This window comes from Nocardia sp. CA-120079 (assembly GCF_050955745.1).
In the GTDB taxonomy this organism is placed as follows: Bacteria; Actinomycetota; Actinomycetes; order Mycobacteriales; family Mycobacteriaceae; genus Nocardia.
Genome location: NZ_CP192088.1, coordinates 2,921,109 through 2,977,336 on the forward strand (window position 1 = coordinate 2,921,109; position 56,228 = coordinate 2,977,336).

The window sequence follows — 56,228 nt, forward strand, 5'->3', positions numbered from 1 at the left end:
CGCCCGCGATCACCAGGACATCCGGGAAATTGACCGCGGCCGCGCCGACGCGCACTCGAACCTGTCCCGATTCGAGTGTGGGCGCCGCACGGTCTTCGATTCGCACGACCTCAGGCGGCCCGTAGGCCGGGCAGATCACCGCGCGCATCTCACCGGCCTCGCCAGTTCGGCGTGCGCTTCTCGGCGAAGGCGCGGGCGCCCTCCCTGGCGTCTTCGCTGCCGAATACCAACGCCTGCCACTTGCCGAGTCGATCGGTGGCCGCGGCCGCGTCTGAAACCGCAAGGCGGGCCAGCTCTTTCGAAGCGGCCAGCCCGAGTGGCGCGTTGGCGGCAATCCGCTCGGCCAGGGCCAGTGCGGTCGAGAACACGGCATTCGGTTCGGCCACCGCGTTCACCAGACCGATCCGCTCGGCGCGCTCGGCGTCGACGAGATCACCGGTCAGCAGTAGCTCGAGTGCGATGCCGAGCGGGATCCGGGTGCCGATGAAGGTACCGCCACCACCGGCGAAGAGTCCCCGCTTGACCTCGGGGAAGCCGAATTTCGCCGCCGCGGACGCCACGATCAGATCGCAGCCCAGCAGTAGTTCCAGGCCGCCGCCGACGGCGCTGCCATTGGCCGCGCCGATCACCGGGACACTCACCTGCCCCTTGGCCAGCCGCCCGTAGGCCTCGGCTTCCGCGCCCTTGCCGAAGTCTTCGCCACTGGCGAAGGCGCGCAGATCCATTCCCGAGCAGAAGGCGCGATCACCGGTGCCGGTGAGCACGACGGCCCGCACCAGCGGATCGGCCTCGGCCGCGATGATCGCCGCGCCGATTCCGCGCATCATGGTGCCGGTCAACGCATTTCGCGCATCCGGACGGTTGAGCCGGACAACCATGACCGGGCCGTGCCGGTCGAGTACGAACTCCGCGTCGCTCATGCCTCCACCTCGCTGGCGCTCGGCTCCGGCACGAGCGACTGCTCGGCTGTGCTGATTGTTCGCTCGCTGCGCTCGCTCATGACTTGTACTCCGTACTCTCGGCCAATTCGGCGGCGGCGCGCATGGTGTCGACCACGATCGGTCCGAACGCCGCCAGCTTGACGTCGCCCTTGGCGCGTTGGAAACCGCGCTCGAGCACGATGGCGAGCTTCCACTTGGCCAGGATCAGGTAGTAGTCGATATCGTCGACCTGGCGCCCGGACACCTGCGCGTAGTGCGCGAGCATCTGGTCACGCGAAGGCATGTACTGCATATTGGCGTAGCCCTTGGTGGCAACGGCCGGGTCGCTGGTGTCTTCGGGCCACCCCTGCAGCATCCAGCCCAGATCGAGCTTCGGGTCGCCGACCGTTCCCATCTCCCAGTCCACCAGCGCCGCGAGCCGCGCCGGTCCGCCGTGTTGGAACATCACATTGGCGAACTGGTAGTCGCCGTGCATCAGGCCGGGGATGTAGTCCAGCGGGCGGTGGGTGCGCAACCAATCGGTGGCCACGTCCATGCCGTCGAGCGTGCGCGCGCCATCGATCTTGTCGTAGAAGCTCAGCCACCGCGACACCTGTCGCTCGTGGTAGCCGTCCGGGCGGCCCAGATCCTGCAGGCCCTTCGCCTGCCAATCCACCTTGGACAGCAACGCGATTCCCTCGGCCAGCTGGTAGCCGAGTCCGGCCCGCCCTTGCAGGTCGGAGTCGAACGGCTCCGGCCAGACGCCGCGATGGTCCATCGGCGACCAGCCGTCGACGAAGCCCATGAGGTAGAAGGTGCGGCCGAGCACGTCGGAGTCGGTGCAGACTCCGACGGCGGCGGTATGGGGGACATCGGTGTCTTCGAGCGCCTCGATGATCCGCCACTCGCGCAGAATGCCCGCGTCCCGTTCGGCGGGCGCCTCGGCAGGTGGGATGCGCAGCACGCTGACGTGTTCGCCACGGCGGATCTGATAGATCTCGTTCTGGGTGCCGCCGGACAGGAAGCGGGATTCGAGGGGTTCGCCCTTACCGGGCAGGCCCTGGCCGTCCATCCAATCGGCGAGCCGGGTGGTATCGATGCTCACTGGTTCCCTACTTTGTGCTCGAGATATTCGGCGAACTTCGCCCGGGCGGCTTCCTGCTTTCCGGGAATCCATTCGGTGGGCCACATGCCGTCGGTGGGCGCGTAGTCGCGCAGCACCTGCTTGGCCACGGTGGTCTTGTGCACCTCGGTCGGCCCGTCGGCCAGCCCCATGACACCGGCTCCGTGGATCATCCGGAAGAACGGCATCTCGTTGGTGGTGCCCAGGGCTCCGTGCACTTGCATTGCGCGCCAGGCGATATCGTGCAGCACCGTCGGCATGACGATCTTGGCCGTAGCGATGTCCTTGCGGACCTTCTTGTAGTCGTTGTACTTGTCGATCTTCCAGGCGGTGTGCAGTACGAACAGCCGGAACTGGGCCAGCTGGGCGTAGGAATCGGCGATATAGCCCTGGACGAACTGCTTATCGGCCAACCTGCTGCCCGCGGTGGTACGCGACAGCGCCCGCTCGCACATCATGTCGATGGCCTTCTGTGCGAGCCCAATGGTGCGCATCGCATGGTGGATGCGGCCGCCGCCGAGGCGGGTCTGCGCTATGACGAAGGCCTGGCCCTCGCCGCCGAGCAGGGATTCGGCAGGTACGCGTACGTTTTCGTAATGGATCAGTGCGTGGCTGCCGTCGTTCATCGGCTCTCCGTAGAGGCCGACGTTGCGCACGATATCGATGCCAGGGGTGTCGGTTGGCACGAGGAACATGGACATGCCCTGGTAAGGGCTGACATCCGTATTCGTCACCGCCATGACGATCAGGAATGAGGCGGTTCGGGCGTTGGAGGAGAAGTACTTCCAGCCGTTGATGATCCAGTCGTCGCCGTCGCGCACCGCCCTGGTCTGGAATTGGGTCGGATCGGCGCCGGCCTGCGGTTCGGTCATCGAATAGCTGGAGAACAGCTCACCGTCCAGCAGCGGCTGCAGGTAGCGCTGCTTCTGGTCGGCCGTCCCGTAGTGGGCGATGATCTCGGCGTTGCCGGTATCGGGCGCCTGACAGCCGAAGACGATCGGCGCCCAGGACGAGCGACCCAGAATCTCGTTCAGCAGGGCCAGTTTCAGCTGTCCATAACCTTGGCCGCCGAGGTCCGGACCCAGATGCGTGGCCCACAGACCCTGACGCCGCACCTCCTCCTTCAGTGGCTGGATCGCCTTGCGCCGCGTCCCGTCGAGTGGCACGAACTGCTCGTGCTCCCAGACCAGGTCGAGCGGTTCCACTTCCGCGCGCACGAACTCGTCGGCCCAGTCCAGCTTCTTCTGATACTCCGGATCAGTCTCGAAATCCCATGCCATTGCATCTCCTCTCGCATGATGAGAATATGCTTCTCGTGATGCGGAATGCAATTCTTGTAGGAATTTCGAGCCGGATGGAGGTCCTGTCGTGAGGGCCGAGGATCAGTTCCATATCGGGATCGTCGCGGCGGACTTCGAGGCCACCGTGGCGACGCTGTCGTCCGTACTCGGATACGAGTGGGGGCCGGAGATCGGCGGGCCGGTGTCGGTGGACCTGCCCGACACCGGGACCGCTGTCCTGGAAATGAGATGCCGATACTCCACGACCGTGCCGCGCCTCGAGATCGTGCGCAGCATCGCGGACACGCTGTGGGAACCGGCCGGGGCAGCCGGACTCCACCACGTCGGGTACTGGTCCGGCGATGTGGCCGCCGATGTCGCCGACTTGGTGCGGCACGGTTACGTCACCGAGGCCACCCGGCCCGGCGCCGACGGGCAGCTGTTCTTCGCATTCCTGCGCGGGGCCAACGGTTTTCGGGTGGAACTGGTCGATCGAGCCGCGGAATCGAGCCTGGCCCAGTGTTGGGCCGCGCCCACGACCGATCGGAGCGACAGGTGACAACAGTGGGTATCGCGACGGGCGCGGGTCGCGGTATGGGCTATGCCTGCGCACAACGACTGGCCGAGATGGTCGACATACTGCTCCTGGTGGATCGGGACGCGGCCGCCGCGGCTGCCGCGCGGGACCAGTTGGCCGAAAATGGCGGTGCCGCAGTCGAAGCGGTGGAACTCGACGTCACCGACCCCGAGGGGCTGGCGCGGCTCGCCGAGCGAGTGGATCGGCACGGCACACTGCGAGCTGTCGCCCATGCCGCCGGTATCTCTCCGACGATGGGTGACTGGCGCCGGATCTTCACCGTCGATCTGATCGGGACGGCGCTGCTCGCGCAGGCCCTGCGCCCGCTGGCCGTAACCGGCACGGCCATGGTGTGTTTCGCTTCGATGGCTCCGCTGCTCGATCCTGTCGCGCCGGACCCGGCCGGCCTCGCGGTGGTGGACGATCCGCTCGATGAGAAGTTTCTCGAGCACATCCACGATGCGCTCGGCCCCGCCGTCGAGGATCCCGGTCTCGCCTACAGCTGGGCGAAACGCGGCGTGCACCGCTTCGTGGCACACGAGGCGGTGCGTCTCGGCCCGGTCGGCGCGCGCATCTGCTCGGTCTCGCCCGGCATCATCGACACTCCGCAGGGCCGCCAGGAAGCCGACAACCATCCGAGCATGGCGGCGCTGGTACAGCGAACACCGTTGCGGCGCAGGGGTTCCGCGGACGAAGTCGCCGCCGCCGTCGCATTCGCGCTGTCGGAGGAGGCGAGCTTTCTCAACGGTATCGACCTGCTCGTGGACGGCGGCGCAATGGCAGCGGTGCGGACAGCCGGTTAGTCCCTGGTGCCCGCGCCGCAAACAGCAACGCGGGCACCCTCGGCCGTCGTCGGCGATGTGCGCCGCCCACCGCTGCCGGGCAGCGGTCGTCGGCCATCGCATCGGCGAGGACTGCGTCTCCCGCAGTGGGATGAAGGCGAAGATTTGCCTGCGCGTAGCCCTGCTGGTGCCGCGTCCGGATCGCTTGTTGCGCTATCCGCCTCCGGCAGCTCGTCGAGCGTAGTGATGCGGCGGTCGAATTCGGCGTGGGCGACCATGATTCACTATGTTCGACGGAATCCAGCGCCCGAGCAGTGCTGCGGCAGAAATGCGGAACCGGCGGAAGGTCGCGGGACATTGATCAGCCATTTGTGGAGAACCTGATCGACGATCAGAAGAAGTTTGGTCGAAAAGCCCGTCATGAAATCGGATCAATTCTTCGGGGTGATATTCACAGCCGCTCGATTCCGGTATGAAACCGGTGCCGAAGCGGATGATCGGGGGAGGTAATCCCTACTTCTGATATAAGGCTTCGGCATCACTGCCAGCGCTCGGTGCCACCCTACCAGCTGAGAATATGAGTTTCGTATGAAGAGAACAGTACTCTCATAAGGTCGGCTCGGGCAAGGCCTGGATCAGGCCCGGTACGGATTCCATTGATCCGGTGCCAGGAACCGGGCCGTCCACGTGCCCGACCTGGTCAGGCGCGCGGCTTCCTCGCGGAGCACGTCGCCGATCTTGAACGCGAACTCCCGGGGTAAGTCCATGCGCGCCGAGGCGGCCACCACAAGATGCTGGGTCAGCGCGGGCTCGACCAGCGGTGCGTAGCGGAGCCGTTCGGTGGCGATCTCCCGGCCGCAGGCGGATATCGGCAGCACGGCGTAGGCGTCTCCGCGTTCGACGAGACCAATCATGACCTGCAGCGAGTCGGTGGCGATCCGGGATTGGATACGACGTTTGAGCCGCAGCGCCGTGTTCTGGACGGCGACGGCGACTCCGATCGGCGATGCGGGCAGAACCAGCGGCAGGTCGAGCAGTTGGGTGAAGGTGACCGGCCGGTCGGACCGCAGGTCCGATTGCGGCCCGCCGACCACGATCAGATCTTCGACCAGCAGATCGCGCACGAACAGGCGTTCATCGGAGACCTGGTTGATCACGGCCGTGTCGATAGTGCCGCGCAGCATGGCCTCGATGAGCGCATCGGTGCCGGCGACCGTGACGTCGAAGCTCACCTTCGGAAAGGCGGCGGCGAGGCTGGTCAGCAGGGGTGCGGCCAGAACGGCGGCGACCGTCGGGGGCATGCCGAGGCGCAGTCCCCGTTCGATGCGGGCCAGGGGGGAGCCGGCGTACTGGAGGGCGAGTTCGAGCTGGCGCAGCGGTGCGGTGGTGGAGGCGCGCAACCGTTCGCCGTCCTCGGTGAGTTGCACACCGCGCCTGGTCCGGTGGAACAGTGAAATGCCCAGGTCTTCCTCGAGCAGGCGGATCTGGCGGCTCAGCGCGGGCTGGGCGACGCCGAGCACGGCCGCCGCCCGGGTCATCGAACCCTCTTCGGCGATCCGCAGGAAGTACTTGAGCCGGTGCGTGTCCATCGTCGCACCAGGATACGTGGCATAACCAAGTTGTATGACTGAATGACGAAATCAGTATTGGTCTGCGAAAAGTCGGGAGTTCTATTCTTCTCAGGCATAGGCGAATCCATAAATGCGGTAAGCCGATCTGGCGCGCTCCGATGGTGGAGCGGAGAGGAGGTCCCGGGTGGACACACAGGACCAGGACTGGGCTCGAGTATTGGGTTTCGACCGGCTGCCTTATGACACCGTCGACAAACGCGTGACCGACCTGTTGGATTTACGTGGGAAGAATGCGATTGTCACCGGTGCCGGTGGTGACGGCCTCGGGCAGGCGATCGCGAATCGGCTCGGCGGCTGCGGCGCCGATATCGCGCTCGTCGGCCGGACATTCGAGAAGGTGCAGCGCCGCGCCGCGGAGGTCGAACAGCGCTGGGGCGTCCGCGCGGTCCCGATCAAGGCCGACATGTCGGACTGGGATCAGGTGCATCGCGCGGTCGCGGAGAGCCGGGAAGCGTTGGGCGGCCTTGACATCATGGTCAACAATCCGGTCATGGTCTCGGCCGGGGCGTTCGAGCGGCACACCAAGCAGGAGATCGACCTGACGGTGCTCGGCAGCCTGACGATGATGATGTACGGCGCGCACGCCGCGCTGGAATTCCTGCTCGAGCAGGGCTCGGGGAAGATCATAAACATCGGGGCCGTGGCGGGCCGGGTGCAGCAGAACGGCCTGACCGTCTATGCGGCATGCAAGGCGGGCGTCATCGGATTCACCCGTAATCTCGCCTACGAATTCGCCTCGCGCGGCGTGAATGTGCTGGCGGTGGCTCCCGGCATCATGATCAAAGACGATATGAAGCGGTACCTGATGGCGCCGCGTAACGACGCGGAGCGTGCGGGGCGCGATTCGGTCGCCGAGTCGATCACGCAGCGAGTGCAACTCGGTCGCGCCGCGCTGCCGGAGGAAGTGGCCAACGTGGTGGCCTTCCTGGCCTCCCCGGCCGCGGACTACATGTGCGGGCAGACCATCGACGTCGCCGGCGGACAGTGGATGGGCTGAGCCGATGCCGACCACCGATGAGATGCTGAAAGCCGCTGTCGCGCAGACCGATCTGGACGATTTCGGGGACGACTCGTTCCGCGAGGGTCTCGGCGTCCTGCTGGATTCGCTCGAGCGCGAGGCTCGGTTGAACTCCGCCGGAGAGGCGTTCTTCTACGACCGCATCGTCAAGTACCTGAGCCAGCGCCTGCAGGTGGAGGACTGGTATCGGCGGCATCCGGAGATCGACGAGGTGCCGATCGTCGCGCCGCTGATCGGATTGGGTTTGCCGCGCACCGGATCCACGGCGCTGTCGCTGCTGTTGGCGCAGGATCCCGGGGTGCGATATCTGCGCCGCTGGGAGTCCTCGCAACCGTGTCCGCCGCCTTCGACGGTGGTCGGCGTCGATCCGCGGATTCCCTCGGACAAGGGCGAGATGGTCGGCACCCGCCATCACGTGCCCGTCGACAAGCACGGGCCGATGGAATGTCACGAGCTGATGGCGCTGGACTTCAAATCGCACATCTTCCATTCGTTCGCGCAGATCCCGGCCTATTCGACCTGGCTGGTCACCGAAGCCGACCTCACTTCCACATTCGCGTATCAGCGGCGGGTGATGAAGTTGCTCCAGTGGGGTGAGCCGACTCGGCCGTGGCGGCTCAAATGTCCCTCGCACGTGCTGTTTCTCGAGCACCTGGACCGGGTGTTTCCCGATGCGCGGTTCGTGATGACCCATCGCGATCCGACCGACGTGATCCTGTCGGTGGCCGAACTGTACGCCGATATCACCGGCCGGTTCACCGACCATATCGACCGGCCCTATATCGGCAGGCTCAATGTCGAGCATTGGACGTCGGGAATGGACCGCGCGGTGCAGTTCCGCGCGGACGGTGCCGAGGACCGGTTCTACGACATCGATTTCCGTGCCATGCAAGCGGATCCGATCGGTGCGGTGCGGGGTCTGTACGCGTGGTTGGGCGAACCGGTGACCGGCGAGTTCGAGCAGCGGATGCACAGCTGGTGGACCGCGGCCGCGGCCGAACGCGAGCCCAGCCATAAGGCCGATCCGGTGGAGTTCGGTATCGACCTGGATCGGGTGCGCCCGGCGTTCGCGCGCTACGTCGAATGCGCCGGCCGCTGGATCGCGCACTGAAATACGTTGCTATGAAAGGAATTTCCATGCCTGTAAATCTGACGGGTGGCATCGATTCCGCGCGCGAGTACGTGTTCGCGCAGCGTCCGGAGAATCCGGAGATGCGGGACTCGGTGAGTTTCTGGGTGTCCGACGACCGCGGCGAGCTCGGCTTGCCGCGCATCGGGATCGAGGCGGTGAGCGCCAACTGGGAGTCCCACGATATCCAGGTAAATGTCGCGTTCCCGGACGGGCGCGCATTCCGGTTGCGCGAAACAGCACCCGCCTTGCCCGCGGCGGGACCGGACGGGAAGCCCACGGTGCTCGGTGCGGGCGGGCTGCGGTACGAATGCGTCGAACCGTTCCGCATCTGGATCATGACCTACGCCGGAAAGGCCGTGCAGACCACGTCTTTCGACCTGGCCGCAGGGAAGACCGACGGCCCGCTGGTCGATGTCGAGTTCCGGGTGGAGGCCACCATGGCGGTACCCCCGTGGGTGCAGGGTGCTCTGCGCAACGATGCCGGTGACCGGCTGAAGAATTCGGTCGAGGGCGATCTCATGGGCGGACCCCGCTACGAGCAGTTGTTCCGCGCGACCGGTTCGGTGACCGTGGACGGCAGCGAGCAGCGGTTCACCGGGAGCGGGCTGCGGATCCGCCGACAGGGCGTGCGACGGTTGGCCGAGTTCTGGGGGCACTGCTGGCAGTCGGCGGTATTCCCGAGCGGAAAAGCCTTCGGCTATATGGCCTATCCGCCGAGGGCCGATGGAAAGCCCACCTTCAATGAGGGTTTCGTCTTTGTCGGCGACGGAGATCTCATCCCGGCGCGGGTGGTGCGGGCGCCATGGCTGACCCGGTTGCAGGCACTCGGTGAGGATGTGTCGCTCGTCCTCGAAACCGCCGAGGGCACAGTGTCCATCGAGGGCGAGACGGTGGTCTCCACCCACGATGTGCATCACAACGACAAGACGTACTCGGTCGAGTCGCTCAAACAGGAACAGTCCGACTTCCCGGCCGTTCAGCAGGCCGGCGTGCGCTACCGCTGGGACGGCGAGGAGACCTTCGGGATGCTCGAGCGGTCGAATCCGCTCGACAAGATCGCGCGGGAATAGCCCGGATACCTTCGCGGCGACCGCTGTGTACGCAGCCCTGCGACCGCGAATCTTGGTATCCGGCTGGAGAATTCGTGGAGAACACAATGCGTGGATTGCGTGAGAAGACCTTTATCGTCGCCGGTGGCGCGACCGGGATCGGCGCGGCGACGGCCGAGCGGCTGGCCGAGGAGGGGGCGTTCGTCACCGTCGGTGACATCAATATCGCCGGGGCGGAGGCGACCGCCGAACGGGTAGCGCGGGCGGGCGGGCTGGCCATCGCCGTCGAATTCGATCTGTCCGACGACAAATCGGTGCAGGAACTGGTGGATCGGACGATCACCGAATTCGGTGCCGTGCACGGGCTGCACAATGTGGGCGCGGATCTGTCGCCCGGCAATCTGGGGCGGGACAAGACCTTGTTGGAGACCGAGCTGGATGTCTGGCAGCGCACCCTCGACGTCAACTTGCTCGGCTATGTCCGGACCAGCCGTGCGGTGCTGCCGCATCTGCTGGAGCAGGGTGGCGGCAGCATCGTCAACACCTCGTCGGGGACCTCGGTGGGCGGCGACCCGTCCCGGGTCGCCTATGGCGTGTCGAAGGCCGCGGTCAATCAGCTCACGCGGCACATCGCCATCAACTGGGGCAAGCAGGGCATCCGAGCCAACGGCGTCATGCCGGGGCTGGTGATGGGGGAGACCGTGCGTAACCAGAACGATCTGGCGCTGCAGGAGTCGTTCATCGCCGCGGCCCGCACGACGCGCCTGGGCGAGCCGGGAGATCTGGCGGCCGTCGTGGCGTTCCTGCTGTCCGACGATGCCGAATGGATCAACGGCCAGGTGTGGTTCATCGGCGGCGGCGCCCAATTGCGCAACTGAGCCGACCATGCGGTCACAGGGAGTAGAGAGATGACCATTGCGACACAACATGATTGCGATCACGGCGTGGGCTTGACCCATCTGCAGCGGTTGGAAGCGGAAAGCATACAGATCATGCGGGAAGCCGTCGCCGAGAGCGAACGCCCGGTGATGCTGTACTCGGTGGGCAAAGACAGCTCGGTGCTCCTGCATTTGGCGCGCAAAGCTTTCTACCCGTCGCGGCTACCGTTTCCGTTGCTGCACGTGGATACGACCTGGAAATTCCGGGCCATGTACGCGTTCCGGGACGAGGTCGCAGCAGCCGATGATCTGGACCTGATCGTGTACCGGAATCCGGAATGCCTCGAGCGCGGCATCAATCCCTTCGATCACGGTTCCGCGCTGCATACCGAGATGTGGAAGACCGAGGGTCTGAAACAGGCCCTGGACAGCCATGAATTCGATCTGGGATTCGGTGGTGCGCGCCGCGACGAGGAGAAGTCGCGAGCGAAGGAGCGGGTGTTCTCCCTGCGTTCGGCGCAGCATCGGTGGGATCCGAAGCGGCAGCGCCCGGAGTTGTGGCGGCTGTACAACGCTCGCAAGCAGCCGGGGGAGAGCCTGCGGGTATTCCCGCTGTCGAACTGGACCGAGCTGGACGTATGGCAGTACATCCTGCTCGAGCAGATCCCCATCGTGGACCTGTATTTCGCCGCATCTCGCCCGGTCGTCGAGCGCGACGGCGCACTGATCATGGTCGACGACGAGCGAATGCGATTGCGGCCCGGTGAGATTCCCGAGCAGCGGATGGTGCGATTCCGCACGCTGGGTTGCTACCCGCTGTCCGGTGCGGTGGCGAGCACGGCGACCACGTTGCCGACCGTCGTGCAGGAGATGCTGCTGACCACCAGTTCCGAGCGGCAGGGCCGGGTCATAGACCGCGACTCGACCGGTTCGATGGAGAAGAAGAAGCAGGAAGGGTACTTCTGATGGCGCATACCGTGAACGATCTCGTCGCCACCGATATCGAGGAGTATCTGCGCAGGCACGAACGTAAATCGATGCTGCGGTTCATTACTTGCGGCAGTGTCGACGACGGTAAGTCCACGCTGATCGGGCGACTGCTCTACGACTCGAAACTGGTGTTCTCCGACCAGTTGGCCGAGTTGGAGCACGACTCGAAAACCGTTGGCACCCAAGGCGGTGAGCTGGATTTCGCGCTACTGGTCGACGGCCTGGCCGCCGAGCGTGAACAGGGCATCACCATCGACGTCGCCTACCGTTTCTTCGCCACCGAAAGACGCAAATTCATCGTCGCCGACACCCCGGGCCACGAGCAGTACACCCGCAATATGGTCACCGGGGCATCGACCGCCGATCTGGCCGTGATTCTCGTCGACGCCCGCAAGGGTGTGCTCACCCAGACCCGCCGCCACAGCTATCTGGTGTCACTGCTCGGTATTCGCCATATCGTGCTGGCGGTGAACAAGCTCGACCTGGTCGAGTATTCGCGGCAGCGGTTCGACGAGATCGAAGCGGAGTACCGTGCATTCGCCGACGGCATCGACCACGGCGATATCGTCTGCATTCCGATGTCGGCGCTGCGCGGCGACAATATTCTGCAGCCCAGCCCGAACACTCCCTGGTACACCGGCCCGAGCCTGCTCGATCACCTGGAGACGGCCGAGGTGACCGACGAGCGCGACAACGGCCCGTTCCGGATGCCCGTGCAATGGGTCAATCGGCCGGACCTCGATTTCCGGGGTTTCTCCGGTCAGATCGCCGGTGGCACAGTGCATCCCGGCGACAAGGTGCGGGTACTGCCGTCCGGTCAGGAGAGCACCGTGGCGCGGATCGTGACCGCCGACGGCGATCTGGCGACGGCGGTGGCCGATCAATCCGTCACCGTGGTGCTCGCCGACGAAATCGACGTCAGCCGAGGCGATGTCCTCGCCGCCGCCGAGAATGCACCCGGCCTGGCCGACCAGTTCGAATGTCAGCTGGTCTGGATGAGCGAGGAGCGGATGCTGCCGGGGCGCACCTATCTGCTGAAGCTCGCCACTTCCACCGCCGTGGCCCAAGTGGCGCAACCGAAATACGCCGTCAATGTCAATACGCTCGAACATGTCGCCGCCCGCACACTCGGATCGAACGAGATCGGTATCGCCAATCTGCATCTGGATCGGCAGATTCCGTTCGATCCGTATTCCGACAATCGGGATATGGGCGCGTTCATCCTCATCGACCGCTTCACCCAGGACACCGTCGCCGCAGGCATGCTGCGCTTCGCACTGCGCCGCGCGAACAATATCCACTGGCAGTCCGTGGAGGTCGACCGGCAAGCGCGATCGCGAAGCAAGGGACAGCGACCCGCGGTGGTGTGGTTCACCGGGCTGTCCGGCGCGGGCAAGTCCACCATCGCCGATCTGGTCGAAAAGCGTTTGCACGAGCAGGGATTCCACACCTACCTGCTCGACGGCGACAATGTCCGGCACGGCCTCAACGCCGATCTGGGCTTCACCGACGCCGACCGCGTGGAAAACATCCGTCGCGTTGTGGAGGTCGCACGGTTGCTCGCCGATGCCGGTCTCATCGTGCTGGCCTCGTTCATCGCGCCGTTCGCGGCTGAACGCCGGCGAGCGCGCGAGCGTATCGGAGCCGGCGAGTTCTTCGAGGTGCATGTCGACGCTCGACTGGAGGTGGTCGAAGCCCGCGACCGAAAAGGCTTGTATGCCAAGGCTCGTCGTGGTGAACTGGTGAACTTCACCGGAATCGACTCACCGTACGAGACGCCGGCCTCGCCCGAACTGCACCTGGATGCCGGCGGCACGCAGACCCCGGACGAACTGGCCGACCAGGTGATCGAACACCTGCGCCGGGCCGGAGTACTCACCCCCGCCGTCGAGGGATAGCCATGGACGACCACGATCTCGCCGCCACCCTTGCCGAGGCGGCCGGAAAGCTACTGCTCGCCATCCGATCACAAGGCGGCGCGGCCGGGGACCGGCAGGCCAATACCCTACTGCTGGATCGGCTGCGGCAGGCCAGGCCCGGCGACGCCGTACTGTCCGAGGAAAGTCCCGACGACCCTGCACGCGTGGAACATTCGCGCGTGTGGATCGTCGACCCGCTCGACGGCACCCGCGAATACGGTGAGCCGCCCCGGCAGGACTGGGCGGTGCACGTCGCCCTCGCGGTGGACGGCCACCCGGTCACCGGTGCGGTGGCGCTGCCTGCCGCGGGATTGGTCCTGCACACCGGGCAACCACCCGAGCTCGCACCCGCCGTGCCCGGACCCATTCGGGTGGCCGTATCCCGCAGCAGGCGCTCCGAACAGGTGAAACAGCTGACGGATGCGCTGTCGGCGACGCCGGTCCCGATGGGGTCGGCGGGGGCGAAGGCGATGGCCGTCGTCCGTGGTGCCGCCGACGTCTACGCCCATTCCGGCGGCCAATACGAATGGGATTCGTGTGCCCCGGTCGCCGTCGCCGCGTCCGCCGGGCTGCACGTATCCCGCCTCGACGGAACACCGTTGCGTTATAACCGCCCCGATCCCTACCTGCCCGACCTACTGATCTGCCGACCCGAATTGGCCGACGCGGTGCTGCGAGCACTCGCCGACGCCTGATCCGCTATTTCCCTTCCACCACCGGAGGCGTGTAGTCCGGCGGTGCGCTCAGCCGCTGATTCGCGCTCCCGAATCGAATCCCCAAAGTGCCAGCGTCATCAGCAGGTTGACGCAGATCATGACGGTGATGCTGGCGCGCATCGCACGACCGGCGGCAATGCCGACGCCCACCGGTCCGCCCGCGGAGTAATAGCCGAAGTAGCACTGGATGGTTGTCGTGATCACGACGAAGACGACGGCCTTGGCCAGCGAATACGCGACATCGGTCGCACTGAGCACCATGCGGAAGTAGTGGTCGTAGGTGCCGGGGGATTGGCTGCCTGCGATGCCGATGGCGAACTCGACCGCGACGAAATTCATTGCCAGACAGATGAGATAGAGCGGGACGATGGCGACCACCGAGGCCATGAGCCGTGTGGTGACCAGGTAGGGGATGGACCGGATGGCGAGTGTTTCCATCGCGTCGATCTCCTCGGCGATGCGCATGGCGCCGAGTTGAGCGGTGAATCTGCAGCCCGCCTGGGAGGCGAAGGCGATGGAAGCCATGATCGGGGCCAGTTCGCGGGTCGAGGCGGTGGCGGAGACCAGACCGGTCGCCGGGCCGATGCCCAGCAATTTCAGTGCGCTGTAGCCCTCGATCCCCACCAGCGCGCCCGCGCTCGCGCCGAGTACGACAATGATGCCTGCCGTGCCGCCGCCGACGATGAGTGAGCCGTTGCCCCAGGTGATGTCGGAGATCAGGCGTAGTAGTTCCCTGCGATAGTGGCGCAGGACAACAGGGATGGAGGCGATCGCGCGCAGGAAGAATATGGCCATATGCCCGAGGCGTTTGGCCCCGGTCAGCGGTGCCTCGGCGGCGCGGAGCACCTTGCCGAAGTGCAGTGGATAGTACGGTGCCGCCATCTCAGAGCGCCTGCCGCGGGAAGAGCATGGTGTACATCTGGGTGAAGCCCACGTTCACCACCATGAGCAGCACGATCGAGGCCACCACGGTGGCATTGACCGAATTCGCGACACCGCCGGGACCGCCCTTGGTGCTCAATCCCTTCTGACAGGCGACGACGGTCACGATGAGCCCGAACACCACGGCCTTGACCACCGCCAGATACATATCGCCGATGCGCGCGAACGAGGAGAAGGTGGCGATGAAGCTGCCGGGTGTACCGCCCTGGACGTAGACATTGAACAGATATCCGGCCAGGAATCCGACGAAGGCGCTGAGGCCGGTCAGTCCGACCGCGACCAGCACCCCGGCGGCCACCCGCGGCACTACCAGCTTGCGCAGCACCGAGACGCCCATGACCTCGAGTGCGTCGATCTCTTCCCTGATCGTGCGTGAGCCCAGATCAGCGCAGATAGCCGAGCCGACGGCCGCCGCAAGCAGCATCGCCGTGACCACGGGTGCGGCTTGGCGGATGACCGCGAGACCGCTGGCCGCACCGGCCAGCGAAGTCGCGCCGACCTGACCCGCGATCAACCCGAATTGAATCGAGAGGGTCGCGCTGATCGGCAAAGCGACCGCGACGGTCGGCAGGTAGGAGGTTTTGATCATGAAAGCGGCCTGCCGCACGAACTCCTTGAACGCGAAACGGCCTGTCGCGATGTCGATTACGAGATACTGCACGGCTCGGACACCCAGAATGAACTGGGCACCAACGGTATCCAGCGAGGCGACCGGATGACGGTGTACATAACCGCGGCCCCAGTTCCTTATCCGGGTGATCGACGGTGCGGACGATTGATCGATCACATCACACCAGATCCACTTTGCTGGCCAGCCAGCTGCCGCCGACCCGTTCCATGGTCATGACCATCCGGCTGCGATCGATCCGTGGATCGGGGCTCAGCGCGTTGGTGACCTCCTGATCGACGAAAAGCATTACCTGGACACGGTCCTTGGACGCCGACTTGATACTGGAGTCCACGATGCGTCCCTTGCTCACCGCCTTGTGCTCCACCAGCAGTGCCTTCAATTGGTTACTGGATTGGGTGTAGGTGGCCTTGAATTCACCGGTCGCGCCATTGATGACAGCAGCGAAATTCTGGTCGATATTCTGGGAATCGATGCTGGTCAACGTGACCGCGTAGGTCTGCGCGGTGGCTGCGGCCCGCTGGGCTGCGGCATCGACCTCGTTGCGGTCGTGCAGCTTCCAGCCGAGTACGCAGGCGAGCACCGAGACCGACACCGCGCCGATGGCGATCGCACCGACCGCGGCGCGAAGTGCCCAACGACGCCGCCAGAAGGGTGGTGCGGCGTCCGCGTGGGCCGATGAGTCCTCGGCCACCGGGTCCGAATCCGTTGTCTCAGTGGCTGTTTCCTTCTCGTGCACGGACGAGTCGTCGGTGTCCGGGGCCGAATCGGTTGTCTCGGTGGCGGTTTCCTTCTCCAGCACTGATTTCTTCATAGAACCCTCCTGGCCTCCGTTGTTGGTTTGCTACTTCGGCGGTACATATGCCGGAACGGGTGCACCGCCGATCGGTGTCGGGATCGATAGCGGACCCTGCGGTGTCGGGTCGGCGGTCGCCAGCGGATCGACTCCGGGCGGGGGGTTCGCCGTGTCGTCGCCTGGGGGACGGGGCGCGTTGCGGGCTCCGCGCGGCACGAGCGTCGGATCCGGGTCGGTGCAGTAGGCGTACAAGTAGGGTTCGGGATGGTTCGCGACAGTGATCGGCAGGCGCGGCAGGTTGTAATCGCACTGCTTGCGTGGATAGATGTTGGCGATCGCCCAGATCCCGCCGTCGTGGAATGCGGTGCCCAATGCGTCCGCGGTCGACCCGGCGCGGTTTGTCGGGAAGAACAGATTGTTTATGGCGGGTACGTGCACGTATGACATCTGGGCCACGGTCGCCAGATTGCCGAGCAGTTGGACCATGGTCGGGGAGTTGTCGGCGATGATCTGGTCCATGGTCCGCAGCGCCTCCGGCCCGGCGTCGAGCAGGGTTCGGAACCCGCCCGTCATCGAATTCACGCCCGCGGCAATGCGTTCGAGATCGGCCGCGGTAGTCGCGAGAGCTGGTCCGAGCTCGCGTGCGGTGCCGAGCACCACCTCGCTGGTACGCAGCAGACTGACAGTCTGCGGAAGTACCGCACCCAGTGTCGTGATCATGAAGGCGCCACCATCGATGATCGCCGCCAGCTTCTCCGGCGCCGCCGAACTCGCGCCCAACTCCTGCACGATCGCCCGCAGTTTGTCGGGATCGAGTTGTGCGATGGTGCCGTTGAGGTCGCCGAGCAACTGCGCCAGCTGTACCGGTACCGCGGTTCGGTCGTTCCCGATGACCGCGCCTCCGGCGAGATACGGTCCACCGGAGTTCGCCGGAACGAAATCCAGGTACTGCTCACCGGCCATCGACAATCCCGCCACCCGGACCGCACTGTCGGCCGGGATCCTGGCGCCTGCCTCGATCGATGCGACCGCGACCACTTCACTGCCCTCGATATCGACCGAAGACACCCGGCCGACGCGGACACCGCGCACGGTGACATCCCGGTCGGGCAGCAGACCACCGGACTGCGCCAGGTGGACCCGGATCTGATAGGTGGAGGCGAACGGATTCAGCGCGAGCGATCCGAATACGACATACGTCGCGCCCGCTATCAGCGTGGCCATCAGGGCAATCAACGAGACGATGAGTCGATGACGGATCAACCGGTCGGCGAGCGCGAGGACCGAGCTCGCCGTCGACTCCAGGCGGACGTCGAAGGGCCGATTCGGGTCCTGGCTTTTCATCGTCGCTGTCCGATCACTCGGCCGTACAACCGGCCCAACGTGTATGCCAACGAACCGGCGAAGTTGTCCCAGTCGGTCTGGCTGGGCACCCGAGCTTCCGGATTACCCGGGAAGTTCGGATCGGGTGCCGCTCCGAGCACGATCTGAGAGATATCGGCGTCGGCGGTAGCCGCGGTGGAGCTGGCTACCTTGCCACCGACGATGGCCATGGTGTGATTCAGCGGGTCGAGGTTGGCGTCGGGGTCCGTCGCTGCGGTGTTGAGTCCGGCGGCGAGATTGTTGATGTCGGTTACCAGACTGCGCTTTGCGGTGCCGTTGATGGACGGAAACTTCGCGAGTTGGTCGGCGATCCGATGCAACTGCGCTGCGAGGTCCACGATGTTCTGAGTGCTGGCGGCCACGACCTCCAGCGCCGGACTGGCTGCGGCCATTACATCGTTCACCACCGACTGTTGCGCGGCCACGGTGGCGGTCAAGGTTGCTGTGTCGTGCACGACCGCCCGGATCTGGTCCGACCGTGCCGCGAGGGTCCGGACCAATGTGGTCGTCTGGGCGATCAGCTCGCCCATGCGGTCGCCCCGGCCACCGAATTCGGCGCCGAGACCGTTGATCACCTTCGTCAGATCGCGGATCACGCCGCCGTTGACCAGCAATGCCGCCTGCGTGAGCACTTCCTCGATGGTGGCCGCCGCCGAGGTCGACGATTGTGCAATGCTGTCCCCATCGTGCAGTGCACCGGCGCCGGGAGCCGGATTCGGTGGTGGGTTGAGTGCGACGAATACATCGCCCAGCGGTGTGGCCGAACGCAATTCGGCCGTTGTGCCGACCGGGAGCTCGACCTCGGATCGGATCCGCAGCGTGACGACGGCGGCGTAGTCGCGGGCCGTCATGGACTCGACCTCCCCGACATCAGCGCCGTCGACCTTCACCTTGGCCTTGGTCGGGAGATTGAGGGCGTTGGCGAAGGTGGCCGTCAGCGCGAAGCTGTGCGATCCGACCGATGGGGCTGGCAGTGGCATCCGGTCCAGTCCGACCGAACACCCGCTTACCGGTGCCGTCGACAGGAGGGCGATGGCGGCAGCGGTGAATGTTGTTTTTCTGGTAGTCATTTCGGCAAACCCGCGATTCCGGCCAGCATGGCCACGATGCCGAAGTCCGGCCCCATATCCGACATCTTCCCGGTGTTGCAGCCGAGCTGTTTCAGGTCGAGCAGGTTGCACACCTGCTTCACCATCTGTCCGTCCAGGGCGACCTTGTCCACATTCACGTGCACCCGACCCGCGCCCACATTCTGATCGATCACGGCATAGGCGTTGTCGACGACCAGCGGGAACAGGTCCATGAATTCGGCGACATTGCGGTTGTAATCGGACAGACTCTGGAAGATGACGTTGGCTCCGCTGGCCGTACTCGACAGCACGCCGCGATTGCGCTGCATGAGATCGGTTGTTCGGATGAGGATTTCGTTCAGTTTCGCGCCGGTGTCGCCAGTGCCGAGATTCTGCTGGGCGAGCAGCTCGCTCAGCTGGCGGACCCCGGTGCCGAACTCGCGGATCGTCTGGTCGTTGCGCGCGGCCGCGCCCGACAGCGAGTCCAGATTGGCCACCAGAGTGGTGATCGCGTTCTTGGTGGCGGCGCCGTGATCGTCGCCCGGACGCAGCGCTCGGGACAGCTGGTCCAGCGCGGCCTTGATCTCCTCGCCGTTATCGGCCGCCACCGCCGCGCCGACACCGACCGCGTCGGCGATCGGGCCGTGGCCTTGCCCGTCGCCTTGTAGTGACGTGGACAGCTTCTCCGCCATCGCCAGCAGACTGTCGAACTCGACCGGGGTCTTGGTCCGGTCGGTACCCAGCGTCGCGCCGTCCGCCAGGGTCGGTCCGCCGCGGTAGACCGGAGTGAGTTCGATGTGCCGGTCGGTCAGCACCGAATCCGAGACGGTCACCGCCGTGACATCGGTGGGAATCCGCACCGAGGCGTCCACCCGCATCGTCACTTCGACATATGAGCCGCGTTGCTCGACGCTGTCCACCTTACCGATCCGCATGCCGAGCACATCCACCGGATTTCCGACGAAGACACCGGCGGCGCTCTCGAAATGCGCTGTCACGGTGATGGTTTCGTTCAGCCGGGCGAGCGGAGCACCAGCTGCCCCGGCGATCAGCGCGGTTGCGGCGAGTACGAGAACCAGCTTGACGGGACGTGATAACGATCTCATCGACAGTCCTCCGAATAGGGGGGCAGCTGGATCTTTGCGCGGCCGACCAATGCACACATGAAGGAGTCGACGAACGCTCCCGAGGACGCGTTGGCATCCAGCTCCGGCCCGGAGCCGGTCAGGTCCGCCCAGCTGCGCCAGGGCACCGGCAGGATCTGCAATATGTTGCGCAGCAGGTCGTCGTGCCGACTGAGCATCTGCACCAGCTGGCCGAGGTTGTCGAGAAGGGATTGTATTTCGGGCTGATCGTCCACGACGATCGGCTGCAGTGTCCGCACCACATTGCTGGTGGCCGCGATGAGGGCGGTAATGGCCTGCCGCTTGGCCGCCACCTCCCGCAGCAGGTCGCGGCCCTGGTCGAAAAGCACACCGAGACCGGCCCGTTGATTCTCGATGACCGTGGTCAGTTGGCTCGTGCTGGTCAGCAGCGTGCCGATCTGCCCGCGTCGTTCCGCGATCACACCCGACAGGGTGGTGACGTTCTGCATCACCGACGGAATCAGTTGCGGCAGCCCTTGTAGCTGGGTGGACAGTTCGGTGAGCGCTTGGCCGACCTTATCGGCATCGACCTGGGTGAAGTTGGTCGTGGCGTCGGCGAGGGCCGACTGCAGATCGTAGGGAACATTGGTCTGTGCCAAGGGGATTCGGCCATTCGGCAGCGCACCGGAACCGGCCGGTGCGAGTTCGAGATACCGATTGCCGAGCAAGGTGGTGAGCTTGATCGACGCGGTCGTGGCCGGCCCGAGCGTGACATTGTCGGCGATGCTCAATGTGACCGTCACGTGGTCGTCGGCCAACCGCAGGCCGACCACATGGCCGACCGGCACACCCGCCACGGTTACCTGATCGCCGGCACCGAGCTGCGCGGCCTGTGCGAAGTCCGCCTCCAGCCGTCGCTCACCGATATCGAGCGAATTGACGACCAGTGCGGCGACGACCGCCACGACCAGTAGGGCTATCGCCGCGAAGCCGAGCCAGGGCCTGCTGAGGTCTTCGAGTAGCCAACGCCCGATCCGCCTGCGGCCGTTGGGATTCCACGGAATACGCATGCGGCTCACCTGCACTTCGTGGTGTGTTGGGCATTGCCGCCGGGGGTTATCGCGTCGACTATCTCCGGAATCAGCGGTGTCAAGCCAGGGACGAGCGATATGGTCACATCGCATACGTAGGCATCGATGTAGCCGCCTGCCTGGGATATGCGGGCGAGCCCTTTGAGGACCATTGGCAGGTTGTAGCCGAGGTACTCGAACTTGGCCTTGTTGTCCAGGAAATGCTGGGTGAAGCCGGGTTCCCGATTCAGGAATTCGACGAGGGTGGGCTGGTCGGCGGCCACGATCTCCGATGCCCGGCCGACCACCGTCGCGATCTGGTCCACGGAATCGAACAATGCTCGCTGATGTCGTTGCAGGCCTTCGAAGACGGCTCGCGTCTGGTCGATCACCGTGGCCAGATTTCCGCTCTGCTGGGCCAGATTGCCCACGATGGTGGCGAGATTCGAGATGACCTGTCCGAGCACCTCGTCCGGCCCGGCGAACGAATTCGCCAGCCGGGTCGTCTCCGCGATCAACGTGGTGATCGAGCCGTTGTCGCCTTGCAACGCCTTGATCAGGGCTCCGGAGATGTTGTCGACCGCGGTCCGGTCCAATGTGCCGAACAGCGGCTCGAAGCCGTTGAGCAGCTTGGAGATATCGAAGGACGGCTCGGTATGGTCGACCGGAATTTGGGCACCGGGCTTCAGTACGTTCGGGTCGCCATGGTTGCCCATGGCCACACCGAGATAGCGCTGACCGATCAGGTTCTGATATGTCACCGATACGGTGGTGTTCCCGGTCAGTACCTGATCGCTGTGGATGCGGAAACCGACCCGCGCGAGCGAGCCCGCCAGCTCGACCGATTCGACCCGGCCTACCCGCACCCCGGCCATCCGGACATCGTCGCCGACGCGCAGACCGGAGACATTCGTGAATAGTGCTGAGTATCTAGTGGTCTCGCCGCTGATGCCGCGTTCGAGGGTGACGGCGACCGACCAGCTGAGCAGCGCCGAACTGACCAGGAAGGCGATCAGCACGAGCAGTGATCCGCGGTAGTTCATCGGTCACCTCCGTTCGGGTCCGGCGTGATCGAGACGGTGGCGCCGCGGGCCAGTGGACCGAACAGGATGTCCGCGGCGGCATTCGGTTCGCCGCCGAGGATGTTCGCGATCTGCTCCTGCTCGGCGGTGCTGCCGACCGGACCGATATCGCTATTCAGCAAGGAGTTCGGTGGTTGGAAGCGGCGCGGATCGAAGCCAGGCGGCAATCCCTCGGTCGGGGCGGGTGTCGCTGGACCGCTAGCGCAGTTGGGACCGGCCAGCTCGCCATAGCGAGGGCAGTCCGCGGACGTGTACTGCCGGTTCGGTGTCAGCTGCACTATGACGCGCGGGGTAAGCCGTTGAGTCTGCGGATTCCATAATCCGGTGAAGCGGGTGATCATTCGCGTGAGCGAAACACTGATCTGCGGAAAATTGCTCGCACCGTCACCGAATGCTCCGAGGGCCGGTGACATATGCGTGGTGATATCGAGGATCTTGTCGGTGTTGTTGTCGAGTGCCGTACCGACGGTCCCGAGCGTGTGCAGGCCGCCGGACAGCAGCGCGGTGAGTTTCGCGCGCTGCTCAGCGACCGTCTGCAGCGGCACTATCGCGTGGTGCATGGCGTCGAGCAGATCCGGTGCCGTCGACTGGATTTCACGCATCGCGGCCGAGAGCGAGTCGAGCGTGGACGGCGCAGCGTTCACGGAGACGACCTTGTCCAGTTCGACGACGATATCGCGCAGCCGTGCCGCCGCATTCTCGATGCCGGCGCCGCGCCCCTCGGTGGCTTCGGCGAGAGTCGCCAACATGCCGACCGCGTTGTCGGTGTCCTCCCGACCGACCGCGGCGATGATCCGCCGCAGCTGATCGAGCGAGGTCTGCAGGCGCACGGTCGCCAGGCTGTGATCCTGGCTGATCCGGGCACCTGAACCCAGCGGCGGCGCCGCACCGTTGTAGACGAGTTGCACCGAGGGCACCGCGAATACGTTGCTCGGCACCACCCGCGCGGTCACCGTGCCCGGAATCGCCTGGGCGAAGTGCGGAGTCAGCTCGATTCGGACATCGTTCATGCCGGTTTCGGCGGCCGGCGTCACCGCCGTCACGAACCCGACCCGAACCCCTTGGAATTTCACATCCGACTTGGTGGGCAGCCCATCGCCCACATTGGCCATGACGGCGGTCACCGTCACGGTCTTGCGAAGTGCCCCACGGGAATTCGCGACCATCACGGTGGCGGCGGCCGCGATGACGACGATGCAGCAGACACCGGTCACCAGCAGGCGAACCGAGGAGGGCCCTCGGCCGTCGGGTTCGAACATGATCGACACGAAATTCAACTCACTCTCGCGGCGCGGCGTCGTCTCGTGGCGTGAATCGGATGTGTAGATCGGTGAGCCCACGCAGGATGTAGGTGGGTTCGTAGCGGTAGCGGCGGTCGTCCGCGGGACCGTGCTCGTCGGCATCGATCGTGATGTCCAGCATCCGATCCAGGATGCGTTCGAGCGATACCCGACCCTCCACTCGCGCCAGCGGACCGCCGGGGCAGGAGTGCACACCACGGCCGAAGGCCATGTGCTCGCGGAAGTTCGCGCGATCCATCCGGAACTCGTGCGGGCTCTCGAACCGGCTCGGGTCGCGGTTGGCTGCGCCGGGGCAGACCATGAGCGTGGATCCGGCCGGTACGTCCACCCCGCCGACCTCGGTGTTGCGGCGCGCGAGCCGGAAGCCGCTCTTGACCGGGGCGTGCATGCGCAGCGTCTCCTCGATGAATACCGGGATGCGGCTGCGATCGGCACGCAGCGTCTGCTGCAGCTCCGGATCGTCACCGAGTACCCGCACGGCGGCCGCGAGCAGCTTGGCGGTCGTCTCCTGGCCCGCGCCGAATACGAAGGTCGCCGAACGGACCACATCGATGATCTCGGGGGTCGAGCCATCCGGATATTTCGCCAGCGCCAGTGCGGTCAGCACATCGTCGCGCGGCTCGCGTCGCCGATCGCTGATATAGGCGCTGAATTTTTCGTCGAGCCACTCCAAGGGATTCGTGCCGACCGACACCTTGTCCAGCGCACCGACCTGGCTGCCGGGCCGGTCGGCACCGAGCACGACCCGGAACTCCTGGTGGTCCTGCTCCGGCACGCCGAGCAGGTCGGCGATCACCAAGAGCGAGAACGGTTTCGCGTACTCGGCGACGAATTCGGAGCGGCCGTTGGCCAGGAATTCGTCGAGCTGGCGGTCGGCCAGCCGCCACATGAACTCCTCGTTCTCCTTCAGCCGCGCCGGTGTCAACAGCCGGTTCAGCACCGACCGGGCGTAGGTGTGCTCCGGCGGATCCATCGTGACCATGTGCTCGTACATGGGCAGCTGGGTGCGGTGCGCCTCGATCTGCGCGTTGATGTCGTCGCCCACGGGCTCGAACGGCAGCGGTGGGAACGGGCCGCCGACCGCGATGCACGAGGAGAAGGTCTCGGCGTCGCGCATGACCTGGGCAACCTCCTCGTATCCGGTCACCGCGAGCACGTTGTAGTGCGGCTCGCGCGTCACCGGGCACTTGGCGCGCAGGTGGTCGTAGTACGGATAGGGATCGGGCACGAGTGCCGGATCGGTGAAGTAGTCGATGGTGTCGAAATCGGTCATCGTCGGCTCCTGGGTCGGGAGATTATGGGTATTCCACGGTGATCGAGGTGGTCTGCGGAACGGCCTGGCAGGTGAGGATGTAGCCGGCCGCGACGTCGTCGTCGGTCAGCGCGTCGTTCACCTTCATCACGACCTGCCCGTCGACGAGGGTGGCCATACAAGTTCCGCAGTTGCCTGCCTCGCAGGAGAACGGTGGTGTCAGTCCGGCCCGGCGTGCGGTTTCGAGCACGGTATCGCCGGCTCGGCCGGGCTGTGCCGTCGTGGCACCGTCCAAGTGAATTGTCACAATTCCATTTGCCACCGCATGGTGAGGTAGCCCGGGTTCGGCGGGCGCGGGAGTGTGCGGGATCAACATCGATCGCGAAATCACTTTCGTGGGATTATGGCGGCAGCGTATGCGGAGAAAAGCTGCTCGAAATCGAATCCTAGTTTCCGATCCGATTTGCTACGCCGATGATTGTGCGCGCGGTCACAGGTCGGGTCAATAGGTGCGAGCAAATATTTTCCGCGGCTGCCGATTCCTTTTTTCGGCGCGCTGGAATGCACCTTCACCGCATGATAATCGGAGGGTGCGTCGAATCAGGGAACCGAAAATTTCGGTCACCCGTCCACCGTAATTCTATTTCTGTTGAACGATCGGATTTCCGATCAGAAATACCACCCCCCGTTGTCGCCCGGCCGCGGTGTCGTGGCGACCCTGCAGACGGTATGGCTGCGCTCGGGACCTGCTAGCCCGCGTTCGGTCGATGTGCGGCGGCGTCTCGTGCCGACGCGTCGGTGTCCCGGGGTCGTTCCCGGACGAAAGGTGCGGTGACCGATGGATCCAGTACCAATGGCTGCCGCTGGTCGGTGGCACTGCGCCGCTCGCGGACGGCCCGGTCCTGGTCCGTGTTGTCCGCGGTGAGGCGCCGCACGGCGCGCTCGAGTGTCGGCAGGATCTCGTCGATTTCGAGGGTCTTGTCGGCGACCCGCGCGATCAGGGCGTAGATCACGTTGGTCAGTATCAGTCCGATGTCCTCGAGGTACTCGGGATCGGCACCGTCGAGGATCTGTCCGGCTACCGGTAGGACGGCGGCGAACCCGTCGACGCTCAGGCGCGCACCGCCCGGGGCGGAGTGGGCCCGGTGGAACGCCTCGAGCATCGTCGGATTGCGCTCCCACGGTTCGAACACGTGTCGCAGCACGCGAATCACGCCGTCGGCGATCGATTCCTCGGGGGTGGGCGGTGCGATGTCGGGATAGGTGTTGGTCGCCATCCACTCGTGGACCGCGGCGATGATCAACGCGTCCCGGGTGGGAAACAGCTTGTAAACCGTCGCGAGCGATACATGGGCGCGCCGCGCTACCTCGCGCAGCTGAACGGCGTCGTAGCCATCGGTCTGTAGCAGTGCGAGCACGGTTTTGATGATCTTCTTCGACGGAATCCGTGCTGCTGTCCGACTCACGCGAGAACTGTAACACGGTTACCATGGTAACCGTGTTACTGACTCGGGGGAACGCTTTCGGCGGGATGGATCGGCCGATCGGTGGCATGCAGCGGTCGGGTCGACCCGCCGCGCCGGACCGCGACGACTTCGGCTCCGATGGCGACCGCTGTCTCGGCGGCGGTCCGTCCACCCAGGTCCAGGCCGATGGGAGAGTGCAGGCGGGCCAGCTCGGCGTCGGTGAGGCCGGCCGCGCGCAACCGGGTTCGGCGCTCGGCGTCGGCACGGCGCGAACCCATGGCGCCCACGTAGGCCAGCGGCAGGCGCAATGCGATCTCCAGTAGTGGGATATCGAATTTCGGGTCGTGGGTCAGCACGCACACCACGGTTCTGGCGTCGATCGGGGTGTCCGCGAGGTATCGGTGCGGCCAGCCGACGACGACCTCGTCGGCATCAGGAAAACGATCTCGCGTCGCGAATATCGCGCGGGCGTCACACAGTGTGACCCGATAGCCGAGCAAGCTGCCCACCCGGCACACCGCCGCGGCGAAATCGGTTGCCCCGCAGACGATCATCCGTGGTGGCGGCGCGAAGGACTCGACGAAAAGCGTCGATTCCCCTGCGTCGCAGCTGATCGTGCGCACACCGGTGGCGCCGATGTCCAACATGGCGCGGACCTCGGCGACGACAGCGTCGTCCAAACGTGCTCCGACGGTGCGGCTCGGATCGACCGTGGTCATGGCCCCGCTGTCCAGATCGCGGACCAGCGCCACGGGGCCGGGTGGGCGCAGCGCTGCTTCCACGATCGGATAGTCGGCCGCGCGCACCCGATGGACGAAGATATCCATGGTGCCGCCGCAGGTCAGGCCGATGGCGAAGGCGTCGGAGTCGTCGTAACCGTAGCTCGCCCGCATCGGCGTGCCCGATAGCAGGACTTGGCGGCACAGTTCGTATGCGGCGGCCTCGACGCAGCCGCCCGAGATGCTGCCGAGGACGGTCCCGGCGGCATCGACCGCGAGCGCGGCGCCGATCGGTCTGGGAGCGCTTCCGGTCACGCCGACGACGGTCGCGACCGCGTATTGCGTATCGGTCGCATGCCAGCGCAGTAATGACGCGGTCAGTTCCCGCATGATCGACCCTCTCGACGACATTGCGCGATGGCAGGTGCAGGTGGAAGAATCATAAGTGCCCGACAGGAGATCATAATTCTCATTCAAGTCATATTGCACTCTTGACACCGTTACAGATGCGGTGCTAGACAATTCCTCAGCAGCGATGAGTGGCTCCGAGTGGTGCCGGATCGCGTTGGTTCGAACGGATTGCGATGCCCTTTTTCCCTGCTCCCAGATTTTCATCGCTATAGTGCATATTTCTTCCGGCAGAGCGTTTCCGGACACCATTTACCCGGTGGTGGCGGAAACGCTGCGCACAGTGAATGGGAGGCCCGCCTGATGACAGATATCGGGATTCGTCAGGTGGCGGAAGCGCCGCCGGCCGGATTCGTCGGCACCCGAGTGCCCAGGGTCGAAGACCTCCGGTTGGTGACCGGCGCGGGCAGTTTCGTCGACGATGTGCATCGGCCGGGCATGCTGCACGCCTGCTTCGTGCGAAGTCCGATCCCGCGTGGTCGCATCGTCGGCATCGATACCGCGGAGGCCGCGGCGCTCGACGGAGTGTATGCCGTGTTCACGGCGGCCGACCTGAATCCGGACGTGCACCAGTTCTCGTACTCGCTGGACGCCCCCGGGCTGCCGCCGGTGCCGCGGCCGCCGCTGGCCGAGGGCGAGGTGCGGTTCGTCGGTGATCCGGTCGCCCTGGTGGTCGCCATCGATCGGTATGTGGCCGAGGACGCGGTCGAGTTGGTGGTCGTCGACTACGAACCGCTCGAGCCGGTCGTCGACTATCGCACGGCACACGAAGCCACCGAACTGGTCCATGCGCAGTGTCCGGGCAACCTGGCCGGCGCGCTGAGCGGGCGTCCTGCCGCAGAGCTCGACCCGATCTTCGATTCGGCCGCATATGTGGTGCGGCAGCAGGTCTTTCAGCAGGCGTACGCGCCGGTGCCGATGGAGACGCGGGGCTTGATCGCGCAATGGTGGGCGCCGAGCGGGGAGCTGACGGTCTGGGCATCCACCCAGGTGCCGCACGAGATCCGCGGCTTCTGCGCGCGACTGCTCGGCATCGCCGAACATTCGGTGCGGGTCATCATGCGCGATACCGGCGGCGGCTTCGGGCTGAAGGCCGCGCCGTTGCGCGAAGACGTCTGCATCGTGCTGGCCGCCCGCAAGCTGCCGGTGGCGCTGAAATGGATCGAGGACCGGCAGGAAAACCTGATGGCGGGCGGCATGGCACGGCACGAACACGGTGACGCCCGCATGGCCTTCGATGCGGACGGCACCATCCTCGCCGCCGCCATCGACTACGTGCAGAATGTCGGCGCGTATCCGACCCCGTCACCGCTGACAGCCGCCATCCCGGTCGGGATGCTGTTCCCGGGACCGTACCGGGTGCCTGCCGCGACATTCGATGTGCGGCTCATGTATTCGAACACCGTGGGGCGGGTCGCCTATCGCGGTCCCTGGCAGTTCGAGTCGGTGGCCCGCGAGGTGCTGCTGGATACCGCGGCGCGCCGGATGGGGATGGACCCGGTGACATTGAGACGACGAAATATGTTGCGACAGGACGAGTTTCCGACATTCAACCCCAATGGCATGCCGTATTCCGATGTGTCGCCGTCCGAGACGTTCGAGCAGGCACTGGCGATGCTCGACTACGACGCCTTCCGTGACGAGCAGCGCAGCGCCCGGGCCGAAGGACGCTATCTCGGAGTCGGTACCTGTACCTACCTCGAACCGACCACCGGCGGCACGCCGCTGCACAGCACCGAAGGCGCGACCATTCGGATCGAACCCTCCGGGAAGGTCAATGTGTATGTGTCGGGCGGATCGTCGGGAAACAGCCTGGAAACCACCGTGGTTCAGCTGACCGCCGATGCGCTCGGTGTGGACATCGCCGATGTCCACACGATTCAGGGTGATACCGCACTGACACCGTTCGGCGGCGGCACCGGCGGCAGCCGGTCGGGTTCCATGCTGGCCGGTGCGATCGCGGAGACGGCCGCCGTACTGCGTGAGCGGATGGTGGCGATCGCCGCGCACAAGCTGGGCGTGCCCGTCGAGGATGTGGAGTTGACGCGTGGACGGGCGCAGGTCCGTGGCGTGCCCGATGTGGCGATGACGCTGGCCGAGATAGCGGATATCGCCTACTTCAACGGATACGACCTGCCGCCGGGAGTGCCCGCGGGCTTGGAGGCCAGCGGCCGATATCGGACGCCGCACATGATGATCTGGGCCAACGCGACCCATGTATGCACGTGCGAGGTCGACATAGAAACGGGTGCGGTGACATTGCTGCGCTACATCGTCAGCGAGGACTGCGGGCCGATGATCAACCCGGATGTGGTGGAGGGCCAGATCTTCGGCGGCACCGTCCAGGGCATCGGCGGCGCGCTGTACGAGCACCTCGCCTATGACGACAGCGGGAATCCGATCAGCACGACCTTCATGGACTACCTGCTGCCCACGGCGACCGAGGTGCCCGTCATCGAGGTCGGACATGTCGACACACCGAGCCCCGGCCCCGGCGGTTTCAAGGGTGTCGGTGAGGGGGGTGCCATCGGGTCCGCGCCCGCGGTGATCAATGCCGTGGTCGATGCTCTCGCACCGTTCGGCGTCGAGGTCGCCCACCTGCCGCTCTCGCCCGCCGCGATCGTGGCACTGGTGGACCAGGCGCGCGCCGATCTAACCGGGACGGTGCCGGCATGAAACCCGCGCCGTTCGAATATCACGCGCCGATCTCCACCATGGCGGCCGTCGAGCTGCTCGCCGAACTCGGTGACGATGCGAAGCTCATCGCCGGTGGGCAGAGCCTGGTGCCGATGCTGGCACTGCGGTTGGCGGTCCCCGAGCATCTGGTCGACGTGCGCCGCATCGATCAACTGTGCGGTATCGAGTCGCGCGCCGACTCGGTGTGGATCGGGGCGGGGACCACCCACACCGCGGTCGGCCGGTCCGCGGAGATCAACCGGGCGGTGCCACTGCTGGCACGGGCCACCCCGCTGATCGGTCATCCCCAGATCCGCAACCGGGGCACGATAGGCGGCTCGATCGCCCACGCCGACGCCGCGGCCGAATATCCGGCGGTGGCCATGGTTCTCGACGCGCGAATCGAGGCCGAGTCGCCGCGCGGACGCCGCACCCTGTCCGCGTCGGATTTCTTCACCGGGATGTGGAGTACCGAACTGGCCGCCGACGAACTGTTGACCGGGATCGTCTTTCCGGCGCGGCGCGGCCGGTGCGGTTTCGCGATCGAGGAATTCGCCCGCCGCAGTGGCGATTTCGCGCTGGCGGGTGCTGTCGTGACCATCGGCCTCGACGCCGACTCCCGGATAGACCGTTGCGGTATCGGTCTGTTCGGACTCGGACCGACCCCGAGCAGGGCCACCGCCCTCGAGACGGAACTGATCGGCCGCGCGATCGCCGAAGTCGCTCCCGAAGAGGTCGGATATGCGGCGACGGAACCGTTGGACGCGGTGCCGTCCGATCTGCACGGCACCGCCGACTACCGCAAAAGGGTCGGGGCGGTGATGGTGGCGCGCGGTTGGCGCCGCGCCGTTGAGGAGGCTGGCAATGACTGATGTCGATATCGAGGTGCGGGTCAATGGGCGTGCCCGGCGCCATCGGGTGCCACCTCGGCTGACGCTGGCGGACTACCTGCGCGAAATATGCGGGCTGACCGGGACCCATCTGGGCTGCGAGCACGGGGTGTGTGGTGCGTGCACGGTATTGCTGGACGGGCAGGCGGTGCGTGGCTGCCTGGTCCTGGCCGTGCAGGCCGACGGTGCGGAGGTGACGACCGTGGAGGGGATCGCATCGCCGGACGGCCGATTGTCTCCGGTGCAGGCCGCCTTCCGAGACTGTCACGGGCTCCAATGTGGTTTCTGCACACCGGGTTTCATCACCAGCGTGACCGCATTCCTGCAGGAGAGTCCGGACCCGTCCGATGCGGAGATCCGAGAAGCGCTGTCCGGCAATGTGTGTCGCTGCACTGGTTATCAGGGGATTGTGAAGGCCGTTCGTGCGGCTGCGGAATCGATCGCGAAGGAGTCCGCATGAAGTTCGAGAACACTTTCAGTATTCCCGCCCCCGCCGCACAAGCCTGGCGGGTGCTGCTCGACCTCGAGCGGATCGCCCCCTGCGTCCCCGGAGCCGCCATCACCGGGCGCGACGGCGACGACTACCGCGGCAAGATCAAGGTCAAACTCGGTCCGGTCACCCTGTCCTATACCGGCGCCATCAAGATCGCTTCTCAGGACGAGGCGGCCGGGATCGCGGTGCTGGAGGGCGGCGGGCGAGAGGCGCGCGGCAACGGCACCGCGAAGGCGACGATCACCTGCCGGCTCGTCGAATCCGCGGGCGTGACAGATGTTTTCGTCGAAACCGACCTGGCTGTAACGGGTAAACCGGCCCAATTCGGCCGAGGCGCGCTCGCCGAGGTCGCGGGCACGCTCATCGGAACGTTCGCCACCAATCTCGCGGCCGAGATCACCGCCGGGGCGACCACCGAGCCCGAATCCGCTTCGGCCGATGGGCAAGTCGAGCGCAGCGCCGAGTCCGATGTGGTCGCCGAGCCTCGGGTGTCCGCCGCGCCGATCGACCTGCTCGCCGCCAGCGGTATGAGCGGTGCGGCGCGCTACGGCGCGATAGCCGTTGCCGCCGTGCTGGCGACCGTTCTGCTTTTGCTCCGCCGTCGGCACCGGGCCGACGGCCATGGACCCAGGGAGTGATACCGATGACCGGACGAGTAGAGGGCAAGGTCGCCTTCATCACGGGTGCAGCGCGCGGTCAGGGACGCAGCCACGCCGTGAAAATGGCCCAGGAGGGCGCCGACATCATCGCCGTCGATGTCTGTAAGCAGCTCGACGGTGTCACCATTCCGATGTCGACACCGGACGACCTGGCCGAAACGGTCGCGCTGGTCGAGGCGACCGGTCGTCGCATCATCGCCGTCGAGGCCGATGTGCGCGATCTGGAGACCATGCAGGCCGTGGTCGACGACGGTGTCGCACAACTCGGTCGCCTGGACATCGTGGTGGCCAATGCCGGGTTGGCCAGCGATGGCGCCTCGATGGACAAGATGAGCGAACAGACCTGGCGCGACATGATCGATGTCAATATGACCGGCGTCTGGATGACCACCCGGGTCTCGGTGCCGCACATCATCGCGGGCGGTCGCGGCGGGTCGATCGTGCTCACCAGCTCGATCGGCGGCCTGCGCGCCGTCCCGAATATCGGCCACTACGCCACCGCCAAGCACGGTGTCATCGGCATCATGCGCTCACTGGCAATGGAGGTGGGGGACAAGAACATTCGCGTCAACTCGATCTGCCCCACGAATGTGGCGACGCCGATGCTGCTCAACGAGCCCACCTACCGCATGTTCCGACCGGATCTGGAGAATCCGACCGTCGACGACTTCATCCCCGTCGCGCAGATGTTCCACGTGCTGCCGATCGCCTGGGTGGAGCCGGAAGATATCAGCAACGCCGTGCTGTTCCTGGCGTCCGACGAGGCCCGCTATATCACCGGGGTGGCATTACCGGTCGACGGCGGCATGATGCTCAAGTAAGGCAGGACATGGACTCCACCGCGACACGGTTGTCCGTCATGCAGCGGTGGGCGCTGATGCTGTCGTGTGCCGCGGTGGCGCTGGTCGTCGCTTCGATGGCCGCGCTCTACACCGCGTTGCCCGAGATCGCCGCGGCCACCGGCGCCACCCAGCAGCAGCTGACCTGGATCGTGGACGGCTACACCCTCGCACTGGCCTGTCTGGTGCTGCCCGGCGGCGCATTGGGGGACCGGTATGGACGCCGCAGGATGCTGCTTATCGGTCTCGGGGTGTTCGCGCTGTTTTCCGCTGTACCAATGCTGTTCGACGGTCCGATATGGCTGATCGCGGCTCGTTCGGCGGCCGGGGTCGGCGCCGCGCTGGTGATGCCGTCGACGCTGTCGCTGCTCACCGCCGGATTGCCGGAAGGCCGGCGCGGCGTCGCCGTCGGTATGTGGGCCGGTTCCGTGGGTATGGGTGCGGTGGGCGGGATTCTCGTCTCCGGCCTGCTGTTGCAGTTCTGGACCTGGGTTTCGATCATGGCGGCGATGAGCGCATGCAGCGCGCTGCTTGCCGCCACCGGCTGCGTCATCCCCGAATCGATCGCATCGGCGCGGCCCGGTTTCGACCCGTGGGGCACGGTGACCTCGGCAATCGGCGTCGGCATGATCGTGGCGGCGGCCACCGAGACGCCGCGGCTCGGCTGGTCGCATCCGTTGGTGATCGGTGCCGCCGTCGGTGGCATCGTGTCGCTCGCGGCATTCGCGCTGATCGAATTGCGGGTGGCGCATCCGCTGCTCGACGTCCGGTTGTTCGCCGATCGTCGATTCGGCACCGGGACCGCCTCCGTCGCGATCCAGTTCCTGGTCTCGTTCGGTATGTTCATGCTTGTCGTGCAGTTCCTGCAGCTGATTCTCGGCTACCGTCCGCTGATCTCGGCCTTGGCCATGGCGCCGATGATGATTCCCTTCGTGACCATCTCGCCCATCTCGCCGTGGCTCGCCGAGCGATTCGGATTGCGGCTGCAAACCCTGTGCGGCCTCTCGCTATTGGGCGTCGGGCTCCTGGCGGTCGCCCGATTGTCGGTCGATGGCAGCTATTTCGATGTCGTCTGGCCGCTGCTGATCGTCAGTCTCGGCATCAGCCTGTCGGCGGCGCCGGCAACGGCCGCGATCATGGCGGGTGTGTCTGCCGACCAGCACGGCATCGCGGCGGCCGTGAACGACGTATCGCGCGAGGTCGGCGCCGCGATCGGAATAGCCTTGGCCGGAAGCATTCTCGCCGCGGGCTACAGCCAGCGGATCGAGACGATCCTGCCGATGCTCCCGCAACAGCTACGCGGTCCGGTCTCCGGTTCACTGGTCGGCGCACTCGCCGTGGCCGAGCACTTGGGCCCGCAAGCCCAACCGCTCGCCGACGCGGCCAAGGCCGCATTCGTGCACGGTGTCCGCCGAGCAGCGGCCATCCTCGGCACCGTGACCCTGGCCGCCGCCCTCGCCATCGGCCTATGGGCCCCTGGTCGGCTTCGTCGCCGGACTCCTCCCGTTGCGGCACCGAGCGCTGCTCAGGGAACCGAGCCCGACCAGCCGGACGACCGGCCTACCGACTGACCGTGGGAATCGCCACGCCGACCTCGACGCGGACCCGATCCTGATAGAAACCGATATGGCCACTCAATATCGCGACCTCGCGATAGGGCTGGTCGTATTCCCAAGCGATCGGATCCGGACGATCAGCCGCACGCCAGTACCGCGCGGTACCCTTGAACGGACAGCGCGAGGTCAGCTCGTCGGGGACTAGCAGGTCGAACCGCACATCCGGCGCGGGCAGGTAGAACACGATGCCGTGATCCTGTTCCGCGACAAGCAGACTCGCGGTCGACTCGCCGAATATCCGGTCGCCGTCGGTGACACGGACCAGATTGCGGATGCGCCGGATATCGACACGATAATCCGGCCGGCCGAGATAGCCCGATGGTTCCAAGCGGTCTCCTGTAGGTCAGAGCAGAGTGTCGGAGTTCTTGGCGCGAGGTTCGAGGCCACGCACCATCGCGTGCACGCTGTAGGAGGCGACCATGGCCCCGTCGTCGGTATACACTCGGCCTTCGCTCTGCGCGTGACCGCGCCCAGCGTAGGTGACGCGGGTGGCGTACAGCAGCCACTGGGTCACGTCGACGTCGTCGTGGAAGGTGATGGTGGCCATCGTGATTCCGGTCGAGATCGACCGATGTGCCATCGCCTCACCGACACCCGCGTGCGGGCGCAGCGCTGCCGCCACTGTCCAGTGGGTGCAGGAGTGGGTCAGCAGCGCGGCGTGCAGGTAGTCCTGCTCCGGTGGTTCGCGAAACCGCGTCCAGACGAACAACTCCGGCGGACCGACCAAATTCGGATTCGGGTCGTAGGCGTCGTCGACCACCCGCATGTCGCGGCCGTCCACCTCCGTGCCCGGAATCGCGAGTGGGCGCAGCCGATCCGGCGGATCGACCCGCGGCATCGGGGCCGTCGAGCGAACCAGGTCGGGCGCACCTGAATCGAGCAGAACGATCCCGGCGCAGCGCGGTGAATCGTGCTGGCGAATGGTGACCTGAGCGGTGGTGAAGGTGCGCCCCGATCGCACCACATCGACCTCGATATCCAGCGGAGCCGTATGTGCGGCCGCGCGCGAGAAGATCATCGATGCCGAGGTAACGCGTTGGTGCGGTACATGTGTGGCCGCTGCCACCACCGCGTCGCCGAGCATTTGTCCGGCTTCGACCACATCCCGGGCCGTCGGACCGTGGGCGGGGGCCAGATATCGGCCGTCGCCGCACGGCTGGACATCCATCAGGCGCTGTAGTTCCGCCTGGGTCCATGCAGGTGCGGCGATGCCCGCCTGCGTATCGCTGCTCAGCATATGGCTCCCACTGGTGGCCGCTCGGAAGATATGGGAGAAGCTCTATGTGAGAGCTACTGAAGCTCCACTTCCTGACTGTGAGAATATCATTCTCTTAGGGCGACATTCGAGACACTCCTCTCGATGTCGCGGCGCGATGCGCTGATGGCGATGGCGGGGCAAATGAAGCGCTGACGCCGAACACGGACGGGTCCGCCGAGATGCCCGAACATGCTTGCCGCCGTGCAGGTTTGAAAGATCGCGTGACCAAGCGTGCGGGTTCGGCGAATACTCGCCTTCCCTGACTGGCTGCGTACCGTGCATTTAGCCCGCGGTGGTGTTGTTGTCACCTTCGTCGCTTCAGGCTAGCGGTTTCGTCACCGGCTAGTGCGGTTCTCCGATGGGGTGGTCGGGCACTACGAACGCGCTGGTGAAACAGAACCAATACCAGTCGCCGCTGAGGTGATGGGATGCGCCTGTCGCGGGCCGGTGGCCAGGAAGATTGGCGAAGCCACTTCCCATCGAGCAATGGGCCGCCATCGGGCCAGTCCTGAAGTAGATGCCGTCGTTGCGGCGTTCCACGCCGCGATCGCCGAGGGGTTCCCCACCGCGAATGCGATAAAGGCCGAGGCGGTCACCTTCGAACGTCCGTGGATCGATCCCGGCACTCACCTGCTGTGCCGCATCGTCGAAGGCGTGCGCCGAGAAGTGCCAGCGCACAGCCATTGGCAGGTCTGCGCTCCATAGAATGGCCGTGAGCGCGACTATCAGTGCGGGAGCAGCGAGGGGGCTGAGCTCAGGTACCCGAAGCCGCCGGGATCGGACTGCCAGGATCGGGTAGACGATGACCACGCACAACACCACAACCACCACGAATGTCCCCCCGAGGATCAGCAACGGCGACAACGACATCAGCTCGGCGCTCGCCGGCTTGCTCGCCGAAACGAGTATCCCGAGGCAGGCCACGACGGTGCAGACAAGCAGAAGATGCCTGCGAAGCCGTGACCCCAATCGTCGGTTCCCCGCGCGGCCGTTCTCTGTTTGCGCCGTGCTCATGCCGGGAGCCTAGACTCCAGCCGTAGATCGTGACCAGGCCGGTGACCTGATCACGATCGGGTTCGGGTGGCGGAGCCGGTGCCGGGCAGCATCGTGCGATTCTGTCGAATTTGTATGTAATACAACTGAATTCGTGGTGGCGGCCGCGCACAGCCAGCGGGTGATCGGTCGCAGGACAGTTTCGAGGACATGATGGGGGGCGTTTCAGATCCAGGCCGAGTCTGTGGATGCCGTCGGATGTTCTGCTTTCGTCGATCAGCTGGTGATGTCATGGGCAAGACAGCCGGAGCTGGCTCATTCGATCGGACCGCGAGAGCGAAATGAGCGGCGGTCGTCTCCGCTGTCGAGCGCCTATTTCCCTCCGCGCGGCGGCACGACCAGCGCTGAGCGGACTGCGGAAAGTCAAGCGTCAGTACACGATTCGTGCAGGACCGGGTTCAGTGGATGCGGCGGCCGGTAGGGTCGGTCTGATGGAGTGGAGTTTGCGGTCGGCCGAAGAACTCGCAGCTGCGTTGCGCGCCGGTGAGGTGACCTCGGTGGAACTGACCGACGAGGCGATCGCCCGGATCGAGCGCGACGACAAGGCGATCAACGCGATCTGCGTGCCGGACTTCGACCGTGCGCGGGCCGCCGCGCGCGGTGCCGACGAGGCGCGTGCCCGCGGCGAGGACCGGCCGCTGCTCGGTATTCCGGTGACGGTCAAAGAGTCCTACAACATGGCCGGGCTGCCCACGACCTGGGGCATACCGCAGCAGCGGAACTACGTGCCTGCCGAGGACGCGGTACAGGTGTCGCGACTGAAGGCCGCGGGCGCGGTGCTGCTCGGTAAGACCAATGTGCCGTTGATGCTGGGAGATCTGCAGAGCTTCAACGAGATCTACGGCACCACCAACAACCCGTGGGATCTCGGCCGCACGCCGGGCGGATCCTCCGGCGGATCAGCTGCGGCCCTCGCGTGTGGGTTCGGCGCGCTGTCGATCGGCTCCGATATCGGTGGTTCGCTGCGCACGCCGGCGCATTTTTGTGGCGTCTACGCGCATAAGACGTCATACGGGCTGGTGGCGAGCCGCGGTCATGTCCCACCGCCCGCGCCGGCACTGCCGTCCGAGCGCGACCTCGCCGTCGTCGGGCCGATGGCGCGCACCGCCCGCGACCTCACACTGCTGCTGGACGTGATGGCCGGCCCGGACCCGCTGACGCTCGGCGTCGCATACGACCTGGCTCTTCCGGCCGCGCGCCATGAGCGGCTCTCCGAATTCCGTGTCCTGGTCATCGACGATCATCCGCTCATTGCCACCAGCTCCGCTGTGCGGGCGGCGGTGCACCGAGTCGCCGACGCGCTCGTCGGCGGCGGTGCCCGAGTCGAACGGCAAACTACGTTGCTGCCCGATCTGACCGAGGCCGCGACGCTCTACACGCAGTTGCTGCTGGCGAACCTGGCCGCAATGTATCCCGTGGAGCGGTACGAGCAGATTCGGAACCACGCCGCCGGACTGAACGCGGACGACCAGAGTCTCCACGCGGCGCGGTTGCGCGGCGCGGTGTTCAGCCACCGCGACTGGATCGAGGCCAACATCAGTCGTGAGCGCCACCGCCAAGGCTGGCGGCAACTCTTCGCCGAGTTCGATGCCGTGGTCTGTCCGGTCACGCCGACTCCCGCGTTCCCGCACGATCACAACCCCAATCTGGGAGAGCGGCGGATCGACATCGACGGAGTGGCCTACCCGGGTGCCGACCAGCTCGTCTGGGCCGGTCTGGCCACCATGCCCGGTCTCCCGTCCACCGCGATACCGGCGGGCCGGTCCCCCGAGGGCCTGCCGGTGGGCGTTCAGCTCATCGGCCCGATGTTCGAGGACCGCACCCCGCTGCGGCTGGCCGAACTGCTCGAGCAGGAGATCGGCGGTTTCGAGGCGCCGACGTCGGTGGCGGAACAGGTTCGATAGCCGACGAGCGGAGTCCGCCGGTGGCCCGAAATATGGTGCTGCGTTATGTGACTCGCGGTCTGCGCAGTCCGAGTATGCGGCGGCCGATGTCGAGTAGCTGACGGTTCAGCGTCTCCTGATCGACATCGCTCGGCGCGCCGGACGCGGCACCGGCTAGACCCGTCAGCACCGCGGTGGCTGCGATGACACCATCGGGTCCCGGGGTGAGCTCGGCCAGTAGTGCCACAGGTCGATCGATCACCTTGCGCCAGTCCGGTTGCTGACGCACCACCCGAATGACGCTGGGATCGGTGGTCACGACGGCGGCGATCGATCGGCTCGCGGCGGCGAGTTCGGCGTAACCGATCAGCATCGACTCCGCGCGGGCGCGCGGGGTGCGCTGCTGTTCGGCGGTCTCGATCACCGACCGGAGTTGTTGCAGCAGTGGTTGCAGCACCGCGAGGAGTAGTTGTTCCCGGGTGCGGAAGTGGTAGTAGATCGCGGCCTTGGTGAAACCGAGCTCATCGGCGATCATCTGCAGCGAGGTCCCGGCGAAGCTGTGCCGGATGAAAAGTGTTACCGCGACGTCGATCAGGCGCTGCCGACTGTCGGCTTCACGCGCGAAAACATCTGCCCTAGTCATGGCGTCCCTTCCGCTGAACTCATCGTGATGGCTAAGACTGTACTTGACGATCGGCAAGGCGTTTACTTTACGAACGGCTAGCAATCTGCTTTACGAACGGCTAGCATTTCCTGGTGTCGGCGGCCCGTTGGCCGTGGTATTCGATTTGACGGGAGCTGCAGATGCCGCATTTCGCGAAGCCCGCGGAGGGGTCGTGGACGGAGCACTATCCAGAGCTGGGCACCGGCCTGGTGTCGTTCGAGGATTCGATCTCGCCCGAGCACTACGAGCTCGAGCGCAAAGCGATCTTCGCGCGTACCTGGCTGAATGTCGGTCGGGTGGAACAGCTTCCACGCAAGGGCAGCTACTTCACCAAAGAGCTCGCGGTGGTGAACACGTCGCTGATCATCGTCAAGGACAACGACCGGCAAATCCGCGCGTTCCACAATGTCTGCCGCCATCGCGGCAACAAGCTGGTCTGGGACGACTATCCGGGTCGGGAGACGGCCGGTACCTGCCGACAGTTCACCTGTAAGTACCACGCCTGGCGCTACAGCCTCGAAGGCGAGGCCACCTTCGTGCAGCAGGAGCAGGAGTTCTTCGACTTCGACAGGGACCGGTTCGGGCTGAAGCCGGTGCGCTGCGAAGTGTGGGAGGGCTTCGTCTTCGTCAATCTCGATGACGATGCCGCGCCGCTGACCGACTATCTCGGCAAGTTCGCCGAGGGTCTGGCGGGCTACCCGTTCGGGGAGATGACCGAGGTGTACAAGTACCGGGCCGAGGTCGGCAGCAATTGGAAGCTCTACATCGACGCCTTCGCCGAGTTCTACCACGCGCCCATCCTGCACGCGAAGCAGTACGTGTCCGGTGAGTCGTCGAAGCTGTCGAACTTCGGCTTCGAGGCGCTGCACTACGAGCTGGACGGGCCGCACGGCATGGTGTCCTCATGGGGCGGCATGGCCCCGCCGAAGGACCTGAATATGGTCAAGCCGATCGAAAGGGTATTGCGCAGCGGCAATTTCGGCGCCTGGGATCGCCCGGACATCCCCGCCCTGGACAATCTGCCACCCGGCCTCAACCCCGCCCGGCACCGGGCGTGGGGCCTGGACTCCTACGTCTTCTTCCCGAATTTCATGATCGTCGTGTGGGCGCCGGGCTGGTACCTGACGTATCACTACTGGCCGACCGCCTACAACAAGCACATCTTCGAGGGCACCTGCTATTTCGCCCCCGCGCGCAATGCCACCGACCGGTTGCGTCAGGAGCTGGCCGCGCTCACCTTCAAGGAATTCGGCCTGCAGGACTGCAACACCCTCGAGGCCACGCAGACCATGCTCGAATCACGGGCGATCACCGAGTTCCCGCTAAATGACCAGGAGATCCTGTTGCGGCATCTGCACAAGCAGGCCACCGACTTCGTTGCCGGGTACCAGGCGCAGTCACGAAACGGCTGACTGGACCAGCCGGTCGCGCAGTGCGATGAGAGTCGAGGGCGATAGCCCGGCCCTGGTACACAGGTAGCCCTCGACACTCCCGTGTTGTTCCCGAAGCGAGGTGAGCAGGGTGGCCATCGCCAGCCGCGGCGCACCGAACACCGCGCGGTAGCGTGCGGGGTCGACATTCTCGGGAAGGCGGGCGAGTAGGCGGGGCAGGCGCCGGTCGGTGAAGTGAATGGCGCTGAGTTCGTAGTCGTCGAGAATCGTCGTCTCGTCGACCCCGAGTGCCGCCAGCAGTAATGCGGCGGCGACGCCGGTGCGGTCCTTGCCCGCGGTGCAATGGATCAGCGCCGGTGTACCGTCCGCATCGGCTAGCTCGGTGAGGATCCGCCCGAATATTCCGGCGTCGAAATCGGCCATCCGGCGATACATTTCGGCGAGGAAGTCGTCGGGAATGTCGGCGGGCCGGGTCCGGATCATCTCGGCATTGGCCCGAGTGTGGGCGGCGGTGCCGCCGATGGTGAGCGATATGCGGCGCACGGTGGCGGGCAGGGCCGAGGGAGAGCGGTCGCGCTCCTCGTCGGTGCGCAGGTCATAGGCGACGAGCAGCCCCAGGCGTTCGATGATGGCGAGGTCGTCGATGCTGAGCCGGTGCGGAGCGTCGGAGCGATAGACCATGCCCCAGCGGGTGTATCCGCCGTCGACGGTCGGATAGCCACCGAGATCGCGGAAGTTCGTCGCCCCCTGCAGGATGAGGACACGCTCGGGCATTTGCGCCGACTCCTAATTCTGAGAATACTCTTCTTGTGAGCGAGAATAGCCCTGCAGGTCCAGCGGTTGACGTGGTGGGCCGCATTGCAGCGCGGGCTCTCGCCAAACGGGAGGCAACCTACGCCGACGAGGTGCGCCGTCTGCTGGATGCCGCGCTGGCCGTGATCCGCGCCAGCGGAACCGCGTCGCGACCGCGTGTCGCCGATATCGTCGCGGCCGCCGGTCTATCCAATGACGCCTTCTACCGGCACTTTCCGTCGAAGGACGCACTCATATCCGCGCTCATCGAGGATGGCGCCGAGCGCCTGGTGCGTTATGCCGCCCACCGAATGAGCACGGCGGAGACACCGCAGGACCAGGTGCGCCGGTGGGTCGAGGCGGTGCTGTCCCAGGCGGCCGAGGCCACGGCGACATTGACCAGGGCGGTGCTGTGGAATGCCGGCGGGTCGGCACCGGATCTCGATGGCGGGTCGCCGACGCCGAGCGATCGGCTCGCCACACTGCTGCACGGCGCTTTCACCGAATTGGGCAGCCAGGACCCGGCATTCGATGCGGGGCTCGTCGCGCACGCGACCGTCGGCAGTCTGACCGATTTCCTCTGGCGCCGGGTCGAGCCGACCGCGGCCGATATCGATCGCACGACCGCGTTCTGTCTGCGCGCGATCACCCCGATCAACTCTGGAGATAGCGCAGCGGAGCGTAATTGGCCCAACCGGTATCCGGCCAGTTGAACCAGCCCGCCGATGCCGAGGTGCCGCCGTCGGGGTGCAGGGTGGTACCGGTGAGGTAGGCCGAAAGAGCCGAGGCGAGGAAGACCACGCAGTTCGAGACATCGGTGACCTGACCTGGGCGGCCGAGGGGTATGGCGACCCGGGCACCGGCCGGATCGGACATGGCGCCGTCACCGTGCGAGAACCTGGCGAGGTTGGGGGTCGGCACGAAGTCCGGGGCCACATTGTTGACCCGGATCCGGTCCGGTGCGAGTTCGACGGCGAGGGTGCGGCCGAACTGTTCGACGGCCGCCTTCGCGGCGGCGTAGACGGCGAAACCCGGTGCGGCACGGTGCGCTTCGATGGTGGTGATATTGACGATGCTGCCGCCGCGTCCACCGCCCCGCATCCGTGGCGCCGCCAGAGCGCAGGCGTGGAATACGTGCAGCAGATTGGTGCGCAATAGCGCGTCCCAGCCCTCCGGTGTGGTCTCGGTGAACGGCGCACGGAAGGTGCCGCCGACGACATTGACGAGGGTGTCGAGTCGACCCCAGCGCTCGTCGACGGCGGCGAACAGTGCCGCCAGCGTATCGGGATCGCGGGCGTCACCAGCCTGTACCAGGGCGTCGCGGTCGGCCATCGTGTGTCGCAGGGCCTCGGCCGCTTCGGCATCGAGGTCGAGGACCGCGGGCCGGACACCATTGGCGACCAGATCGTGCACGATCGCCTGCCCGAGACCGCCTGCGCCGCCGGTGATCACGGCCACGGTGCCGTCGAGGCCGCTGCGCTGTTCGAACCAGCCCGTCACTCAACGACCTCGCTCGACCTTGTTGAACGGCACGTCGCGGTCGGCGGCGTGTTCGCGGGGCATGCCGAGTACGCGTTCGCTGATGACGTTGCGGGCCATTTCGGTGCTGCCGCCCGCGAGGCTCCAGGCGTTGCGGAACAGATAGTCGATGCCGAGTCGGCCGACGCCCGGACCGTCCGGATCGCCGGTCACCGCCGCCGCGCCCGCGATCGTGACCGCGGAATCGGTTTGCAGCAAGGCGTTTTCGGCACTGAACAGGCGCACGATGGATCCGGCCGCGGGCGGCAGTTCGCCGGTCCCGATGGCGTGCGAGACGTGCGCGATGAGCTGGTTGCGGACCACGATCATGGCCCTGGCAGCCCCGATATCCTCACGCACCCGCGGATCGTCGAGTCCGCCGGTCGCGCGCGCCAGGTCGACAAGCGTGGTGGCCTCCGCGCCGAGATGCGGGCGCTGGCCGCTGGTGTAGGGCGAGGTGCCGCCCATGGCGGCCCGTTCGTGATTCAGCAGCCGCGATGCCGCCGCCCAACCGCCGCCCACCTCACCGATCACGGCGTCGGCGGGCAGCCGGACATCGTCGAAGAACTCCTGGCAGAACTCGGTTGATCCGGTGACCTGTTTGATCCGCTGAATGGTCACGCCCGGCGCGGCGACCGGGACGAGGAACAGCGTGAGCCCGTTGTGCTTCGGCACGTCCCAGTCGGTGCGGGCCAGGCAGAGTCCGTAGTCGGCGGCATAGGCGCCCGAACTCCATATCTTGGAGCCGTTGAGGATCCACTCCGCACGGTCGCGGTCGGCGCGGGTGGTCAGCCCGGCCAGATCCGAGCCGCCGCGCGGTTCGGACAGGAACTGGGCCAGGATCTCCTCGCCGCGCAGCACCGCCGTCAGATGCGTGCGCTTCTGCTTCTCGGTGCCCAGCTCGAGCAGGGTGGCCGCGCAGATCGCCAGGGTCGGCACATTCAGTACCAGCGGCATCTCGTAGCCGAGCGACTCCTCGGTGAAGGCATGCTGGTGGGCGGGCGTGAGCCCTTGGCCGCCATAGGCTTTCGGGAAGCAGATACCGGCGAAGCCGCCGTCGGCGAGGATGCGCTGTAGTTCGCGCGCGCGATCCCACACTTCGTCGTGGTCCGCGCCGGTGTAGGTCTGCGTGGTGGGCGGGAGGTTTTCCTTCAGCCAGCGCCGCGCGCGGTCGCGGAAGCTGTGGACGGGTTCGAGATCGGTTGTCATGCGGCGCTTCGGACGAGTAGATCGGTAATGCGGCGGTGATGTTCCTCCGGGGTGCCGTACAGGGCCCGACCGTAGGTGACGCGCCGCAGAAACAGATGCAGGTCGTGTTCCCAGGTGACGCCGATACCGCCGTGGATCTGGACGCAGTCCTGAACGATTACCGGGGACTTCGTGCCGACATAGGACTTGGCGACGCTGACGAATTCGGCCGCCGTGGAAGGGTTTTCGTCGATGGCCGCGGCCGCGGCGCGGGCGGTCGCACGGCAGGCCTCCAGCCAGGTCTTGTTATCGGCCATGCGGTGTTTGAGGGCCTGATAGGAGGCTAGCGGGCGGCCGAAGGTGTAGCGGTCGAACATCCAGGTCACGGTGGCCTCGAAAGCACGCTGGGCGGCGCCGACCGATTCCGCGGCGCTGAGTGCCGCTGCGATATGCAGTTGCGATTGCGTTGCCGCGGTGGCGGTTTCGCCTTGCTGGACCACGGCCTCGGCGCCCACGAAGACATTCGCGAACTCGACCCGGGCGGTACGGCGAACGAGGTCGAGCGTCCAGGTCGGGGTGACCGTCACGCCCGGGGTATCGGCGCGCACCAGGAGTTGGATTGGGCCGTTGGGCCCATGTGCGGTGACCAGGAACAGGTCGGCGCGGTCACCGGCTTCGACGCGGTCCTTGAGTCCGGTGAGCCGGTAGCCCGCGCCGTCGGGTTCGGCGCGGGTGTCCGGCGCGGTGAGATCCAAACCGCGGCCCGGCTCGTAGAGCGCCCACGCGGCGATGGCTTCGCCACTGACGATCTCGGCGATCACATCGGCGAATCGATCACCCGCGGCCGCCAGTCCGGCCAGCACGGCGCTGGTGGGGATCAACGGGCCGGGTGCGCAGGTGCGACCGAACTCCGCGGCCACCAGCGCGAGCTCGGTCATCGGCCGGCCGGAGATCGAGCCGCCTCCGAGACTTTCGGGCACCAGCATCGCTGTCCAGCCCAACTCCGCGCCGCGTCGCCACCACAGGTCATCGAAACCCGATGCGGCATTGGCGAGTTCGCGCACCGTCTCGATCGGGACGGTCCGGTCGAGGAACTCGCGGGTCGTCGTCTGGAACAACCGCTGATCGCCGGTCGGCTCGACACTCATGATTTCCGGTCCTCCGAATCAACCGCTGAGCACCTGCTCACCGGACTGAGACGCGCTGGTCGGAAACCGCGCGCCGCGTCTCCTATTTGACGGTCTCCCATACCGATGTGAGAATCGGATTCAACAGTTAGTGAGAGTAGCATTCTCGCGTGCCGGTCGGTAGGTCCGTGGAGCGCGCGGTGGCGAAGGGAGCCATCAGTGGTGAACGACTTCGAGGAGATTGATTTCTTTCTCGGACGCGAGCTCATAGCGGATCCGTATCCGTACTTCGACGCCATGCGGGCGCAATGCCCGGTGGCGCGCGAGAACCACCACGGCGTGTACCTGGTGACCGGCTACGATGAGGCGCTCGAGGTGCTGAACGACACCGAGCACTTCTCCTCCTGTACCTCGGTGACCGGTCCGTTCCCCGGTTTCCCGGTCCCGCTGGAGGGCGATATCGATGCGCTGATCGCCGAGCACCGCGACAAACTGCCGTTCAGCGACCAGCTGCCGACCCTGGACCCGCCGGTGCACACCCAGCATCGCGGCCTGCTGATGCGGCTGATCACCCCGAAGCGCCTCAAGGAGAACGAGGACGCGATGTGGACACTGGCGGACCGGATGCTCGACAGCTACCTCGCACCCGGCCGCGGCGACTTCATCCGCGACTTCGCCGGACCGTTCACGCTCTACGTCATCGCCGACCTGCTCGGCGTGCCGCCGGCCGACCAGGAGGAATTCCTGCAGGCGTTGCAGCGCGACCCGCACCGGGAAGGCTCCACCCTCGGCAGTACCGAGGGCGAATCCATGCACCACAACCCGATCGAATTCCTCTACGGCAAGTTCGCCGACTACATCGAGGACCGGCGTCGCGAACCGCGCGGCGATGTGCTCGGCAGCATGGCGACCACGATGTTCCCGGACGGTTCCGAACCCACGGTGCTCGATGTCGTCCGGGTGGCCGCGAACCTGTTCTCGGCCGGTCAGGAGACGACCGTTCGGCTGCTCAGCTCCGCGCTGAAACTGCTCGCCGAGCAGCCCGACCTGCAGCGGTGGCTGCGCGAGGACCGTTCGCGCATACCGAATTTCATCGAGGAGGCGCTGCGCATGGAGAGCCCGGTCAAGGGCGACTTCCGTTTGTCGAAGGTGCCGGTCAGCGTCGGCGGGATCGACCTGCCCGCCGGTACCACCCTGATGGTGGTGAACAGTGGCGCCAACCGGGATCCGCGCCACTTCGACGACCCGACGACCTTCGATCCCGAGCGCTCGAATGCCCGCACCCACATCGCCTTCGGCCGTGGCATCCACACCTGTCCGGGTTCGCCGCTGGCCCGGGCCGAGGCCAGGGTGGCCATCGAGCGGCTGCTGGACCGCACGACCGATATCCGCATCGACGAAACCGTGCACGGCGCCGCCGACGCACGCGAGTACGAGTATGTGCCGACCTTCGTCCTGCGCGGCCTGACCGCGCTGCATCTGGAATTCGATATCGCGGAAGGCGGTGCCCGATGAAGGTCTCGGTCGATTCCGACCACTGTCGCGGACACGGAGTGTGCGTGGCGTTGTGCCCGGAGGTGTTCACCCTCAACGACGACGGCTACGCCGAGGTGCAGACTCCCGAGGTTCCGGCCGACCACGCCAGTGCTGTTCTGGTGGCGGTGTCGGCCTGCCCGGAGCATGCCATCACCGCGAGTTGACCGGTTGTCGGTGCCTGTAAGGCCGATCTCGATCAGCGCCATGCGGAAGCGACCTACGGACACTCGGGTGATGATCTGACTCCGCTGGTGCCGTGGTCTGCTTACGCTCTGCGTAAGCAGTCGAGTCGACCCGTAAACTGGCGCGTCGCCTCGAGCGAGGCACCGCGCGTATCCGCTCGGCCACGGTCTCTCACCGGGCAGGGCGGTGGTTCGTGTCGTTCTCGGTGGAGGTCGAGCAAGCCGTCAAGACTGCCCGCCAACCGGAATCGACGATCGGCGCAGATCTGGGGGTGACATCGCTGGCTGTGCTGTCGAACGGGGAGGTGATCGCCAACCCGAAACATCTCGAACGCGCCCAACGTGCGCTGCGCCGGCTTCAACGTCGAGCCGCGCGAGGACGCGGCCCGGACAGGCGAACCGGGCACAAGCCGTCGAACCGGTGGCGCAAGACGCGCGCTCGGATCGCGCGCCTGCATGCGCGGGTGGCGGCGGCGCGGCGCGACGGGCTCGAGTGGCCTACCGGGCGGGTATCGGCTCTGGGCGCGGCCACGTCCGTCCGAACAGCCGCTCGATATCGCTGTTGAATCGCTCCAGGTAGCGGGCGAATTCGGCGCGCTCCTCGGCGGTCCAATCCTGCGTCACCGCTGCCAGTACCTCGATGATGACAGCACGCTCCTGGTCGAGGCGCCGACCGCCGGTATCGGTGACGCGGAACTTGCGCGCGATACCGCCCTCCGGATCGGGAATGCGTTCGACAAGTCCGGTGCGCAGCAGTGTGGCGGTCTGCCGATGCAGCGTCGATACATCCAATCCCAGTGCGTCGCTGAGCTGTCGCAGCGACATCGGGCCCTGGATCCGCAGTCGGCTCAGCAGCAGATACGAGCTGCGCTCGAGCGGGTCATCGGTGCGCCGATGCTGCGGGCTCAGTCGGTAGTGGCCGAGTAGCAAGGTCTCGAACTCGATCAGTTGTATGCGCTTGTCCATGCCTTCCTTCCTCGGAGATGTGCGTCACACACAGTGCGTGTATTGTTCACATGAAATGCATGATACACATGTAGTGTACGATACACGCTGATTGTTGTGAGTCCGAGGGAGATTTAGGTGGACAAGCCTGATTCCGCTGTCCGGCCAGGCGCCATCCTGGCGGTGCTGGCCTATACCGGCATCGTCGCGTCGCTGATGCAGACGCTCGTAGTGCCATTGCTCGGCGAGTTGCCGCAAATTCTGAATTCCTCGGCGGCCAATACATCCTGGGTCGTCACGGTCACTCTGCTCGTGGGTGCGGTCGCCACCCCGGTCGCCGGACGCCTCGGCGATATGTTCGGCAAGCGCCGGATGGTGATCGCCTCGACCGTGCCGCTGATCATCGGCTCGGTGGTCTGCGCCATGGCGAGTTCATTGCTGCCGATGATCGTCGGCCGCGGCCTGCAGGGTCTCGGCTTCGGCACCATCCCGCTGGCCGTCGCGCTGCTGCGCGATGTGCTGCCGCCCGAGCGACTCGGCTCGGCCATCGCGCTGATCAGCTCCTCGCTCGGTATCGGTGGCGCGCTCGGGTTGCCGTTGGCGGCGGCGGTCACCGAGTACAGCAACTGGCGGGTGCTGTTCTGGGCGGCGGCGGCGCTGGTCGCGGTCGCCACCGCTCTGATCACGCTGATCGTCCCGGAGGGTATTGCCGAAGGACCGTCGGGTCGTTTCGACGGACTCGGTGCGGTACTGCTCGGCGCCGGCCTGGTGTCGCTGCTGCTCGCGGTGTCCAAGGGCGCGACGTGGGGTTGGACGAGCGGCAGCATTCTCGGCCTGTTCGTCGCGGCCGTAGTGGTGCTGCTGGTGTGGGGTTGGTGGGAGCTGCGGACCGTCGAGCCGCTGGTCGACCTGCGGGTCACCGCCCGGCCGCAGGTGCTCGTCACCAATCTCGCGACGGTCGCGATCGGCGTCGGCATGTACGCGTTGCAGCTGAGTGTCCCGCAGTTGATGCAGCTGCCGCGTTCGCTCGGGTACGGTCTCGGCCAGTCGATGATGGCGATGGGTCTGTGGATGGCACCCGCCGGCATCATGATGATGCTCATCTCCCCGGTCGGCGCGAAGCTGTCGGCAATGCGCGGTCCGAAGTTCACCCTTGTCGTCGGTGCCGTCGTCATGGCCATCGGCTACGGCGCCGCGCAGGTCCTGATGGGCAGCACCTGGGGCCTGCTGATCGTGAACATCATCTGCAGCTCGGGTGTCGGTTTCGCTTACGGCGCCATGCCCGCGCTGATCATGGGCGCGGTGCCGCAGTCGGAAACCGCTGCCGCCAATGGCTTCAATACCTTGATGCGCTCGATCGGCACCTCGATCTCCGCGGCCGTGGTCGGCGCGGTGCTGGCACAGCTGACCATCACGGTCGGCGGTCACAGCATCCCCACCGAGGACGGTTTCCGCGTCGCGTTCTTGATCGGCTGTGGCGTATCGGTGCTCGCGGCATTGGTCGCGATGGCCATTCCGGTCCGTCGTGCGATTGCCGCCCGTCCGGCCGAGCAGACCGAAGCGGAAGTCCCCGCCCGAGTCTGACGGCTCACCCGCGCAGCGTGGCGCGGTGCGAACGGGCCCCGAATCTGCACTGGCAGCAGGTTCGGGGCGCCGCCGCGTATGTGGTCGCACCGAACGATGCTGTCGTCGGCCATCGCTGCGGAGGTTTGCGCATATCGATCCCATTGGTCGGCTTCGCGATAAACATGGATCCGCGTTGCGAGGGCGTCGTGCGGGTGCTCGACAGGCTCCGGGCTGTGGGGGATGTGGTTGTCAGCGCCGCTGGTCGATGGCAGTGTCGAGCATGCCGAGATCGGTGCCGAGTTCGGCGGCGATCGACCGGACCGCCGCGACATCCTTGCCGACGAATTCGCCGACCGATGCGCTGAATTCGGCCACCGACCCCCGGCCCGCGACACCGGTCAGCGCGCGACTTGCCGCGCTGCCGTGCGGCAGCGCGGCCAACAGGGTGGTCTCGGCAACGCCCAGCTGTTTCCCGAGATCCACTGCCGCGGTGAGTATTCCGAGGTGTGCGGCGAATACGGCATTATTGACCAACTTGACGCGCTGGCCCGCCCCGAGCGGACCGACGTGCAGGATCGGGTCGCCATAGGCGGCCAGCACGGGCCGGACTCGGTCCACGGTTTCAGCCGGGCCGCCGACGAAGAGGGTGAGGCGTCCGGCCGCGATATCGGGCGGGCCGCCGCTGACGGGCGCATCGAGCACCTGGATGCCATGTGCGGCAACGGCTTCGGCGGCAATGGCCGCCGTCGTGTGCGGACTGCCGGTGGTGTGCAGGACGAGAGTCGAACCGGACGGCATGGCGGCCAGCAATGATGTGCCGAGACATACCGCTCGAACCTGTTCATCGGTGAAGACGCACACGATGACCAGATCGGCATTGGTTCCGAGGGCCGCGGGGGCGGATACCGCCTGCGCGCCGATCTCGGTGAGGGCCCGGCGCGCTTCGAGCGACCGGCCGAGCGCGCACACCTCGTGCCCGGCCCGGACCAGCCGCTCCACCATGGGACGCCCCATTCGCCCGGCGCCGAGGAATCCGACGCGCATCAGCGCGGGTGATCGATCATCGCGAGGGTCGCGTCCGCGGCGTCGAGCACGATGCCGGGTTCGGCGCTCGCGGCGGCGGCCAGTTCCGCGATCAGGCCGACATCCTTGCGCAGCAGCGGCCCGGCGTGCGCGGCGATCCGGTCCAGGGTGCCGCCCGCGGAGACGACACGGCCGAGCGCGAAGCTGTCGGCGGTGCCGTGCGAGATCACCTCGCCGAGGCGGGCCGGATCGATACCGATCGACCTACCGAGTGCGAGAGTGCTTGCCGCCGTGGCGAGATTCGCGGTGAACAGCAGGTTGTTGAGGAGCTTGGCGGTCTGTCCAGCGCCGAGCGGGCCCAGATGGACGACGGGCTCGGCGTAGGTCTCGAATACCGGGCGAGCGCGTTCGACGATCTCGGTCGAGCCGCCGACCATCACCAGCAATCGGCCATCGGCGGCCGCGGCACCGCCACCACTGACCGGTGCGTCGACGATCGAAACCCCCTGTGCCACAGCGATGTCGGCGAGATCGCGGCAGGTATCCGGATGCACCGTGCTGTGCACGGCCAGGATCGTGCCCGCGGCCGTGCCGGCCAGTACGCCGTCGGCCCCGGTCACGACCTCGCGGACATCGGCGTCGCCGACCACACAGAGACAGACGAGATCGCTCGCGGCGGCGAGTTCCGCGGGTGATGCGGCGACCTTCGCCGCTGTATCGGCATACGGCTCCAGCGAGGCGGCCCGCCGCGCCCACAGCGTCGTCTCATATCCGGAATCGACGATCCGGCGCGCCATCGGCCCACCTTGGCTGCCGAGTCCGATGAAGCCGACCCGCATCACACTTCGCCTTTCGCTTCGGGCCGCCAGAACACGGCGAGCAGGCCCGCGGTGGCGACGAGGCCGACCCCGAGGGCGATGCCGCCGCCGGCCCAACCCGTTATCGCGATATCGGCGGCGTGATCGATGGACAGCCACCCGGGACCGAGCAGCCCCAGCGCCAGCGAAACGACCGCGAGCACGAGCACGTACTCGTAACCCTCTTTGAATACGAAGAATCCGTTGGTGCGGTGGGCGAGCAGGCCCGCGACCGCCATCACCGAGATGACCGCCGCACACGCCAGCGGAGTGAGCAGCCCGACGATCAACAACACGCCCGCACCGATTTCGGTGACGACGCTCAGCCATGCGTGCAGGACGCCCCCGCGCAGTCCGAGGCCGCTGAACCAGCGCGCGGTGCCCGCGATCTTGCCGCCGCCCACCCAGTGATTGACCCCGTGGGCGATCATGGTGGCCCCCACGACGACTCGCACGAGCGCGATGGCAACGTCGACGACGTCCATCAGTTCACCTCCTGTGTGACACCGTTGAATTGTATTGCCGGGCCGGAGAATTCGCCGAGACTCCGGGCGACGGCGGCTTCTTCGGCGAAGGCCAGCACACCGAGGTGGTAGGCGCCGGCCGTATGTCCCATGCTGAGGTTGTGGCCGCTGTTGGGCTGGATATTGAGCACGACCCTGGGCGCGGCGGTGAACCGGGCGGCAACTTCGGTGAGGGCCGCCGGATCGTTGCGCCACACCCTTTCGTGGTCGCCGACGGTGAACCGAACCGGAATCCGTACCTCGGCGGCAAGGGTGGGGAAGGTGACCGTCGGCCAGTCCTCGACCGAATTCCCTTCGTAGCGTGGGCCATATGACCCGATCCGCGCACCGCCGACCAGCTCGGGCGGGTACAGCCGGGCCGGGTACCACAGCAGTTCGGTGACGCCGCCCGGCACGCCGTCGCGACGCATGCGCCGTTTCCCGTGCGGATCAGGTCCCCACAGGATGTCGTAGGCCTCCTGCTGATGTTCCAGCCCGGTCCCGGCCAATTCGAGGCCGAGCAATTCGCGGCCGCGCTCGTCGGCCGCCATTCGCAGCGCCAATTCACTGCCTGCGGAATGGGCGAGCAAGAAGGTGCCCGCGCCGCGGGGCCGCGACCCGAGATGCTGCTCGGCGGCCGCATAGATCAGATCCACACGGCGCTGTGGGTCGGCGAGTTCGTCGGCATGCGAGTGCGAGCTGCCGTATCCCGGACGGTCCAGGGCCAGCACGGTGTATCCGGCCGCCGCGGCCAGCCGCAGCAGAGATAGTCGCGGGTGGTCCGGGCAGTCGAAATACGCCGAGGTGGTGGCTCCGCCGTGCAGGGCGAGCAGCACAGCCCGTGGTGTCTGCGCCTCGGCCAGCAGCCCCGACATCGGAATGCCGTCGACTTCGGTGACGACCGGAATCGGTTCGTCTCCGGTCAGTAGCGAGAAATCGGATTCGGTAATCGTCATGAATTACTCCGCAGCAGCATCGCCCCACCGGGGGTGAGCCCGCCGCTGGACACCACACCGATGCGGGCATCGGGGACCTGGCGCGCACCGGCTTCACCGCGCAGCTGCAAGATCGCCTCGTGCAGCAGGCCCATGCCGTGGGTGCGGCCGTGCGAGAGCTGGCCACCGTGGGTATTGAGCGGCAGCAAGCCGTCGCGGGCGATGTTCTTACCGCCGTCGAGGAAGTCCTTGGCCTCGCCGATACCGCAGAAACCGAGGGCCTCCAGCCAGGACAGGCAGTTGAAGGTGAAGCCGTCGTACAGCTCGGCGATGTCGACGTCGGTGGGGCGCAATGTGGTTCGGGTCCACAGGTGCGCGGCCGGGCCGAGGACCTGTGGTTCGTGGGTGAGGGTGCTCTGATCCCATTCGATGCGCTCGATGATCTGGGTACCGACCGCCTCCACCAGAACCGGTGGTTTGGCCAGATCACGCGCCGCGTCCACGCTCGAGACGATGACCGCGATCGCACCGTCACAGGGCACATCGCAGTCGTAGAGCCCGAACGGCGTGGTGATCGTGCGCGCCTCGAGATAGTCCTGCATGGTCATCGGATCTCGATAGATCGCGGTCGGCTCCAGCTCGGCATTCGCGCGCTGATTCAGTGCGATCCAGCCGAGGGTTTCGCGAGTGGTGCCATAGCGCTGGAAATGTCGTTGCGCGTTCTGCGCCAGCGTATGTGCCGCCGACGTGGCGCCGAATGGGGCCATCCAGCTGGGTGTGCGCGCAGCGGACGGCTTGATCTTGCCCGCGCGCATCAGATCGTTGAAGGTGGCTTCCCACAGGGTGCGGAAACACAGCACGTGCCGGGCCAGCCCGCCCGCGACCGCCAACATGGCCGAGATGACCGACCCGCCGGGGCCGAAGGTTTCGATCCCACCGTTGTGCCAGGTCGGCCGGATGCCGAGGGCGGACTCCAGCGCAAGCGCGCCGCCCTCGCTGAATCCGCCCATATTGCCGCCGCCCGGATAGGTCGACAGGCCGTCGATATCGTCGATCGTCAGACCGGCGTCGGCGATCGCGCGTTCGCAGGCCTGGATGGTCAGCCGCAGCGGCGGAACCTGCAGCCGCCGCCCGATCGGTGACATACCGATGCCGGTGAGCGCGACCCGGTCCTCGAATTTCTCCGACCGCACCATGGGCCGCACGTGCTGCCAGAACTCTTGTGGCGCAATATCGTCCACGGGCAGCGGGGCCGGTGCCAGCTGTGTTTCGACGGGCCGGAACAGCGGCAGCCACACGTCGTCGTCCTGTTGGAAGACCACCTCGAGGCGCATGCCGAGAACCAGGGCATCCGGATCGCAGTCGATCACATTGGTGGTCAGCCGAATTCGCGGATCCTCCTCGAGCGCGACCTGCGCCACGACATAGGGCGCGGGCAGTCCCGGCACACCGAAACGATGGTTGACGGTGAAGCCGGCGAGTGTGGCGAAGCCCGAGACGGCACGCACTCCCATCTCGTGTCCACGGCAGTACCGGCACACCGGCTGCGGTGGATGGATCAGTGCCGCACAGGATTCACATTCCTGTATGCGCAGCGTGCCATCGCTCCCCGAGGTCCAGAAGAACTCGTTCTCGAGGGTGAGCAATGGCAGTGGACGTCCCGATGCTTCGCCCATATCGCCTCCTCGCTCTTTTCGTCAGATCTGGGCGTCGCCCTTGCGCACGGTGACCGGTTCGGCCAGCCGCTGCTCATCGCAGACACGCTGCAGTTTCGCCAGGGTTTCGTCGAGTCCGGCGCCCAGCCGGGGACCGGGGGTGAAGGTCGCAGGCAGATGCCGCATGCCCTGGATGACGCCGATGGTGTCGTAATGTACGGCGTCCTCGGGAGCGCAGCGATAGTCCGGCATCCGGTCGAACACCGCGAGCAGCATTCGCTTGAACACCATGCGCGCCATATTGGAGCCGATGCAGCGGTGCACGCCGAGACCGAAACTGTAGTGCCGGTTGCCCCGGCGTTCCATATCGATCTCATTGGGGTTGTCGAACACCTCGGGATCCCGGTTGGCCATCGCCCACGACAGCCACAGCCGCTCACCCTCGGCGAACTGCTTGCCCCCGACCTCGCAATCCTGGGCGAAGGTACGGCCGTCACCCGGTGCGGGGGCGAAGTAGCGCAGGAACTCCTCGGTCGCGGAATCCAGGATGAGATCGCGTTCGCGGCTGAGCAATTCGCGCTGACCCGGATTCTCCGACAGCCATTCCAGTGCGTGTGCGGTGAGCGCGGTGGTGGTGTCGAAGCCGCCGCCGATAATGAGGCTGAGCATGCCGAGCGCGTCCATATCGGAGATCGGCTCGCCGTTCAGGGTGGACTCCGCGACGGCGTGCAGCATGCCCGGCCGCGGATTCTGTTTGACCTCCAGATAATTCGTCAGCAGGTCAAGGCCCATGGCACGGTGCATTTCGGCGATGCGCGGGGTGTCCGGCGAATCCGGTGGGGTGTACACCGAGGCGTGCGCCGGTTCGTTGTAGATGGTCCACTTGTCCAGGGGGATGCCCAGCATCGCGAGGGTGAGCACCGCGGGCACGATATTGGCCAGCTCGTCGACGAAATCGATACTGCCGCTTTCGATCTGCTCGTCGATGCTGGCGCGCACGATTTCGTCGACGAACGGAATCCAGCGCTGCACCGCCGCGGGGGACAGGTACGGATTCAGTGCCGAGCGCAGTTCCCGCTGTTCGGGCGGGTCCATTTCCAGGATGCCCGCGCGAATGCCCTGGCCGCGTTCCGGTGTCGGAATGGAAATCCCCTTGTAGCCACGACGTTCACCGTTGGGGTCGTTGTCGTTGGAGATGTGCGGGCAGCGGGCCAGTTCGAACACTTCGCGGTTACCGGCGGCCACCCAGTGCCCGCCGTAGGTTTCGGTCCAGGCGACCGGGCACTCGCTCTGCATCTGCTGGGTGATGTCGACGAACTGTCCGCGATATTGCGGGGTGTGTCGATCGAAATGAAATTGCGGCTGTCTGCGCTCGGCATCGGATGCGATATCGGTCATCGGCGGTTCCTCTATTCGGTGCTGGAGATCGCCCGCTCGGGGCAGGACCGGACGGCCTCGCGCACGTTGTCCTGCTGATCGGCTGGAACGTCTTCGCTGACCGGTGACGAATGCCCGTCGATTTCACTGAGTTCGAACACTTTCGGGGCGATCATCGCGCACAGCGTGTGCCCCTGGCAGCGTTCGTCATCGACTCGAACCTTCACGGTATTTCTTCCCTTCAGACGCGGTAGTCGTACCACTTCAGATAGCCGCCGGCGTCGACCCGCAGTTGGGTACCGGTGATGAAACGGGACTCGTCGGAGGCCAGGAACAACACCGCGTTGCTGATCTCCGCCGGATCGACAAAGGGGACCGGCATGGC

57 protein-coding genes (2 of these 57 cut by a window edge) are annotated in these 56,228 nt (G+C 66.1%); 22 read left to right on the forward strand and 35 right to left on the reverse strand.

Annotated elements, in window-relative coordinates; all coding sequences use genetic code 11:
- The 4 genes from ACQPYR_RS13185 to ACQPYR_RS13200 form a co-directional block, all read right to left on the reverse strand.
- Positions 1–148, reverse strand: partial view of an NADPH:quinone oxidoreductase family protein gene (locus ACQPYR_RS13185; RefSeq protein ID WP_433631723.1) — the beginning only. Its footprint begins 821 nt before the window's first position; only the first 148 of its 969 coding nucleotides appear in the window; it begins with the start codon at positions 146–148; its stop codon lies beyond the left edge, outside the window.
- A gap of 1 nt (position 149) precedes the next feature.
- Entirely contained in the window at positions 150–920 is a 771-nt protein-coding gene (locus tag ACQPYR_RS13190) for an enoyl-CoA hydratase-related protein (RefSeq protein ID WP_433631725.1), read from the reverse strand.
- Between the two features lie 76 nt (positions 921–996).
- Positions 997–1,992 carry a phosphotransferase family protein gene (locus ACQPYR_RS13195; RefSeq protein WP_433635119.1) on the reverse strand — a complete coding sequence of 332 codons (996 nt, stop codon included), beginning with the start codon at positions 1,990–1,992 and terminating at the stop codon, positions 997–999.
- Positions 1,993–2,021: 29 nt separating this feature from the next.
- Positions 2,022–3,323 (reverse strand): acyl-CoA dehydrogenase family protein, encoded by a 1,302-nt coding sequence (locus ACQPYR_RS13200; RefSeq protein ID WP_433631727.1) that lies wholly within the window; start codon positions 3,321–3,323, stop codon positions 2,022–2,024.
- Between the two features lie 88 nt (positions 3,324–3,411).
- Between ACQPYR_RS13200 and ACQPYR_RS13205 the strand changes: the two genes are divergently transcribed.
- Together ACQPYR_RS13205 and ACQPYR_RS13210 are read left to right on the forward strand one after the other, a co-directional pair.
- A complete protein-coding gene (locus ACQPYR_RS13205; RefSeq protein WP_433631730.1) occupies positions 3,412–3,882 on the forward strand; it encodes a VOC family protein in 471 nt (156 codons plus the stop codon).
- Complete coding sequence (locus ACQPYR_RS13210; RefSeq protein WP_433631733.1) at positions 3,879–4,703, forward strand: SDR family oxidoreductase; 825 nt, start codon at positions 3,879–3,881, stop codon at positions 4,701–4,703. The genes ACQPYR_RS13205 and ACQPYR_RS13210 overlap by 4 nt, the downstream gene beginning before the upstream one ends.
- A gap of 614 nt (positions 4,704–5,317) precedes the next feature.
- Here the strand turns inward: ACQPYR_RS13210 and ACQPYR_RS13215 are convergent.
- A complete protein-coding gene (locus ACQPYR_RS13215) occupies positions 5,318–6,271 on the reverse strand; it encodes a LysR family transcriptional regulator (RefSeq protein WP_433631736.1) in 954 nt (317 codons plus the stop codon).
- Positions 6,272–6,437: 166 nt separating this feature from the next.
- Between ACQPYR_RS13215 and ACQPYR_RS13220 the strand changes: the two genes are divergently transcribed.
- The 7 genes from ACQPYR_RS13220 (at position 6,438) to ACQPYR_RS13250 (ending at position 13,994) form a co-directional block, all read left to right on the forward strand.
- Positions 6,438–7,310 carry an SDR family NAD(P)-dependent oxidoreductase gene (locus ACQPYR_RS13220; RefSeq protein ID WP_433631738.1) on the forward strand — a complete coding sequence of 291 codons (873 nt, stop codon included), beginning with the start codon at positions 6,438–6,440 and terminating at the stop codon, positions 7,308–7,310.
- A gap of 4 nt (positions 7,311–7,314) precedes the next feature.
- A complete protein-coding gene (locus ACQPYR_RS13225; protein ID WP_433631741.1) occupies positions 7,315–8,442 on the forward strand; it encodes a sulfotransferase family protein in 1,128 nt (375 codons plus the stop codon).
- A gap of 26 nt (positions 8,443–8,468) precedes the next feature.
- Positions 8,469–9,533 (forward strand): hypothetical protein, encoded by a 1,065-nt coding sequence (locus tag ACQPYR_RS13230; protein ID WP_433631744.1) that lies wholly within the window; start codon positions 8,469–8,471, stop codon positions 9,531–9,533.
- Positions 9,534–9,619: 86 nt separating this feature from the next.
- Positions 9,620–10,390, forward strand: coding sequence for an SDR family NAD(P)-dependent oxidoreductase (locus ACQPYR_RS13235; protein WP_433631747.1), 771 nt, complete (start codon positions 9,620–9,622; stop codon positions 10,388–10,390).
- 30 nt (positions 10,391–10,420) lie between these two features.
- Positions 10,421–11,356, forward strand: coding sequence for a sulfate adenylyltransferase subunit CysD (cysD, locus tag ACQPYR_RS13240; RefSeq protein WP_433631750.1), 936 nt, complete (start codon positions 10,421–10,423; stop codon positions 11,354–11,356).
- Complete coding sequence (gene cysN / locus ACQPYR_RS13245) at positions 11,356–13,278, forward strand: sulfate adenylyltransferase subunit CysN (RefSeq protein WP_433631753.1); 1,923 nt, start codon at positions 11,356–11,358, stop codon at positions 13,276–13,278. The genes cysD and cysN overlap by 1 nt, the downstream gene beginning before the upstream one ends.
- A 2-nt stretch (positions 13,279–13,280) precedes the next feature.
- Entirely contained in the window at positions 13,281–13,994 is a 714-nt protein-coding gene (locus ACQPYR_RS13250) for a 3'(2'),5'-bisphosphate nucleotidase CysQ (protein ID WP_433631756.1), read from the forward strand.
- A 48-nt stretch (positions 13,995–14,042) separates the two neighbouring features.
- Here ACQPYR_RS13250 and ACQPYR_RS13255 read toward each other — a convergent pair whose 3' ends face one another.
- From ACQPYR_RS13255 to ACQPYR_RS13315, 13 genes are all read right to left on the reverse strand, one after another.
- On the reverse strand, positions 14,043–14,897 hold the full coding sequence (locus tag ACQPYR_RS13255) for an ABC transporter permease (RefSeq protein WP_433631759.1): 855 nt from the start codon (positions 14,895–14,897) through the stop codon (positions 14,043–14,045).
- 1 nt (position 14,898) lies between these two features.
- Entirely contained in the window at positions 14,899–15,744 is an 846-nt protein-coding gene (locus ACQPYR_RS13260; RefSeq protein WP_433631762.1) for an MlaE family ABC transporter permease, read from the reverse strand.
- Between the two features lies 1 nt (position 15,745).
- A complete protein-coding gene (locus ACQPYR_RS13265; protein ID WP_433631764.1) occupies positions 15,746–16,399 on the reverse strand; it encodes a hypothetical protein in 654 nt (217 codons plus the stop codon).
- A 30-nt stretch (positions 16,400–16,429) separates the two neighbouring features.
- On the reverse strand, positions 16,430–17,725 hold the full coding sequence (locus ACQPYR_RS13270; RefSeq protein ID WP_433631767.1) for an MlaD family protein: 1,296 nt from the start codon (positions 17,723–17,725) through the stop codon (positions 16,430–16,432).
- Positions 17,722–18,744 (reverse strand): MCE family protein, encoded by a 1,023-nt coding sequence (locus tag ACQPYR_RS13275; protein ID WP_433631770.1) that lies wholly within the window; start codon positions 18,742–18,744, stop codon positions 17,722–17,724. Before ACQPYR_RS13275 ends, ACQPYR_RS13270 begins: the two co-directional genes overlap by 4 nt.
- A gap of 86 nt (positions 18,745–18,830) precedes the next feature.
- Positions 18,831–19,940 (reverse strand): MlaD family protein, encoded by a 1,110-nt coding sequence (locus ACQPYR_RS13280; RefSeq protein WP_433631773.1) that lies wholly within the window; start codon positions 19,938–19,940, stop codon positions 18,831–18,833.
- Positions 19,937–20,989, reverse strand: a complete 1,053-nt coding sequence (locus ACQPYR_RS13285) for an MCE family protein (RefSeq protein WP_433631776.1) — start codon at positions 20,987–20,989, stop codon at positions 19,937–19,939. Before ACQPYR_RS13285 ends, ACQPYR_RS13280 begins: the two co-directional genes overlap by 4 nt.
- Positions 20,990–20,994: 5 nt before the next feature.
- On the reverse strand, positions 20,995–22,032 hold the full coding sequence (locus ACQPYR_RS13290; protein ID WP_433631779.1) for an MlaD family protein: 1,038 nt from the start codon (positions 22,030–22,032) through the stop codon (positions 20,995–20,997).
- Complete coding sequence (locus ACQPYR_RS13295; protein WP_433631782.1) at positions 22,029–23,330, reverse strand: MlaD family protein; 1,302 nt, start codon at positions 23,328–23,330, stop codon at positions 22,029–22,031. Before ACQPYR_RS13295 ends, ACQPYR_RS13290 begins: the two co-directional genes overlap by 4 nt.
- Before the next feature lie 19 nt (positions 23,331–23,349).
- Positions 23,350–24,645: a cytochrome P450 gene (locus tag ACQPYR_RS13300; protein ID WP_433631785.1), complete on the reverse strand. Its 1,296-nt coding sequence runs from the start codon at positions 24,643–24,645 to the stop codon at positions 23,350–23,352.
- A gap of 22 nt (positions 24,646–24,667) precedes the next feature.
- On the reverse strand, positions 24,668–25,012 hold the full coding sequence (locus ACQPYR_RS13305) for a 2Fe-2S iron-sulfur cluster-binding protein (RefSeq protein ID WP_433635120.1): 345 nt from the start codon (positions 25,010–25,012) through the stop codon (positions 24,668–24,670).
- Between the two features lie 361 nt (positions 25,013–25,373).
- Positions 25,374–26,090, reverse strand: coding sequence for a TetR family transcriptional regulator (locus tag ACQPYR_RS13310; RefSeq protein WP_433631788.1), 717 nt, complete (start codon positions 26,088–26,090; stop codon positions 25,374–25,376).
- Between the two features lie 35 nt (positions 26,091–26,125).
- Positions 26,126–27,199 carry an XdhC family protein gene (locus ACQPYR_RS13315; RefSeq protein ID WP_433631794.1) on the reverse strand — a complete coding sequence of 358 codons (1,074 nt, stop codon included), beginning with the start codon at positions 27,197–27,199 and terminating at the stop codon, positions 26,126–26,128.
- A 321-nt stretch (positions 27,200–27,520) separates the two neighbouring features.
- Here ACQPYR_RS13315 and ACQPYR_RS13320 point away from each other — a divergent pair, with 321 nt between their 5' ends.
- From ACQPYR_RS13320 to ACQPYR_RS13345, 6 genes are read left to right on the forward strand one after another with little or no spacing between them, the layout of a single operon-like run.
- The gene (locus tag ACQPYR_RS13320; protein WP_433631797.1) at positions 27,521–29,893 is read left to right on the forward strand and encodes a xanthine dehydrogenase family protein molybdopterin-binding subunit; all 2,373 of its coding nucleotides are present in this window, start codon (positions 27,521–27,523) and stop codon (positions 29,891–29,893) included.
- Positions 29,890–30,765 (forward strand): FAD binding domain-containing protein, encoded by an 876-nt coding sequence (locus ACQPYR_RS13325; protein WP_433631799.1) that lies wholly within the window; start codon positions 29,890–29,892, stop codon positions 30,763–30,765. Before ACQPYR_RS13320 ends, ACQPYR_RS13325 begins: the two co-directional genes overlap by 4 nt.
- Positions 30,758–31,243 carry a (2Fe-2S)-binding protein gene (locus tag ACQPYR_RS13330; protein WP_433631802.1) on the forward strand — a complete coding sequence of 162 codons (486 nt, stop codon included), beginning with the start codon at positions 30,758–30,760 and terminating at the stop codon, positions 31,241–31,243. The genes ACQPYR_RS13325 and ACQPYR_RS13330 overlap by 8 nt, the downstream gene beginning before the upstream one ends.
- Positions 31,240–31,914 (forward strand): SRPBCC family protein, encoded by a 675-nt coding sequence (locus tag ACQPYR_RS13335; RefSeq protein WP_433631805.1) that lies wholly within the window; start codon positions 31,240–31,242, stop codon positions 31,912–31,914. Before ACQPYR_RS13330 ends, ACQPYR_RS13335 begins: the two co-directional genes overlap by 4 nt.
- Before the next feature lie 5 nt (positions 31,915–31,919).
- Entirely contained in the window at positions 31,920–32,756 is an 837-nt protein-coding gene (locus ACQPYR_RS13340) for a mycofactocin-coupled SDR family oxidoreductase (RefSeq protein WP_433631808.1), read from the forward strand.
- Between the two features lie 8 nt (positions 32,757–32,764).
- Positions 32,765–34,345, forward strand: coding sequence for an MFS transporter (locus ACQPYR_RS13345; RefSeq protein ID WP_433631810.1), 1,581 nt, complete (start codon positions 32,765–32,767; stop codon positions 34,343–34,345).
- Here the strand turns inward: ACQPYR_RS13345 and ACQPYR_RS13350 are convergent.
- The 3 genes from ACQPYR_RS13350 to ACQPYR_RS13360 all read right to left on the reverse strand — a co-directional run bounded on the left by ACQPYR_RS13350 (position 34,335) and on the right by ACQPYR_RS13360 (position 36,662).
- Positions 34,335–34,718: a DUF427 domain-containing protein gene (locus ACQPYR_RS13350; RefSeq protein WP_433631813.1), complete on the reverse strand. Its 384-nt coding sequence runs from the start codon at positions 34,716–34,718 to the stop codon at positions 34,335–34,337. The two genes, ACQPYR_RS13345 and ACQPYR_RS13350, sit on opposite strands and share 11 nt — an antisense overlap.
- Before the next feature lie 15 nt (positions 34,719–34,733).
- Positions 34,734–35,627: an acyl-CoA thioesterase gene (locus tag ACQPYR_RS13355; protein ID WP_433631815.1), complete on the reverse strand. Its 894-nt coding sequence runs from the start codon at positions 35,625–35,627 to the stop codon at positions 34,734–34,736.
- A gap of 363 nt (positions 35,628–35,990) precedes the next feature.
- Positions 35,991–36,662, reverse strand: a complete 672-nt coding sequence (locus ACQPYR_RS13360; protein ID WP_433631817.1) for a hypothetical protein — start codon at positions 36,660–36,662, stop codon at positions 35,991–35,993.
- 470 nt (positions 36,663–37,132) lie between these two features.
- Here ACQPYR_RS13360 and ACQPYR_RS13365 point away from each other — a divergent pair, with 470 nt between their 5' ends.
- The gene (locus ACQPYR_RS13365) at positions 37,133–38,605 is read left to right on the forward strand and encodes an amidase (RefSeq protein WP_433631820.1); all 1,473 of its coding nucleotides are present in this window, start codon (positions 37,133–37,135) and stop codon (positions 38,603–38,605) included.
- A gap of 43 nt (positions 38,606–38,648) precedes the next feature.
- Here the strand turns inward: ACQPYR_RS13365 and ACQPYR_RS13370 are convergent, their stop codons facing one another.
- Positions 38,649–39,227, reverse strand: a complete 579-nt coding sequence (locus tag ACQPYR_RS13370) for a TetR/AcrR family transcriptional regulator (protein WP_433631823.1) — start codon at positions 39,225–39,227, stop codon at positions 38,649–38,651.
- A gap of 161 nt (positions 39,228–39,388) precedes the next feature.
- Between ACQPYR_RS13370 and ACQPYR_RS13375 the strand changes: the two genes are divergently transcribed.
- The gene (locus ACQPYR_RS13375; RefSeq protein WP_433631826.1) at positions 39,389–40,660 is read left to right on the forward strand and encodes an aromatic ring-hydroxylating oxygenase subunit alpha; all 1,272 of its coding nucleotides are present in this window, start codon (positions 39,389–39,391) and stop codon (positions 40,658–40,660) included.
- Here ACQPYR_RS13375 and ACQPYR_RS13380 read toward each other — a convergent pair.
- A complete protein-coding gene (locus tag ACQPYR_RS13380) occupies positions 40,646–41,413 on the reverse strand; it encodes a tyrosine-protein phosphatase (RefSeq protein WP_433631829.1) in 768 nt (255 codons plus the stop codon). The two genes, ACQPYR_RS13375 and ACQPYR_RS13380, sit on opposite strands and share 15 nt — an antisense overlap.
- Before the next feature lie 74 nt (positions 41,414–41,487).
- Between ACQPYR_RS13380 and ACQPYR_RS13385 the strand changes: the two genes are divergently transcribed.
- Entirely contained in the window at positions 41,488–42,144 is a 657-nt protein-coding gene (locus ACQPYR_RS13385) for a TetR/AcrR family transcriptional regulator (RefSeq protein WP_433631831.1), read from the forward strand.
- Here the strand turns inward: ACQPYR_RS13385 and ACQPYR_RS13390 are convergent.
- From ACQPYR_RS13390 to ACQPYR_RS13400, 3 genes are read right to left on the reverse strand one after another with little or no spacing between them, the layout of a single operon-like run.
- Entirely contained in the window at positions 42,086–42,931 is an 846-nt protein-coding gene (locus tag ACQPYR_RS13390) for an SDR family NAD(P)-dependent oxidoreductase (RefSeq protein ID WP_433631834.1), read from the reverse strand. The genes ACQPYR_RS13385 and ACQPYR_RS13390 overlap by 59 nt on opposite strands.
- The gene (locus ACQPYR_RS13395; protein ID WP_433631836.1) at positions 42,932–44,158 is read right to left on the reverse strand and encodes an acyl-CoA dehydrogenase family protein; all 1,227 of its coding nucleotides are present in this window, start codon (positions 44,156–44,158) and stop codon (positions 42,932–42,934) included.
- Positions 44,155–45,285 carry an acyl-CoA dehydrogenase family protein gene (locus tag ACQPYR_RS13400; protein WP_433631839.1) on the reverse strand — a complete coding sequence of 377 codons (1,131 nt, stop codon included), beginning with the start codon at positions 45,283–45,285 and terminating at the stop codon, positions 44,155–44,157. Before ACQPYR_RS13400 ends, ACQPYR_RS13395 begins: the two co-directional genes overlap by 4 nt.
- Before the next feature lie 198 nt (positions 45,286–45,483).
- Here ACQPYR_RS13400 and ACQPYR_RS13405 point away from each other — a divergent pair, with 198 nt between their 5' ends.
- From ACQPYR_RS13405 to ACQPYR_RS13415, 3 genes are all read left to right on the forward strand, one after another.
- Positions 45,484–46,779 (forward strand): cytochrome P450, encoded by a 1,296-nt coding sequence (locus tag ACQPYR_RS13405; protein WP_433631842.1) that lies wholly within the window; start codon positions 45,484–45,486, stop codon positions 46,777–46,779.
- Positions 46,776–46,964: a ferredoxin gene (locus ACQPYR_RS13410; protein WP_433631845.1), complete on the forward strand. Its 189-nt coding sequence runs from the start codon at positions 46,776–46,778 to the stop codon at positions 46,962–46,964. The genes ACQPYR_RS13405 and ACQPYR_RS13410 overlap by 4 nt, the downstream gene beginning before the upstream one ends.
- Positions 46,965–47,188: 224 nt before the next feature.
- Positions 47,189–47,548 (forward strand): transposase, encoded by a 360-nt coding sequence (locus ACQPYR_RS13415; RefSeq protein ID WP_433635121.1) that lies wholly within the window; start codon positions 47,189–47,191, stop codon positions 47,546–47,548.
- On the opposite strand, the gene ACQPYR_RS13420 is transcribed toward ACQPYR_RS13415, so the two are convergent.
- Positions 47,481–47,948 (reverse strand): MarR family winged helix-turn-helix transcriptional regulator, encoded by a 468-nt coding sequence (locus tag ACQPYR_RS13420; RefSeq protein WP_433631848.1) that lies wholly within the window; start codon positions 47,946–47,948, stop codon positions 47,481–47,483. The two genes, ACQPYR_RS13415 and ACQPYR_RS13420, sit on opposite strands and share 68 nt — an antisense overlap.
- 117 nt (positions 47,949–48,065) lie before the next feature.
- On the opposite strand from ACQPYR_RS13420, the gene ACQPYR_RS13425 reads away from it, so the two are divergent.
- Positions 48,066–49,511 carry an MFS transporter gene (locus ACQPYR_RS13425; RefSeq protein ID WP_433631850.1) on the forward strand — a complete coding sequence of 482 codons (1,446 nt, stop codon included), beginning with the start codon at positions 48,066–48,068 and terminating at the stop codon, positions 49,509–49,511.
- Positions 49,512–49,742: 231 nt separating this feature from the next.
- Here ACQPYR_RS13425 and ACQPYR_RS13430 read toward each other — a convergent pair whose 3' ends face one another.
- The 8 genes in view from ACQPYR_RS13430 to ACQPYR_RS13465 are tightly spaced (at most 21 nt apart) and all read right to left on the reverse strand, a layout consistent with a single transcriptional unit that may run on beyond the window.
- Positions 49,743–50,537 (reverse strand): NAD(P)-dependent oxidoreductase, encoded by a 795-nt coding sequence (locus ACQPYR_RS13430; RefSeq protein ID WP_433631852.1) that lies wholly within the window; start codon positions 50,535–50,537, stop codon positions 49,743–49,745.
- Complete coding sequence (locus tag ACQPYR_RS13435; RefSeq protein WP_433631855.1) at positions 50,537–51,355, reverse strand: NAD(P)-dependent oxidoreductase; 819 nt, start codon at positions 51,353–51,355, stop codon at positions 50,537–50,539. Before ACQPYR_RS13435 ends, ACQPYR_RS13430 begins: the two co-directional genes overlap by 1 nt.
- Positions 51,355–51,858, reverse strand: a complete 504-nt coding sequence (locus ACQPYR_RS13440) for a DoxX family protein (RefSeq protein ID WP_433631857.1) — start codon at positions 51,856–51,858, stop codon at positions 51,355–51,357. The genes ACQPYR_RS13435 and ACQPYR_RS13440 overlap by 1 nt, the downstream gene beginning before the upstream one ends.
- Positions 51,858–52,832, reverse strand: a complete 975-nt coding sequence (locus ACQPYR_RS13445; protein ID WP_433631859.1) for an alpha/beta fold hydrolase — start codon at positions 52,830–52,832, stop codon at positions 51,858–51,860. The genes ACQPYR_RS13440 and ACQPYR_RS13445 overlap by 1 nt, the downstream gene beginning before the upstream one ends.
- Entirely contained in the window at positions 52,829–54,487 is a 1,659-nt protein-coding gene (locus tag ACQPYR_RS13450; protein WP_433631862.1) for a thiolase C-terminal domain-containing protein, read from the reverse strand. Before ACQPYR_RS13450 ends, ACQPYR_RS13445 begins: the two co-directional genes overlap by 4 nt.
- A 21-nt stretch (positions 54,488–54,508) precedes the next feature.
- Positions 54,509–55,864 (reverse strand): cytochrome P450, encoded by a 1,356-nt coding sequence (locus tag ACQPYR_RS13455; RefSeq protein WP_433631864.1) that lies wholly within the window; start codon positions 55,862–55,864, stop codon positions 54,509–54,511.
- 11 nt (positions 55,865–55,875) lie between these two features.
- Positions 55,876–56,070, reverse strand: a complete 195-nt coding sequence (locus ACQPYR_RS13460; protein ID WP_063039407.1) for a ferredoxin — start codon at positions 56,068–56,070, stop codon at positions 55,876–55,878.
- Between the two features lie 14 nt (positions 56,071–56,084).
- Positions 56,085–56,228: the 3' end of a mycofactocin-coupled SDR family oxidoreductase gene (locus ACQPYR_RS13465; RefSeq protein WP_433631867.1), read on the reverse strand. The gene runs 717 nt beyond the window's last position; the window shows 144 of its 861 coding nt (coding positions 718–861); its start codon lies beyond the right edge, outside the window — the gene reads right to left on this strand; the stop codon is at positions 56,085–56,087.

Bases quoted from the DNA above. Each gene is read 5' to 3' on its own strand.
- cysD (WP_433631750.1), top strand. From the start codon at position 10,421: ATGACCATTGCGACACAACATGATTGCGATCACGGCGTGGGCTTGACC.
- ACQPYR_RS13275 (WP_433631770.1), bottom strand. From the start codon at position 18,744: ATGCCACTGCCAGCCCCATCGGTCGGATCGCACAGCTTCGCGCTGACG.
- ACQPYR_RS13190 (WP_433631725.1), bottom strand. From the start codon at position 920: ATGAGCGACGCGGAGTTCGTACTCGACCGGCACGGCCCGGTCATGGTT.
- ACQPYR_RS13200 (WP_433631727.1), bottom strand. From the start codon at position 3,323: ATGGCATGGGATTTCGAGACTGATCCGGAGTATCAGAAGAAGCTGGAC.
- ACQPYR_RS13440 (WP_433631857.1), bottom strand. From the start codon at position 51,858: ATGGACGTCGTCGACGTTGCCATCGCGCTCGTGCGAGTCGTCGTGGGG.
- ACQPYR_RS13400 (WP_433631839.1), bottom strand. From the start codon at position 45,285: ATGAGTGTCGAGCCGACCGGCGATCAGCGGTTGTTCCAGACGACGACC.
- ACQPYR_RS13330 (WP_433631802.1), top strand. From the start codon at position 30,758: ATGACTGATGTCGATATCGAGGTGCGGGTCAATGGGCGTGCCCGGCGC.
- ACQPYR_RS13320 (WP_433631797.1), top strand. From the start codon at position 27,521: ATGACAGATATCGGGATTCGTCAGGTGGCGGAAGCGCCGCCGGCCGGA.
- ACQPYR_RS13340 (WP_433631808.1), top strand. From the start codon at position 31,920: ATGACCGGACGAGTAGAGGGCAAGGTCGCCTTCATCACGGGTGCAGCG.
- ACQPYR_RS13290 (WP_433631779.1), bottom strand. From the start codon at position 22,032: ATGAACTACCGCGGATCACTGCTCGTGCTGATCGCCTTCCTGGTCAGT.
- ACQPYR_RS13235 (WP_433631747.1), top strand. From the start codon at position 9,620: ATGCGTGGATTGCGTGAGAAGACCTTTATCGTCGCCGGTGGCGCGACC.
- cysN (WP_433631753.1), top strand. From the start codon at position 11,356: ATGGCGCATACCGTGAACGATCTCGTCGCCACCGATATCGAGGAGTAT.
- ACQPYR_RS13435 (WP_433631855.1), bottom strand. From the start codon at position 51,355: ATGCGGGTCGGCTTCATCGGACTCGGCAGCCAAGGTGGGCCGATGGCG.
- ACQPYR_RS13430 (WP_433631852.1), bottom strand. From the start codon at position 50,537: ATGCGCGTCGGATTCCTCGGCGCCGGGCGAATGGGGCGTCCCATGGTG.
- ACQPYR_RS13455 (WP_433631864.1), bottom strand. From the start codon at position 55,864: ATGACCGATATCGCATCCGATGCCGAGCGCAGACAGCCGCAATTTCAT.
- ACQPYR_RS13410 (WP_433631845.1), top strand. From the start codon at position 46,776: ATGAAGGTCTCGGTCGATTCCGACCACTGTCGCGGACACGGAGTGTGC.
- ACQPYR_RS13315 (WP_433631794.1), bottom strand. From the start codon at position 27,199: ATGCGGGAACTGACCGCGTCATTACTGCGCTGGCATGCGACCGATACG.
- ACQPYR_RS13270 (WP_433631767.1), bottom strand. From the start codon at position 17,725: ATGAAAAGCCAGGACCCGAATCGGCCCTTCGACGTCCGCCTGGAGTCG.
- ACQPYR_RS13420 (WP_433631848.1), bottom strand. From the start codon at position 47,948: ATGGACAAGCGCATACAACTGATCGAGTTCGAGACCTTGCTACTCGGC.
- ACQPYR_RS13195 (WP_433635119.1), bottom strand. From the start codon at position 1,992: ATGGACGGCCAGGGCCTGCCCGGTAAGGGCGAACCCCTCGAATCCCGC.
- ACQPYR_RS13325 (WP_433631799.1), top strand. From the start codon at position 29,890: ATGAAACCCGCGCCGTTCGAATATCACGCGCCGATCTCCACCATGGCG.
- ACQPYR_RS13360 (WP_433631817.1), bottom strand. From the start codon at position 36,662: ATGAGCACGGCGCAAACAGAGAACGGCCGCGCGGGGAACCGACGATTG.
- ACQPYR_RS13225 (WP_433631741.1), top strand. From the start codon at position 7,315: ATGCCGACCACCGATGAGATGCTGAAAGCCGCTGTCGCGCAGACCGAT.
- ACQPYR_RS13395 (WP_433631836.1), bottom strand. From the start codon at position 44,158: ATGACAACCGATCTCGAACCCGTCCACAGCTTCCGCGACCGCGCGCGG.
- ACQPYR_RS13445 (WP_433631859.1), bottom strand. From the start codon at position 52,832: ATGACGATTACCGAATCCGATTTCTCGCTACTGACCGGAGACGAACCG.
- ACQPYR_RS13230 (WP_433631744.1), top strand. From the start codon at position 8,469: ATGCCTGTAAATCTGACGGGTGGCATCGATTCCGCGCGCGAGTACGTG.
- ACQPYR_RS13250 (WP_433631756.1), top strand. From the start codon at position 13,281: ATGGACGACCACGATCTCGCCGCCACCCTTGCCGAGGCGGCCGGAAAG.
- ACQPYR_RS13375 (WP_433631826.1), top strand. From the start codon at position 39,389: ATGCCGCATTTCGCGAAGCCCGCGGAGGGGTCGTGGACGGAGCACTAT.
- ACQPYR_RS13335 (WP_433631805.1), top strand. From the start codon at position 31,240: ATGAAGTTCGAGAACACTTTCAGTATTCCCGCCCCCGCCGCACAAGCC.
- ACQPYR_RS13380 (WP_433631829.1), bottom strand. From the start codon at position 41,413: ATGCCCGAGCGTGTCCTCATCCTGCAGGGGGCGACGAACTTCCGCGAT.
- ACQPYR_RS13280 (WP_433631773.1), bottom strand. From the start codon at position 19,940: ATGAGATCGTTATCACGTCCCGTCAAGCTGGTTCTCGTACTCGCCGCA.
- ACQPYR_RS13365 (WP_433631820.1), top strand. From the start codon at position 37,133: ATGGAGTGGAGTTTGCGGTCGGCCGAAGAACTCGCAGCTGCGTTGCGC.
- ACQPYR_RS13450 (WP_433631862.1), bottom strand. From the start codon at position 54,487: ATGGGCGAAGCATCGGGACGTCCACTGCCATTGCTCACCCTCGAGAAC.
- ACQPYR_RS13300 (WP_433631785.1), bottom strand. From the start codon at position 24,645: ATGACCGATTTCGACACCATCGACTACTTCACCGATCCGGCACTCGTG.
- ACQPYR_RS13355 (WP_433631815.1), bottom strand. From the start codon at position 35,627: ATGCTGAGCAGCGATACGCAGGCGGGCATCGCCGCACCTGCATGGACC.
- ACQPYR_RS13345 (WP_433631810.1), top strand. From the start codon at position 32,765: ATGGACTCCACCGCGACACGGTTGTCCGTCATGCAGCGGTGGGCGCTG.
- ACQPYR_RS13255 (WP_433631759.1), bottom strand. From the start codon at position 14,897: ATGGCGGCACCGTACTATCCACTGCACTTCGGCAAGGTGCTCCGCGCC.
- ACQPYR_RS13285 (WP_433631776.1), bottom strand. From the start codon at position 20,989: ATGCGTATTCCGTGGAATCCCAACGGCCGCAGGCGGATCGGGCGTTGG.
- ACQPYR_RS13370 (WP_433631823.1), bottom strand. From the start codon at position 39,227: ATGACTAGGGCAGATGTTTTCGCGCGTGAAGCCGACAGTCGGCAGCGC.
- ACQPYR_RS13295 (WP_433631782.1), bottom strand. From the start codon at position 23,330: ATGTTCGAACCCGACGGCCGAGGGCCCTCCTCGGTTCGCCTGCTGGTG.
- ACQPYR_RS13215 (WP_433631736.1), bottom strand. From the start codon at position 6,271: ATGGACACGCACCGGCTCAAGTACTTCCTGCGGATCGCCGAAGAGGGT.
- ACQPYR_RS13265 (WP_433631764.1), bottom strand. From the start codon at position 16,399: ATGAAGAAATCAGTGCTGGAGAAGGAAACCGCCACCGAGACAACCGAT.